The organism is Sphingobium phenoxybenzoativorans, from assembly GCF_001757355.1.
Lineage (GTDB): Bacteria > Pseudomonadota > Alphaproteobacteria > Sphingomonadales > Sphingomonadaceae > Sphingobium > Sphingobium phenoxybenzoativorans.
Map to the genome: position 1 here is coordinate 1 of NZ_MINO01000001.1, position 55,769 is coordinate 55,769.

Genomic DNA, 55,769 nt, shown 5'->3' on the forward strand with positions numbered 1-55,769 from the left:
CATCCCTCTCCCGCAGCGCCTCATGCGCCTGCTCGACCGGCATCGCCCGCACGCTGGCGCGGACGTCGGCGTCGATTTCCGGCACGGGGGCGATGCCGTCCAGCAGGGTGCGGATATAAAGGCCGGTGCCGCCGACCACGATGGGAAGGCGGCCCCCGGCATGCGCCGCCGCGATCGCCGCCCGCGCGTCACTGGCCCAGCGCGCGGCGGAACAGGCGTCCGCGCCGTCGATATGGCCGAACAGCATATGGGGGACGTCGCCCATTTCCTCCGCCGTCGGCCGGGCGGAAAGGATCGACAGATCGGCATAGACCTGGCTGGCGTCGGCGTTGATCACCACGCCGTTCGCCGCCCGCGCCAGGGCGATCGCGATGGCGCTCTTGCCGCTGGCGGTCGGCCCGGCAATAAGCGCGACCGGCGGCTTGCCGGATTCGCCGCTTTTTGGAGAATTTGGTTCAGTCATGTTCCTGGTAACTTTAGTGGCAAGCGACAGGTTGGGGCAGGGGGATATTTCCGCCGCCAGCGACCGCCTCTCTGATGCAGGCTGCGTGGCCGGCTACAGCAATTGGCTGGAGCCGGAAAAGGCGGCGGACATATTTTTTGCAAATGATCCGAAGGCCGCCCGCGCTGCGTTGGCTGATCTGGGCGAGGGCATCGACATTCTTGTGCAGCCCGCCGCGACCCGTGAGAAGACATTGCTCGTCGCTGACATGGATTCCACCATGATCACCGTCGAGTGCATTGACGAACTGGCCGACTATGCCGGGATCAAGGCGCAGATCGCCGAGGTGACCGAACAGGCGATGCAGGGCAAGCTGGATTTTGCCGAAGCGCTCCACGCCCGCGTGGCTTTGCTCAAGGGGCTTCCCGACGCCGTGATCGACCAGTGCCGGACGGAGCGTGTCCGCCTGATGCCGGGCGCAAAGGCGCTGGTGCGCACCATGCGTTCGCGGGGCGCGCGCACCGTCCTCGTTTCCGGCGGATTTACGCGCTTCACTGGGCCGGTGGCGGAGGAGATAGGTTTCGAGAAGGCGGTGGCGAATGTGCTGGAGCTGGCGGACGGCCATCTTTCGGGCACCGTCGCCCTGCCGATCGTCGATGCCGCCCGCAAGCGGGAGGAGCTGCTCGCCGCCATTGCCGAACATGGGATTGATCCGGCGCTGACGCTGGCGGTGGGCGACGGGGCGAACGACATCCCGATGATTGAGGCGGCGTCGCTGGGCGTCGCTTATCATGCGAAAGAAAAGGCGCGGGCGGCCGCCGATGCGGAAATCCGCTATGGCGACCTGTCAGCGCTTCTCTATGCGCAGGGCATTGCGCGCCGGGATTGGGTTGAAGCGTAAAACTCTCCCCGTTCGGTTTCATCCCGAACGGAGGTCGCGCATTACATCTTCTTGGGAATGCAGTCCGTGCCCGCCGCCTTGATCGCGCGGCACAGTTTTTCCGCATCCGCCGAACTGGCGAGCGGTCCCGCCTGCAGCCGGGTGACCGGTCCGCCCTTCACATAGAAGCTCTGATAGCCCGAAAGGCCGCCGACTTTCGCCGACAGGGATTTCCACAGGGCCTGCGCGCGGCCGTCCTCGCTGAACGCGCCCATCTGCACGCGCCAGGCGCCGCCCGGCTGTGGCGCGGGGACCCCAGCCTTGGGCGCGGGCTTGGCCGGGGCCGGCTTCGGCGCGGCCTTGGGTTCAGGCGAAGGCGCGGCAACTTTGGCCGGCGCCTCCGCCTGCGCCACTTCCACGGGCTTGGGCTTGGCGGTAGGCTTCACCACCGTCGCTTTCCCCGTCGCCTTTGTCGCCTTATTGTCGACCTCTGCGGCGGCCAAAGCAGCCGCCTTGTCCGATTTTTCCAGCTCCGCCGCCATCGCCAGACCCTTCTGTCGCTGCTCGACGGGGATATAGCTGTTCATCTGCGAAAGGCTGTTCGATGCAGGCTGTAAACCTGCCGCCGACGCGCGGGTCATCAACGCATAGGCGCGCACCCAGTCCTTGGACACGAACTCGCCATTGAACAACGCCGTGCCCAGAATATATTGCGCCCGCGGTTCGCCGCGCGCGGCCGACTTCTGAATCCATGGCATCGCTTCGGCGCGCTTGCCCGCCTGGAAAAGCGACCGGCCATAGGTATCCTCGGCCTTGGGCAGTCCCTGTTCCGCCGCCTTGCGGAACCATTCGACCGCTGCGGCCTCGTCCTTGTCGACGCCCTGACCGGCGCGATAGGCCTGGCCCATATTATATTGCGCATCGGGGTCGCCCGCCTCCGCAAGAGGCTGCCACTCCTTCACCGCCTTGGCATAGTCGCCCTGACCCCAGGCGTCATACCCCGCCTTCACGTCGGCCAAGCCCGGCGCCGCCAGGCCGAGCGCCGCGACAAGGGCTGCTCCGGTGACAAAAGCTTTCATGCGCATATGCTCCCAAACGAATCCCGCATTTACGCGCGATAAACGCGGGATGTGGTTAACAGCGCGTTAGCAATAACCGCACTTTATGCGCTTGCCGCCCGCGTCTCCACCATTTTGGCAGGAAAGGCATGCGCGAAGTTAACCAAATCTTAGGCGCGGCCGTGGCACCGTCCCCCGGAATTCGGATTTCTTGGGGGGTATGGCGTGCGGGTTTTGGCACTGGCATCGCAAAAAGGTGGCTCTGGAAAGACCACATTGTCGGGGCATCTGGCCGTGGAGGCGCAGCGCGCCGGGGCCGGTCCCGTGGTGCTGATCGATATCGATCCGCAGGGTTCGCTCGCCGACTGGTGGAATGAGCGTGAGGCGGAATATCCCGCTTTCGCCCAGACAACCGTCTCCCGTCTCGCCTCCGACCTGGAAACGCTGCGTCAGCAAGGCTTCAAGCTGGCGGTCATCGATACGCCGCCCGCCATCACCGTCGCGATCCAGAGCGTCATTTCCGTGGCCGAACTCATCATCGTGCCGACCCGGCCCAGCCCGCACGACCTGCGCGCCGTTGGCGCGACCGTCGATCTGTGCGAGCGTTCCGGCAAGCCGCTGATCTTCGTCGTCAACGGCGCTACGCCCAAGGCCAAGATTACTTCAGAGGCCGCCGTGGCGCTTTCGCAGCACGGCACGGTCGCCCCGATCACGCTCCATCACCGCACTGACTTCGCCGCCTCGATGATCGACGGCCGGACAGTGATGGAAGTCGATCCCAATGGCCGCTCCGCCAATGAGGTGGTGCAGTTGTGGAGCTATATCTCCGACCGGTTGGAGAAGAATTTCCGCCGCACGGTGTTCGCCGTGCCCAATAACGGCACCGGCTATTCCGGCGCGCCCCGTCCACTCGGCGGCTTCGGCCGCCGCGTCATCGGGCAATAAGGATATGGGCGTGATGAACGAGCCGAAGGCTTTCGCCTCCCTCACTTCCAGCCTGCTGGCCCGCAAGGGCGGCGCACGGCCCGCAATGCGGCGTCAGGTGGCGCTGGGCGACAGCGGCAATCATGACGATCTGGGCTGGAACGACATGGGGGACGGGCACAGCTATGAAAGCCCGTCGCTCGCCGCGACCGGCCTGACGCCGATGCCGCAGGTCGCCGCGCCTGTATTCAAGACGGCGGAGGCCGATGCGCCCGCGCCGATCCCGCCGGTTGTCGAACAGCGCCGTGAACTGGCCGAAAAGATCGCGACGCCCGCCGCAAAGCCGGTCCGGGCCGCAAAGGTTTCGCCCGCGAAGGCGCGCGCGGCCAAGGCCGCTTTCACGCTCCGGCTGGACCCCGAACGCCATCTGCGCCTGCGTCTTGCCTGCGCGGTGGGCAATCGCTCCGCGCAGCAGATCGTCACCGATGCTCTGGATGCGTTCCTGGACAGCCGGCCGGAAATCGATGCGCTTGCCGATCGCGTAACGCGCGGCGCGAAGAAGAATTGAACGAGGGACCACGCTCATGAACCGCAATGCCTTGCTGAAAGTCGGCGCGACGTCGCTGATCCTGGCCGTTTCCATGGTGGGCTGCACTGGCGCCGCCTATCGCACCTCTCCTTCGCTCGCCGGGGCCAAGGCGAAGCAGAAGGCCGATTTCGCGGCGCTGGCCGAAAGCGCGCTGGCGAAGAAGGAATATTCGATGGCGCTGACGCATGCGGAGGCGGCCGTTGAGGCTCAGCCCGATAGCGGCGCCTATCGCACGCTGCTTGGCCGCGCCTACCTCGCCAATGGCCGCTTCTCCTCGGCGCAGACGGCCTTCCGGGACGCCATGACGCTTGGCAATGTCGACTCGCGCACGGTGGTCAGCCTGGCGCTCATCGATGTCGCGCAGGGCGATGCGGAGGGCGCGCGGAAATTGCTGATCGATCAGATGGATCGGGTGCCGGCTGCGGATTATGGCCTCGCCATGGCGATGGCCGGCGATCCTGGGGAGGGCGTTCGCGTCCTTGGCGAGGCGATCCACGATCCGTCCGCCGACGCCAAGACCCGCCAGAATCTGGCCTATGCCTATGCGCTGGCCGGACGCTGGCGCGAAGCGCGCCTGATCGCGGAGCAGGATGTCGATCCGCTCGTCGCCGCCAAGCGCGTCCTGGCCTGGGCCGAAATGGCGCAGCCTGGGCTGGAGGCCCAGCGGGTCGCAGCGCTGATGGGCGTCGTGCCGCAGGCCGATGCCGGAATGCCGGTGCGTCTTGCGCTCGCGCCAGTGGCTCCCGCCGCTCCGGTCATCCAGACGGCCGAAGCCGCGCCCGCGCCGCTCCCGGCCATGGTGCAGGATATTCCGGCTGTAGCAGCCGTGGAGGAAGCCGCGCCGGTAAAGGTGGCGAACGCCAAGCCTGCGATGATCCAGCAGATCCCCGTTGCGCCGTCTATGACCCCGTTCAGCCAGCCGATCGCCGCTCCGCGCCTGACGGTCGCCATTCCGCCGGCAGCGAAGCCCAGCTTCCGCAAGGCCGCCTATATCAAGCCGGTTACCGGCAATTCGGCCAGCCCCTGGGTGGTGCAGCTCGGTGCGTTCGACAGCGCTGCGGTCGCCGCCGACAAATGGCAGCATATGTCGAAATTCAACGCCGCCCTTGGCGCGTTCCCGGTGGTCAACAGCACCGCGACGGTCGATGGCCGCCTGTTCTACCGGCTTGCCGTGGGCGGCTTTGGCGATCGCGCCGCAGCAGATCGTCTGTGCCAGACCGTGCGCGCGCGCGGCGGCAACTGCTTCGTGCGGGCGGGTGAGGGCGTTGCGCCCAAGGCGGACCGCTGGGCGGCGGCCAAGGGCAAACCCAAGCAGGTGGCTGCGCTCCCCGCAAATCTTCGCGGCAAGCAGTTCGCTTCGCGCTGAATTCTCTGTTCCGGAGAGGGAAACCGAAGGGCGGCCGTTCCTAAAGGAACTGGCCGCCCTTCATGATTTTGCGCACCCGTCCCTGAACGGGCAGGCGATCGAACGGCGTATTGCCCGCCGCCGCGGCCATCTTGCCTGAATCGACCTGCCACGGCGCGTCGGGGTCGATGAAGATGATGTCGGCGGCCGATCCCGGCGTGAAGGCGCCCGCCGGTACGCCCAGAATCCGCGCGGGATTGGCGCAGAGCAGCGCCATCAGGCGGTTCATTGTCACATGCCCATCGCGCACCAGGTTGAACGAGAGCGCCAGCAGCGTCTCCGCGCCCGCCATGCCGGGGCTGGCGTCGGCGAAGGGCAGGCGCTTGTCCTCCGGACCGCGCGGATCGTGGCTGGACGTGATGACGTCGACCGTCCCGTCGGCCACCGCCTGCAGGCAGGCCTGCCGGTCATCCTCCGACCGGAGCGGCGGAGAAAGGCGGGCGAAGGTGCGGAAATCGGTGACGGCAAGGTCGGACAGGAACAGATATGCCGGGCTGATGCCGCAGCTTACCTTCAATCCTTCCGCCTTGGCGGCGCGGATCAGGTCGAAACCGGCCTTCGTGCTCACCAGCCGGAAATGGATCGACGCGCCGGTATGCCGCACCAGCGCAAGGTCCCGCGCGATGGCCATGGCTTCGGCGCAGGCGGGCGCGGCGGCAAGGCCCAGCCGTGTCGCCGTCTCGCCGGTGGTCGCCACCGCCTTGCCTGCGATCCCGCCATCCTCGGCATGTGCGATGACCGTCAGCCCAAGCCCGGCCGCATAGGAAAGCACCCGCATCATCACGCCTGAATCGGCGATCCACTGACGCCCGGTGCCCACGGCCTTCGCGCCCGCGATCTGCATCATGCCGATCTCGGCCATTTCGCGCCCCTCTAGGCCGCGCGTCGCCGCTGCGATCGGATGCACCCAGAAATCCGGCTTGCCGCCGCGCGTCGCTTCCCGGATCAGGCCAGGGTCGTCGAGCGGTGCGGACTGGTCGGGCATCAGCGCCGCGCGCGTGATCCCGCCGAAATGGAAGGCCGGCTTGTCCGTCCTGAACACGCCCAGATCGATCAGGCCCGGCGCGACGACAAGACCCGCCGCGTCGATCCGCTCGGCGTCCGCCGGGACATCGGCCGCACCCGCCGCGACAATGCTGTCTCCCTCGATCAGGATGACGCCCTCTGCAACCGCTCCCCCGGCGGGATCGGCGAGGCGGCCATTGATGATGGCTAGGCGGTTCATTGCGCCTTCCTCCCGTCACCCCTGCGCAGGCAGGGGCCCCGCTGCTCTTGTAAAGCGTGGAGGAGAAGCGGGACCCCTGCCTGCGCAGGGGCGACGGAGGTGAGGAGTGTTGAAATCATGCCCATCCCTCCACCTTGCGCGCCGATCGGGTCAGCACGTCCAGGCACGCCATGCGCACGGCGACACCCATTTCCACCTGTTCGGTGATGGCGGAGCGCTCAGGATGGTCGGCGATGCCGCTGGTGATCTCCACGCCCCGGTTCATCGGGCCGGGGTGCATGACCAGCGCATCCGGCTTCGCCCGCGCCAGCCGCTCCGGCGTCAGTCCGTAGAGCATATGATATTCGCGGGGCGAGGGGATGAACGCGCCGTCCATCCGCTCATTCTGCAGGCGCAGCATCATGACGACATCCGCGCCATCCAGTCCTGCATTGAAATCCGTGAAAGGCGTGGCCCCCATCGCCTCGACGCATTCGGGCATCAGGGTCGGGGGAGCCACCGCCCGCACCTGCGCGCCGAGGGCGGCAAGGCAGAGCATGTTCGACCGCGCGACGCGGCTGTGCAGCACATCGCCGCAAATCGCGACCACCAGCCCCTCAAAGCCGCCCTTGCGCCGCCGGATGGTCAGGGCGTCCAGCAAAGCCTGCGTCGGATGTTCATGCCATCCGTCGCCAGCATTCAGCACCGGGCAGTCCACCTTGTCGGCAATCAGGCGCACCGCGCCCGAACTGCCATGCCGGATGACGATCACGTCGGCGCGCATCGCGTTCAGCGTGACCGCCGTGTCGATCAGCGTCTCGCCCTTCTTCACGCTGGATGTGGCGGCGTGCATATTCACGACGTCCGCGCCCAGGCGCTTGCCGGCGATCTCGAAGGAGAGCAGCGTGCGGGTGCTATTCTCGAAGAATGCGTTGATCTGCGTCAGCCCCGCCAGCCGGTCGTCATGCTTGCGCGACGCCGCCCGGTTGACGGCCACCCAATGTTCCGCCTCGTCCAGCAGGAAACGGATTTCCCACGGCTTCAGCACGGAAATGGAAAGAAGGTCGCGGTGCGGAAAATTATCCCGTCCGGTGAGACCGGTCGGGGAGGGCGCTGGGTGCGGTTCTGGCATGAGGGGACGCTTTAGGGCAGCGCCGCGCGAACCTCAAGCGGTGGATAGGCGGCAAATGCGCCTAGCGCCTCAACGATAGGCGTCGAGCCAGATTTTCGCGGTCTCGATCGACATGAAAAACTGCATGCGGTCACGACCTAAATCTTGACGGAGTTGCATCTTCATCAGGCTGGAATTCGTCACCACGGCCATCCGGTCATCGCCCTTGAGCTGGAGCGTGGCGCCCAGCCTTATCTCCTCCACTATTTCGGGCGGCTGCTCGCCCCGATCGCGCACATCGCAAAGGAGCCGCGCTGCGCCGAACTGCCTGCGTTTCGATTGCAATGCATGCTCCAACTGGCTGAAATGCGCAGCGAGCACGGCACTCGTCCAAACACCGCGCCCGACGATCAGGATGAGATTGGAATGGACCTGGGTCATGATGCTGATCCGGCCTTCCGGTGTCCTTTCCCGGAGGTCTTCCAACAGATCCAGTTCCTCGTCTCTTTTATCCTCGGCGATCCTGCTGAGCATATGACCCTCTATAACCTATGCCGGTCATCCTGTACGATTGCCGTTAATGGGTTATGGAAAGCCCTTTCAAAAAGGGCGGAAGATCGTAAGACTTTAGTCTAAAAATGGCGGATTTGCTTCCGTTTTGGCTGCACCTGCCAGTGCGTCGATCGCCCCTTGCAGGATATAGCTCGCCGCCAGCTTGTCGACCAGTTCGCCCCGCCGCGCCCGGCTGGCGTCGGCCTCTATCAGCGTGCGGGTGACAGCCTGTGTCGACCAGCGTTCGTCCCACAGGAATATGGGTACGCCCATGTCGGCAAGATTGCGGGCAAAGGCGCGGGAGGACTGGCTGCGCGGCGATTCGCTGCCGTCCAGATTGAGCGGCAGGCCGATGACAATGCCCTTCACCTGCTGCTGGCCCATAAACTCGGCCAGCGCCGCCTTATCTTTGGTGAATTTGCCGCGGTTTATGGTGTGCGCGGGGCTGGCGATGCTCCATCCCGCGTCGCACAGCGCAAGACCAATGGTCTTGGTGCCCACGTCCATTCCGATCAGCCGCCCTCCCTGGGGCAGCCAGTCGCGAAACGCCGTCCTGTCGGCCGTGATCATCGCGCCAGATATGTCGCAAGCCTTTCCCCGGCATCGCGGCGGATATCGGCCCAGAACAACTGATAGTCGTAGACGTGATAATTATTTCCCGGCAGGGCGAATGGCCCCATGGCCGGCGGATTGCCGATCAGCAGGAAACCGCGCGCATCGCATCGGGCGGGGACGGCTTGCGGCACGATCTTCGATCCGCCGGGCGGGTCGGTCAGCACCAGCGTCCCCATATTCCGGCTTTCCGCCGCCGCGCTGTCCGGCGCTCCGGTCAGCGGATTGATGCAGAGCATCCGGCTGTCCTTGCGTGGCGCGCCGGTCAGGCCCGCGCTTCGGTCATAGGTGTCGGTGACTGCGTGCATATCCGCCGGTTCGGCAAAGCTCTGCCAGCTCAATATGCACGCCGCCTCTCCGCGCTTTGAACAGGCCGGGAGACCAAGGGCAGGGAGGTCGGCTTCCACCGACACCGGCCAGCCCGCCAGATATACGGCGGCGATACGGTCCTGAACCGGTTTCCCGGCAATCCGCTCCTGCATCAGCCGCATCAGATGCAGCGAGCCCTGGCTGTGCCCGGCCAATATGACCGGACCCGCCGGATTGGCCTTCAGAAACGCCTCGAATGCCGCCGCTACATCGCGATAGGCGGCGGCAAGGGCGTTGTTGGCCTGCGGTCTGTCGGTCAGGAAAGCGCCAAAATGCGCCTGCCGGTATTTCGGCGCCCAGATGGTTCCCGCCGCGTTGAAGGCGCTGGCCTGTCCCCGCAGGAATTGCGCGGCTGTGGTCAGGGACTCGCGGTCGTTGAGCGGCATGTTCCATCGCGGCCGGAAGCTGGCGAGATAGGATGTGGGATGCACGAAAAAGACCGCCGCCTTCTTCTCCGCCGTTTCGGCCTTGTATCCGGGCGGCAGCCACAGGCCGGGATTGTCCCGGCTGATGTCCGGCCGCGCGAGCCACAAATCCCTTCGCGCATAGTCGTCCGCCGTCAGCGGCGCAGGCTCGATAAAGGGCGCGGACGGCACCATCGCCGCAGTCAGCAACTGCTGGCCCCAAAGCCGGTAGGCGATGGATGATGCGAGTGCCAGCACGATCAGCCCAGCGATGACATAGAGAAATTTCCTGGCCAGTGGACCACTCTCATATTGCAGTGCAGCATGGCTTGGCGATTGCGACAACCGCAATCGCCGCTCCTGCGGATGCGTTTTCTGCATCCGCGCCTAGCGTCTTGGCGCGTCCGGGGCAATCGCGCTTGATGCAACCCGTGCGCGATGCTAGCGGCGCGGCATGGCCATAGACCTGCAAACCGTCAAGAAGATCGCCAGCCTTGCCCGCATTTCCGTCACGGATGCGGAAGCCGATGCGCTGGTGCCGGAACTCAACAACATCATCGGCTGGGTGGAACAGCTTGGCGAGGTGGATGTGACCGGCGTGGAGCCGATGACCGCTGTCATCCCCAACACGCTGCGCCTGCGCGACGATGTCGTCACTGACGGCGATGTGCGCGACAAGGTGCTGGCGAATGCGCCGCAGGCCGAACATGGCTTCTTCGCCGTGCCGAAGGTGATCGAATAATGACGAACCTCACCGATCTTACCGTCGCGGAGATTCGCGATGGCTTCCGCGCAGGCGATTTCACGGCGCGCGAAGTGGCCGAAGGCTTCAACGCCAATGTCGCGGCGGCCAAGGCCCTGAACGCCTTCATCGTCGAAACGCCCGATCATGCGCTGGCCGCTGCCGACGCCGCCGACAAGGCGCGGGGCGAGGGCACCCTGTTGCCCCTGTCCGGCGTGCCGATCGGCATGAAGGACCTGTTCTGCACGGCGGGCGTCCAGACCACGGCCGCCAGCCACATGCTGGAGGGGTTCAAGCCGACCTATGAATCGACCGTTTCCGGCAAGCTGTGGGCTGCTGGGGCGGGCATGCTGGGCAAGCTCAATCTTGACCAGTTCGCCATGGGATCGTCCAATGAGACGAGCTATTTCGGCAATGTGATCAGCCCGTGGAAGCGGGGCGGTGGCGACAATGCCGCGCTTGCGCCCGGCGGTTCGTCCGGCGGTAGCGCCTCGGCCATTTCCGCGCGGCTCTGCCCGGCGGCGACCGGCACCGACACGGGCGGGTCGATCCGTCAGCCAGCGGCTTTTGTGGGCATCAGCGGGATCAAGCCGACCTATGGCCGCTGCTCACGCTGGGGCGTTGTCGCCTTCGCCTCCTCGCTTGATCAGGCTGGCCCGATGGCCCGCACGATCCGCGACAACGCGATCCTGCTGGAATCGATGGCGGGGTTCGACCCGAAGGATTCGACATCGCTCGATCTGCCCGTGCCCCAGTGGGAAGCGGGTCTGTCCAGCGACCTTCGCGGCAAGAAGGTCGGCATTCCCAAGGAATATCGGGTCGACGGCATGCCCGCCGAGATCGATGCGCTCTGGGAAAAGGGCATCGCCCTGCTGAAGGATGCGGGAGCCGAGGTTGTGGAGGTGTCGCTGCCCCACACCAAATATGCGCTGCCCACTTACTATATCATCGCGCCCGCGGAGGCTTCGTCCAACCTCGCCCGTTATGATGGCGTGCGTTATGGCCTGCGCGACCTGCCCGATGGCGCAAACCTGCAGGATATGTATGCCGCGACCCGCGCCGCCGGTTTCGGGCCAGAGGTGAAGCGCCGCATCATGATCGGGACCTATGTGCTTTCCGCTGGTTTCTACGACGCCTATTACACACAGGCGCAGAAGGTCCGCACGCTGATCGCGCGCGATTTCGCGAAGGCTTTCGAAAGCTGCGATCTCCTCCTGACTCCGACCGCACCGTCCGCCGCTTTCGCGCTGGGTGAGAAGCAGGCCGATCCCTTGGCCATGTACCTCAACGACGTGTTCACCGTGCCTGCGTCGCTGGCGGGACTTCCGGCCATGTCGGTGCCTGGCGGCCTTGACGCGCAGGGCTTGCCGCTCGGTCTGCAGATCATCGGCAAGGCGCTGGACGAGCAGGGCGTTCTCAATGCGGGTCTGGCGATCGAGGAACGCGCCGGGTTCTCCGCGCGCCCCGACAAATGGTGGTGAACTGACGCAAGTGTGTCAGCCCGCGCCGGACGGGGCTATTTTGACGGCGTTATCTTGATCAGTTTCCCGTGCGCTAAGGGGAGGCGGCTTTCATGCGCATGGAAGCCGTTGATTATCGCCGCCGCTTTTGCGCGCCAACTCAATCGGGCGTGATGCCCGGATCGCGGATTTGCGCCATGGGCAGCCGGACGATGAAGCGCGCGCCGCTCTGCTCGTCGTCGCGGTCGCCGATGCTGACCCGGCCCTGATGCCCCTCGACAATGGATCGGGCAATGGCGAGGCCAAGGCCGCTATGCTTGCCGAATTGCCCCTCTGGCCGGACGCTGTGGAAACGGCGGAATACGGTCTCGCGCTCCTGTGGCGGGACGCCGGGGCCTTCATCCTCCATGCTGACCAGCACCTCCTGATCAGCGACCGTGGCGACGATCTGCACCAGCCCGCCATCAGGCGAGAAGGAGATCGCATTGTCGAGCAGGTTTTCGATGACGCGGGACAGGCGCTGGGGTTCGCCCATCACCACCGCCACATCCTTGCGCGGCCGCGCGAACGCCAGGCGGACCTTGCGCTCAACCCCGCGCGCCTCCCGCGCCACCACCAGATTTTCGATCAGCGGACCCAGGTCCACCTGCTCGAAGCGGGTTCGCGAAAGCTGCGCGTCGACGCGCGACGCCTCGGCAATGTCGGTAACCAACCGGTCCAGCCGCCTTACATCGTCCTTGGCGATTCCCAATAGCTGCGCCCGCAACTCCGGCTTTTCCACCGATTCCAGCCCGTCCAGCGCCGAACGCAGGGACGCGATCGGATTCTTCAACTCATGGCTGACATCTGCGGCAAAGGCGTCCGTCGCGTCGATCCGGTTGCGCAGGCCGTGACTCATGTCCGACAGGGCGCGGGCCAGCATGCCGATCTCATCCCGCCGGTCCGGCAGGCGGGGCACCGTCACCTCCCGCGCCCGGCCCAGCCGCACCCGCACCGCAGCCATCGCCAGCCGGCGCAACGGCAATACGATCGTGCGCGCAAGGAATAGCGAAAGCAGCACGGAAGCCAGTATCGCCGCCGCCAGCACCAGGCCCAGCCGCAGCCGTTCAGCGCGCACGGTCTTGGTGATGTCGCGCGCATTTTCGGTGGCCAGCAGGGTGCTGCCGTCCTGCATCACTGCGGCGGCGGATATGACAGAGGTGCGATCAGGGGCGTAGCGATTTGCGGTCTGGTCCTGGCCGGTGCGGCGGGCCGCGACAATTTCCGGCCAGGCTTCCGCCCGGTCGATCTTCGGCTCGATGAAGTTGGGCGGCCGGTCGGCCGACACAATGCCGTCCACCACCTTGTCCAGAAAGCGCGCTATATGCCGCTTCCACGCTTCTTCGGCAGGGTCGCGCAGTTCATAGCGGAACGCGCCAAGCCGGAAGCTGTCGGTCACCAGCCGCCCATCCGGCGCATATCGGCGGATGCGATCGTCCCCCTGCTTTGCGAAGGCGCTGATCAACGCATTGTGCTGGGCGGGCGGCGTGCTTTCCAGCGCGATGGCCAGCAGCCGCAACTCGCGCTGCGACTGGTCCAGCCGGGCGTCGACGATCCGCGTGCGGTAACTGTCGAGATAGAAGAATCCGCCCGCAAGCAGCGCGAGCGCAAAGATATTGATGGCGAGAATCCGCCACGTCAGCGACACGCGCCCCGACCAGCGGAGCGCCATGTCGCTATGCTCATTCTTCGGAGAATCTGTATCCGGCGCCATAGAGCGTATCGATTGCGTTGAAATCGGTATCCACCTCGCGGAATTTGCGGCGAAGGCGTTTGATGTGGCTGTCTATCGTCCTGTCATCGACATAGACGTCATCCTGATAGGCGGCATCCATCAACTGGTTGCGGTTCTTCACGACTCCGGGGCGCTGCGCCAGCGTTTCCAGGATCAGGAACTCCGTCACCGTCAAGGTCACGTCATTGCCGGCCCATTTCACCCGATGCCGCGCCGGGTCCATCTCAAGCCGCCCCCTCACGATCGGCTCCACGGCAGGTTCGGATGGCTCCGAGTCCGGCGCGCGCGCATATTCGGCGCGGCGCAGGATCGCGCGGATGCGCGCAATCAGCAGCCGTTGGGAAAAGGGTTTGGCGATATAATCGTCCGCGCCCATCGCCAGGCCAAGCGCCTCGTCCAGCTCGTCCGTCTTGCTGGTCAGGAAAATGGTCGGCATCTGGCTCTTTTCCCGGAGCCGGCGGAGCAGTTCGATCCCGTCCATCTTGGGCATCTTGATGTCGAAAACGCCAAGATCGGCGGGATTTTCCAGCAGCGCCTTCAACGCCGCCTCCGGGTCGGAATAGACCCGCGTGATATAGCCCTCCGCCTGCAGGGCGATCGACACCGACGTCAATATGTTCCTGTCATCGTCCACCAGGGCGATTGTTGCGCTCATTATGTCCGTTCCGGCTTTTCTGACGGGGCCTTGGGGCGACCTGGGGCAGAGGGGTAGACGAACCCGGCGCATGCGGCAAGGCATGGCACAAATTGGGACATGCGCGCCGTTAGTCATGCTTGCTAACCTGCGAATGCCTCTCCTTATTTGACGCCACTTCCCCAAGGGCTTATGCCGGAGGCGTTCCGCGGCGACATGACGGCGTCCGATGACCGGCGTGCGACCGCGGGGACCGTGCAGGGTCTTACAGAGTATTAAATTAGGAGCTACCGCGTGCAGGCGAAATCCTCTCACACCCTGGCCGATCAGGGCATTACTACCCGTGCCGAGCAGCATTGGAATCTCGGCACCGCACCGCTCGTAGAGGCGGCGCTGGCGAACGGCGAAGGCATTCTCGCCAAGGACGGCCCTCTGGTCGTCGCAACCGGCAAACACACCGGCCGCTCGGCCAAGGACAAGTTCATCGTCAAGGATGCCGAGACGGAGAACACCGTCTGGTGGGGCAGCACCAATGTTCCCATGACGCCGGAGCATTTCGCCGCGCTGAAGGAAGATTTCTTCAAGGCGCTGGGCGACAAGGACAAGCTCTACATCGCCGATCTGTTCGGCGGTTCGCAGCCCGAATATCGCGTCCGCGTGCGCGTCATCAACGAATTTGCGTGGCACAACCAGTTCATCCGCACCCTGCTGGTGCGGCCGAAAGCTGAGGAACTGGCGGATTTCGCGCCGGAATATACGATCATCGACTTGCCGACATTCCAGGCCGATCCGGCCCGTCACGGATGCCGTACGGAAACGGTCGTTGCGGTGAACTTTACTGAGAAGCTGATCCTGATCGGCGGCACGCGCTATGCGGGCGAGATGAAGAAGTCGGTATTCGGCATCCTCAACTATCTGCTGCCGGTAAAGGGCGTCATGCCCATGCACTGTTCGGCCAATATCGGCCCGAACGGCGATACCGCGGTATTCTTCGGCCTGTCCGGCACCGGCAAGACGACGCTCAGCGCCGACGCCAGCCGCACGCTGATCGGCGATGACGAGCATGGCTGGTCGGACACGGCGGTCTTCAATTTCGAAGGCGGCTGCTACGCCAAGATGATCAACCTCTCGCCGGAAGCCGAGCCGGAAATCTTCGCCACGTCGAAGCGTTTCGGCACGGTGCTGGAAAATGTCGTCATCGATCCAGTCACTCGCGAACTGGATTTCAACGACAATTCGCTCGCTGAAAACAGCCGCGGTTCCTACCCGATCGACTTCATCCCCAATGCGTCGAAGGACAATCTGGGGCCGGTGCCGAAGAATATCATCTTCCTCACCGCCGACGCTTATGGCGTTCTGCCGCCGATCTCCCGGCTGACGCCTGATCAGGCGATGTATCACTTCCTGTCCGGCTACACCGCGCGCGTCGCGGGCACCGAGATTGGCGTGACCGAGCCGACCGCAACCTTCTCGACCTGCTTTGGCGCACCGTTCATGCCGCGCCATCCGTCGGTCTATGGCAACCTGCTCAAGGAGCGGATCGCCAAGGGCGGCGTCACCTGCTGGCTGGTCAACACCGGCTGGACGGGCGGCAAGCATGGCGTGGGCAGCCGCATGCCGATCAAGGTCACACGCGCCCTGCTGAACGCGGCGCTGGATGGCAGCCTCAACAATGTCGCTTTCCGCACCGACCCCAATTTCGGGTTCGAAGTGCCGGTGGCGGTATCGGGCGTCGACTCGAAGATCCTCGATCCGCGCCAGACCTGGGCCAATGCCGAGGAATATGACGAGACCGCGATCAAGCTGGTCAAGCAGTTCGTCGACAATTTCGCCCAGTTTGAGGAGCATGTCGATGCATCTGTGCGCGGAGCGGCTCTGACGGCAGCCTGATTGGCGCTAGATTCGCGACGAAAGAGATAAAAGGGGAGGATGGCCGGGCCGCGCAAGCAGCCCGGCCGTTTCTTTTTCATGCTGCCCGATGCTTGATCGATGATAGAATAGGCCCGCATTTCACCTGAGCGGAAGGATGAAGATATGGGCATGTTCGACGGAATATTGGGCAATCTCGACGAGTTGGCGGCCAAGGTCGGTCTTCCGGCGGAGCAGGTGCAAAGCCTGACGGACTCGCTGGGCAGCAAGCTCGGCGCGGGCGGGGATCAGGTCACGGCGCTGACCGAACTGGCGCAGGAGCATGGCCTGCCTGTGGAAAAGCTGCAGGAGATGCTGGCCGGAATCGGCGGACCGGACGCCATCATGGCCAAGGTCAGCGGCCTCCTAGACCGGGACGGCGACGGCAATCCGCTGAATGAGCTGGGCGCGATGGCGAAGGGCCTTTTCGGCTGAGTTGAACGGAACTACGCCGGAAAAATCATGAAAAGGGGCTGGCCGCCTTCGGGTGCGCCAGCCCCTTTTAGTAACTGGCGATACGGCAATGGCGAAGACCGGCGTCTTGCGTCGATCAATGCGATGTCGAGAGGGGCAGGGCGATTTCGAAGGTGGCCCCCGTTTTCACGGCCTCGTCCAGACGGATGGCGCCGCCCAATTGCTGGACGATGCCCTGCGTTATGGCCAGGCCAAGGCCGCTGCCGGGCAAGTGCGTGGCGTCGCGCGTATGCTCGGACTGGGAAAAGCGGTCGAACAGCCGCGAACGGAATGCTTCCGGTACGCCCGGCCCCTCATCGCTTACCCGGATAAGGGCGCTGTCGCCCGCAGTGGTCAGCGATATCGTCACCGTCGATCCCGCGCCGGAAAATTTCGCGGCGTTGGAAACCAGGTTGGTGACAGCCTGAAACAGCAGATCCTTGTCCGTTTCCAGATAGACCGGAGCGGCCGGTTCATGCAGTTTCAGCACAACCCCGGCTTCGCTGACGAACGGCCCATTCTCCTCAACCACCGCCCCCAGAATGGCGCGCGCATCCACGTCGGCCAATGACAGGGCCATGCCGCCCGACTCCAGTCTGTTGACGTCGAGCAGGTCGTTGACAAGCTTCTTAAGCCGGTCGGCATTGCGGGACGCTATCGCGATCAGGGAAAGCGACCGGTCGGACAATTCCCCTCCAGCGCCCCCGCTAAGAAGGGCGAGCGACCCCGCGATCGAGGTTACCGGCGTTCGCAATTCATGGCTCACCATGGAAACGAACTGCTCCTTCATGGTCACCACGGTCTGAAGGTCCACCTTGGCGCGGATCGCGTCGGCCTCCGCCACGCTGCTGAAACCCACCGCGATGGGTCCCACCAGCAGATGGGCAATCAGCATGTCCTGCTCGTCAAAGGCGGAGGGCATGTCGGAATGATATTTCAGGACGCCGACCGTTTGTCCCTGATGGGGGATAGGGACGACGATCATCGACCTCAGGCCCACTCTGTCGCAGGCGGCGCGGTTGACGCGCGGGTCCTGATGGGAATCCTCGCAATACAGCGGCTCCCCGGTCAGGATGCAAAGGCCCGAAAGACTGGCGTTGAGTGGCAGGCGAAGGCCGATCAGACCGGCGGAACTGCCGCTTGCGGCTGCATAATAAAGCTGATCTCCATCGCGCAGCTCCACGACGATGCCGTTGGATTGCGGCATGACGGAGCTTTCCTGGACGATTGCCTGCATGACGGTTTTGAGGTCGCCGCGCGCCTCACCGATGGCATGCTGGATAGTGATCAGCCCTCGAAAGCGTTCAGTGGCCATAAGGCTGAAAATCGCCCGAAGAAAAACGACGTTATGGGCAATTTTAGCGAATCCGGCTGGGCCTTACAATTGGCTTGCCCGCGTTCGGGACCAAAATGGCGCGTTTCCAGGCCATGATGCGCCATCGCCGTCCAACCGAAGCTTGTGGAAAAGGCCCGCATATCGGCGCTTGACGGGATTATCGCATGTCGAAACTCCTTTCGGATTGACGCGCGTCCGTGGAGCATTTATCCGCTATTGCAAGTCAGTCGCAATATGGAGCGGCTGCCAATGCGGGTGAAAGGGCGCGCGGCATGTATGATTTCATCGACCGGCAGGTCAGCGAGCTTGATGAGGGCGGGCGCTTCCTGTTGTGGTCGGTGCGATTCTGGGTGCGCGCTATCGGTCAGCGCCGCTGTCCCTCCACGGATATAGCGTCGGCTTTTGAGCGCCACGGGCTGGCGGAGGCGCTGCCGCATTTCAACATGACGATGCTGATCCTCAACCGGCATGCGCTGAACAATATGGGTTTTGGGCCGCTGGCCTGCCCCCGCGTGCACGAGGCGGAGGCGCTGCTGCTCGGCATATTGTCGCGCATGCGGCAGAATGACGAGACCGATCTGCGCAATACTCTGGCCCTGACCGTTGAACCACAATGGGTCAACCCGCTGTCCGCCGCGATGTCCGCCCTCGCAATCGATCTTGCAGAAGTCGCATTTCTCCCCCATGCCCCCGCGCCATTGACATTGCCCACTGGAGGAAAACCATGAGCGACCGGGCGCAGGAAGTCGCGATGCTGGCGCCATCTGCAACTCTGACCGTTGAGGAGGTCCGTTCCGTCACGCACTGGAACGAGCATCTGTTCAGCTTCACCATCACCCGTCCGGCAAGCTTCCGCTTCCGGTCCGGCGAATTTGTGATGATCGGCCTTCCCGGAGATGGCCGGCCGCTGCTGCGCGCCTATTCGATCGCCAGCCCCGCTTATGCCGAGGAGCTGGAATTTCTGTCGATCAAGGTGCCCGATGGCCCGCTGACTTCCCGCCTGCAGAAAATCCAGCCCGGCGATCAGCTTTTCCTTGGCCGCAAGCCGACCGGAACGCTGGTTACGGACGCACTGCTGCCGGGCAACCGGCTGTTCATGCTGTCAACCGGCACCGGGCTTGCGCCGTTCCTCAGCCTTGCGCGCGATCCGGACATCTACGAACAGTTCGGCCAGATCATCCTGGTCCATTGCGTGCGTCAGGTCAGCGACCTGGCGTTCCGCGAACTGCTCGAAAGCCAGCTTGCCGGCGATCCTCTCTGTCAGGATCAGGCGCTGCTGCAGTTTGAATATCTGCCGACCGTCACGCGCCAGCCGTTCCACACCAACGGCCGCATCGATGCGCTGATCGATGACGGACGCCTGTTCGGCGGCCGCACCACCGGGCCGCAGCATTTCGATCCGGCGACCGACCGGGTCATGATGTGCGGCAGCATGGCGATGATTAAGGACCTTGGCCATTATCTCGATGGCCTCGGCTTTGTGGAGGGGTCGAACGCGGCCCCGGGACATTATGTGATCGAGCGCGCTTTTGTGGGATAGAGCGCGCGCGTGGCCGTCATCCCGGTGAAAACCGGGATTCTTTGAAGCCCCCCCTTGGGCTTGAAAGAATGCTGTACCCTGATCGGCATGACGGCCGATTTTCACGAAAGGGCGGGGGGCTCCTCCGCCCTTTCTTCTTGCCGTCAGATGCCGCCCAGGAAATCAAGCTTTCCGACCGGAACGCCCCTGTAGCGCAGGATGTCGTAGGCCGTGGTGACGTGGAAGAAGAAATTCGGCACCGCAAAGTTCAGGACATAGGTCTTGCCGGTGAAGCTGACGTCCTGCTTGGGCGTCTTCAGGATGACCTCGGCATCTTCCCTTCCATCCATGCATGTCGCCGGTACGGCCTTTAACGCGGCGATGGTCGCGGCGATCCTGGCCTGCAGGTCATCGAAACTTGCCTCATCATCGGCGATCGGGGCCATTTCCACTTGCCCAACCCTTGCGGCGGTAAAACGGGCTGTGTCGCTGGCGCGCTGGATCTGGGCGGTCAGCGGGGCCATGTCATCAAACAACCGGGCGTCGAGCAATTCGGCGTGACCGATGCCCTGCGCATCGGCGAAGGCGCGGCTCTTTTCCAATATGGCGGCCAGATTCCCCAGGGACCGGACAAATACGGGCACGCTGACGTCATAAAGCGACAGGGACATGGACTTCCTCTCCGGTGATGCGGAATTGCCGCATATGGCACGGCGCTGGTCACGGAGCCATAGGATGGCGTGCCGATTCAGCACAAAATCGCCGCCGCCGCGCTTACGCCGCCATATAGCTGATGGCGTCCTTCGTCTAAGCTCGGACCGCCGGAACTGGGGACGTGCGGAGTCGGGTAAGGCTTTGAGATGGCTCCAAGAGCGGCGTGGGGGTGATGAAGAAAATGGGATGCGCCGTCCAGCACGGTGCGAGGGGAGAATGGGGGTCTGGATTCACTGATCGCTGTCGTTTCCGGCGTCTCTTGGCCGGGCGGTAGCCCGTGGATTGCCCGTTTCCTCCCGAAAGACTGAAAAGACCCAATTGGTGAAATGAGACGCGATTGAGCATTCTGGTATTTACGACGGCTATGCTGCTGGCGGGGGCGCAGCTCAATTCGGCCGATAGTCCGCTGCTCGCGCCTGTGCTGCCGATGGTCTCGATCGAAAGCCTGTATGAGGATGAAGCGCCGTCCGGTTTTGCGCCGGGGGCGGGGGCCTTGGCCGTCAGCGAGGTGGCTGTTCCAGCCGAAAGCATGGCGCTGGCGTCCGATAGCGACATGGAACAGAATGAGATTGTCGTGCAGGGCAGGCGTCATGAACCGACGCCGGGCGATCCGCTGGAGTCCTTCAACGCCCAATCCTATGAGATCACGCAGGATGTCGACAAGGTCATCGTGGCTCCCGCAGCGATGGCATACCGGGATGCGCTGCCTGCTCCGGTCCGCAGCGGCATTCGCAATTTCTTCAACAATCTTGCAGAGCCGATCGTTTTCCTGAACTTCCTTTTGCAGATCAAGCCGGGCAAGGCGGTGGAAACCCTTGGGCGTTTCGCGATCAATACGACCATCGGCGGGGCTGGCCTGTTAGACATGGCGAAACGGCGGCCGTTCAACCTGCCGCTGCGCCGGAACGGATTTGCGAACAGCATGGGCTATTACGGCATCAAGACAGGAGCTTTCCTGTATCTGCCGCTCATCGGGCCAACCACGGTCCGCGACCTGATCGGCCTGACGCTGGACAAGCTGGTCCTGCCGGTGGCGATCGGCAAACCCTTTAATCAGCCCTATTATTCCATCCCCTCCGCACTGGTCGGCACGATCGACTATCGCGTCGAGTTTGATGCGGAACTGCGCCGGATTCGCGAGGAGTCCGCCGATCCTTATGCGGCGTCCCGCGACAATTACCTGCGGAGCCGTCAGGCGGAGATTGATGAACTGCGCGGCATTCGCCCGGCCATGTCCGCGCCGGATGGCGTCACGTCCGGCACAGGGCCGCTGGTGCAGCCGGTCCTGCCGCCGGCCGAACCGGCCGCGCCCGCCATTTCCGGCAAATCCGCGCCTCCAAACCCCTAGTCGGCGGGACCGGCGCAGGGACTTGGCGGGTCTGCGTGGATTGAATGTCGATCCACCCTAGCCGTGGGGCGGGCAAATGGTTACATGGGCCGCCACGATTCCCCCATCGCGCATCAGAAAGTGGCACACCCTATGGATATCCGCCTCGGCCTCACATTCGATGACGTCCTGCTCCAGCCGGCCGAATCCGATGTGCTGCCCAGCCAGGCCGATACCGGGACACAGGTGACGAAGGCGATCCGCCTCAACATCCCCATTCTTTCCTCCGCGATGGACACGGTGACGGAGGCTGACATGGCGATCGTCATGGCGCAGCTCGGCGGCCTTGGCGTGCTTCACCGCAACCTGTCGGTCGAGGAGCAGGCGGCGGCGGTGCGGGCAGTGAAGCGCTATGAAAGCGGCATGGTGGTCAACCCCATCACCATCACCCCGGACGCGACCCTTGCCGACGCCCAGATGCTGATGTCCCGCAACCGCATCTCCGGCATTCCCGTGGTCGAAAATTCCGGCAAGCTGGTCGGAATCCTCACCCACCGCGACACCCGCTTTGCCGAAAATCCCGCGCAGCCCGTCAGTGAGCTGATGACGAAGGACAATCTGGCCGTGGTGCCCGCGGGCGTCAGCCAGGAGGAAGCCAAGCGCATGCTTCACCAGCGGCGTATCGAGAAGCTCCTGGTGGTCGACGAAGCCTATCGCTGCATTGGCCTCATCACCGTCAAGGATATGGAAAAGGCGGTTAATTACCCGCAGGCGACCAAGGACGCCGCCGGACGCCTGCGCGTCGCCGCCGCTACGACCGTCGGTGACAAGGGGCTGGAGCGGACAGAGGCGTTGATCGACGCGGAATGCGACCTGATCGTTATCGACACCGCCCATGGCCACTCGAAGATGGTTTCAGCGGCCGTCAGCGCCGTCAAGAAGATGTCCAACCATGTGCAGGTCGTCGCCGGCAACGTCGCCACGGCGGAGGCGACCCGGGCGCTGATCGATGCGGGTGCGGACTGTGTGAAGGTCGGCATCGGCCCCGGCTCCATCTGCACCACGCGCGTTGTCGCGGGCATCGGCGTCCCGCAGCTCACGGCGATCATGGATTCGGCGGAGGAAGCGGCGAAGTCCGGCGTGCCCGTCATCGCTGACGGCGGTCTGCGCACCAGCGGCGACGTGGCCAAGGCGCTGGCGGCCGGCGCGGGCTGCGTCATGGTGGGATCGCTGCTTGCGGGAACCGCTGAAGCACCGGGGGAAACCTTCCTCTATCAGGGTCGCGCCTATAAGAGCTACCGGGGCATGGGTTCCGTCGGCGCGATGGCGCGCGGATCGGCCGACCGTTATTTTCAGCAGGACATCAAGGACCAGATGAAGCTGGTGCCCGAAGGAATTGAGGGGCAGGTGCCGTTCAAAGGCCCCGCCGCAGATGTCATTCACCAGCTTGTCGGCGGTGTGAAGGCGGCGATGGGCTATACCGGCAGCCGCACGATCAAGGACCTGCAGGAGCGCGCCCGCTTCGTTCAGATCACCAATGCCGGTCTTTCCGAAAGCCATGTGCACGACGTCACCATCACGCGGGAAGCGCCCAATTACCCGACGCGCTGATCACATTCCCTTCCCGCGCGCGGGAAGGGTTAGAGGACGGCTTGCCACCTTACCGCCGTTCGGGTGCAATAGACGATGACGCCCGCCGCCCGCGTTCAGGCCGCTATTGATATATTGGATGAGATCATCGCGGCCGCGCGGGACGGCGGCCCTGCGGCCGACACGCTGATCGCCCGCTATTTCAAGGCGCGGCGCTATGCTGGATCGAAGGATCGCCGCGCCGTGCGCGATCTTCTCTATGATGCCGTACGCCGCACGGCCGACCGTCCGGCCGATGGCCGCGCGGCGATGGCGGGGCTTGCGCGGGAACGGCCTGAACTCGCACGCCTGTTCGATGGCTCGTCCCATGGCCCGGCACCCTTGAAACCGGATGATCCGGCCTCGGAAGCGTCCATTGTTCCTGCATGGATCAAGCCCTTATTGGCCAATCTTCTGACTGAAGCTGAACAACAGGCATTGCTTGAGCGTGCGCCGCTGGACCTGCGCGTCAATACGCTGAAGTCTGGGGCTGGCGACTGCCTTGGCGAATTTCCTGAAGGGACGCCGCTTGACCATTTGCCGGACGCTCTTCGTCTGCCGGAAGGTTTCCCGGTTGAGCTGACCGACGCCTGGAAGTCCGGTCAGGTCGAGGTGCAGGATGCCGGAAGCCAGATCATTTCCATGGCCTGCGAGGCGCAGCCGGGCATGACGGTCATTGACCTGTGCGCCGGGGCGGGGGGCAAGACGCTCGCCCTCGCCGCCGCGATGGAGGGGCGTGGCCGTCTTGTCGCCTGCGACGCCATCCGCTCCCGGCTCTCCCGCCTTCCAGAGCGCGCCGGGCGGGCGGGTGCGCACTTCATCGAAACGCTGCTGCTCGATCAGGGCAAGGAGATCGAGAAGCTGGCTCCGTTGGCGGGATTGGCGGACATTGTGCTGGTGGACGCGCCCTGTTCCGGCACCGGCACATGGCGGCGCAACCCGGAGGCGCGCTGGCGGCTCACCCCGCAAAGGCTGGAACGGCTCGTCTCGGAACAGGCCCGGATCCTGGATTTCGCCGCGCCGCTGGTGGCGCCGGGCGGGCGGCTCGTCTATGCCGTATGTGCGTTGACCACGCAGGAAGGAAGCGGCCAGATTGACGCCTTCATTGCCCGGCACCCCGGCTGGACCCCGGTTTTGCAGCATATTCCGCCCGGTAGGTCTTGCGGCCATGGCGTGTTGTTGACACCCGCCCATGACGGCACGGACGGCTTCTTCTTCGTGGTATTGAAAAAAGCATGATAGACATCATGTCGGAAAATGAAGAGAATCCGCGAGAATCGCTTCTGGAGTTGCTCATGCGTTTTACCCCTGCTTCCCTTGCCCTCGCCGCAGTGCTCGCGACCGTGTCGAGCGTCGGCCTGAGCCAGAGGCCGGATACGCAGATCGACCCTCTCTCGATTGAATGGCAGCGGGCTGGCGAAGCGGCGCAGAAGGCTGGCGATCTCCACGCCGCCAACGACGCCTATGAAAGCGCGCTGGCGGCCGATCCACGCAACCGCGCCGTCTATGTCGCGCTTGGGCAGGTTGCCCGCGCGCAGGGCCTGCAGGGCAAGGCTATCCGCCTTTATGGCGAGGCATTGCTGCTCGACCCCAATGATGTGCAGGCGCTCTCCGGGCAGGGCCAGGCGATGGTAGAGAAAGGCGCGATCGCCAAGGCCAAGGAGAATCTCGCCGCCGTACAGCGCATCTGCAAGGATAGTTGCGCTCCGCTGAGCCAGCTTTCCGCTGCGATCGACCGGGGCGTGCCACCGACCGTGCTGACCGCGAAGGATGTGACCCCGACGCCGACGGTGCAGCCGACCGAACGGCCGTAAATTATCCGCCATCTATTCCGGTTGGATCGAACCCATAGCCGTTCGCTTCAACCGTAGCCGGGAAGCCTCGCGCTGGTTTCTCGACTGCGCCCGAAGCGAACGGGGGTAGGGCATTCAGCTTTTGGGGCGATCCGTTGCAGGCGTCCCCATAATCCGCGCCACCGCGACAAACTCGGCCACGCTCACCGTCTCCGCCCGCCGCTGCGGGTCAATTCCTGCCACCTCCAGCGCCTCCAGCGCGCCGGGAAGTCCTTTCAGGCTTTGCCGCAACATCTTGCGCCGCTGGCCGAACGCCGCGGCGGTTAGTTTCTCCAGCGTTCTGAATGCCACATCTTCCGGCGCTTCCACCGGTTCTATATGCACCACGGCGGACATGACCTTGGGCGGGGGTGTGAAGGCGCTGCGGTGCACCTTCATGGCGATCCGCGCCTTGGCCCGCCATTGGGCCAGCACCGCCAGCCTGCCATAATGCCCATCGCCGGATGGCGCGACGATGCGCTCGGCGACCTCCTGCTGGAACATCAGCGTCAGCGACGCCCACCAGGGCATCCAGTCGGCCGAAAGCCAGCCGACGGTCAGCGCTGTTCCCACATTATAGGGTAGATTCGCCACGATATGCGCGCCATCACCCGCCAGCGCGTGCGCGTCCACCGCCATGGCGTCGTCGGATACCACCTCCAGCATACCGGGAAACGCCGCGGACAGTTCCGCCAGCGCGGGCAGGCACCGCTCGTCCCGTTCCACGGCCACCACCCTTGCCCCGGCGCGGAGCAGGGCGCGCGTCAGGCCGCCGGGGCCGGGACCGACCTCGAACACTGTCTTGCCGCTCAGATCGCCGGGGATGGCGGCGATCCGGTCCAGCAATTGCTCGTCCAGCAGGAAATTCTGCCCCAGCGCCTTGCTGGCGCGCAGGCCATGCGCGGCGATCACTTCTCTTAAGGGCGGGAGCTTGGCCACGGCTTCAGCCGTTATAGGCGAGTCGGTGGCGCGCGGCCTCGGCGGCCATGCGGATCGCCGCGATCATCGCGCCGGGATTGGCGGCATTCTGCCCGGCGATGCCGAAGGCGGTGCCATGGTCCGGGGAGGTGCGGACGATTGGCAGGCCCAGGGTGATATTCACGCCATCGTCGAAATAGAGCGTCTTGATGGGGATCAGCGCCTGGTCATGATACATGCACAGCGCCGCATCATAACCCTCCCGCGCGCGCGCATGGAACAGTCCATCGGCGGCGAATGGCCCGCTTATGTCCAATCCCTCCGCCTTCAGCGCTTCGATGGCGGGGATGATGATGTCGATCTCCTCGCGCCCGATCGTTCCATTTTCGCCGGAATGGGGGTTGAGGCCCGCAACCGTAAGGCGTGGCGCGGCGATGCCGAAATTGCGCTGCAGCCCCTTCGCGGTCGTAATGGCGCGGCTGCGGATCAGGTCGGTGGTCAGCGCCTTCGGCACATCGGCCAGCGCCACATGTATGGTGATCGGCACCACCCGCAGCGATGGCCCTGCCAGCATCATCACGGCGTTTTCCCGCGCGATCCCGCATCGTTCGGCCACAAATTCCGTCTGACCCGGATGGGTGAAGCCGACTTCGTAAAGCTGCGCCTTGCCGACAGGAGCCGTGACCAGCCCGGCGGCTGCGCCGGACCGCGCGAGGCCCACGGCCGCCTCCAGCGCATGCAGCGCCGTACGCGCACCCTCGATAGACGGTTTTCCGGGGATGATGTCGCCCGCCTCCGCAACCTGCAGGCAGGGCAGGGCGTCCTTGAAGGCTGCAGCGGCTTCTTCCGGCGCGGATATAATCGTCAGCGGCCCGGTCCAGACCGCACGGATCGACGCCGCGTCACCGACCGCAAAGAAGGGCGGCAGGCTGCGGGCATCCCGCATCATCCAGGATTTGGCGATGATTTCCGGCCCGACGCCGGCTGGATCGCCCAGGGAAACCGCGAAGGGAGGAAGGGGGTTCGCGGGTTGCGAAGCGGCCATCAATTATAGTCGATAACCGCGTCACGGCGCAGGTCGCGCAGATAGATTCGCGCGCGCTTGTTCACCCGGTCGTCTTCCATCTGCGCCTGAATCTGTTCGAAGGACGGCGTGCCCGCGCTTTGCGGATCATCGCGGCCGCACAGCACCAGCACGCGCACGCCTTCGGCCACGGACCCGAACGGTGGCGTCGCTTCGCCGATCTGCAGCTTCAGGAGCATTTCCTGCAACTGGGGCGGCAAATCGCGCACCTTCACATTGTCATTGTCGACGACATCCGCGCCAAGCGATCTGCCGACGTCGTTCGCCGCGCCGCAGCCCTTGATCTGCTGGGTCGCATTGGCAAAGGCGCTGGCTTTGGTCGTCGCCTGCTCCCGGTTCGTGCCGGGCGCGAAATTGATCGAAAGCTGTTTCAGGCTCATCAGCGCGTCGCGCGGATCGGCGGTCAGGACCTGCCGCTTGTCCATCAGATAGATGATCGAAAAGCCTCCGGGAACGGGGACGGGACCTGCGATCTGGCCAACCTGCATGCCGCCTGCCGCCTGCGCCAGTTCGTCAGGCAACTGCGCCGGGCGCACCCAGCCAAGATCGCCGCCAACGGCCGCCGTGGATGCTTCCGAAAACTGGCGGGCATAAGCTTGGAACGATCCGCCCTTCTGGATCTGCTCGATGATATTATGCGCATTGGCGGAGATTTGCTGAGCGTTCTCCGGGCTCGCCGAGAGGTAGATTTCGCCGATGCGGAACTCGTCTGTGCCCTTGGCGGCGTTCAGCCGGTCGACCACCGACTTCACTTCCTCCTCGCCGACATTGACGAAGGGCTGCACATTGCGGCGGAGCAGGCGGCTCCAGGCAAGCTCACCCTCGATCTGGCGCTTGATGCTGGCCGGGGAGCTGCCCTGCTGGCGCAGATAGACAGAGAATTGCTCCGGCGACTGGCGGAAATTGGCGGCGACGCGATTATAGCTGTCGTCAATCTCCGCCTTGTCGATCTTGATGTCGTTGGCGGCGGCTTCCTGGATTTGCAAGGTCTCGTCGATCAGGTTGCGCAGCACCTGCAGGCGCAGGCGCTCTCTTTCCTCATCGGCGACCTTGCCGCCATTGGCCGCCACGATCAGAGCCAGGCGCTGGTCGATGTCCGTGCCGGTGATGATCGTGCCATTGATGACGGCCGTGGCCTTGCGGACATTGGGGTCCGACTTGCCGAAGAAGGTCATGTCCTTCGGCAGGTCCAGCGCGGCGGACGGCATGTCGCCATCATCCCCGACCGTCTGGGCGATCGTGGAGGAGGCAAGGCATGCCATCATCACGGCAACGGCCGGCGCACGAAACTTCATGAGCCGGGTGGAACGAACAACGGATTTCATCGGCAACAAATGCTCTCCAACAGATCCTGCGCCCCTCTTGCCGCCAATCGCCTTAACCAGCGCTGAGCGGGCGTTAAGGCGTGGGCGCGGAACAGGGTTACTCTCTTATATGCCAAGATTGCGAAAAGCGAGTCGCAGCAGGAAGCTGTTTCCGCGCCTTGCATCGCCCGTCGCCTGATAGTCGCGGCGCCAGGTGACGCCCAGTTCCAGACAGTCGTCCTGATAGGCGACGCCCAGCCGGTGACGGACCGGTTCATATCCGTCCGCGCTGGTCAGCGGGTCCTCCTTCTGCCCGGTCAGGTTGATGACCGTGGAGCCGAATACCGATATGAAGCGCGTGACCTGCAGACGGCCGCCAAGGCGGATTTCCTCGCGATCCCGCAAATCCTCTATGTCGGACGAGGCATTGCGGTTGAGCCGCAAATAGCCGGCCATCACATAGGTTTTCTTGGTGCCGACAGTGGCGTCAATCTCGTTGCGGCGGACGGCCAGATTGTCCTTGTCCACCCGGTAACGGTGGGTCAGCGCGATGAAATCCTTGTAGCGGACCGTGGTCCGGCCAACGATGTCCGACGTGCGCGATGCGAGGCCCGTGCCTTCCGGCAGGATGGTCGACCGGCTGTTCAGGCGATAGCTCTGCCCCACCACGGCATCGAGGGACAGGTCCTTGCGATCCACCTGATATTCGAAGCCATAGGTGATGCGCGTCGAATCCTCGAACCGGTCGTAACCGGAGAAGCGGTTGAGCGCGAAAAGATTGCTGTCATCCAGATCGACGGAGCGCGAATCCTCGTTCGGCACCTTCATATTGGCCAGATGGGGCGAAGCGACGATCTGAACGCGCGGCGTGATCCGCTGGGTGCCGCCAAACGCCTCGCCGATGAAGGGCCAGCGCACATCCACTGCGGCGGCGGCGATCCCGCGCGCATGCCAGCCTTCATCGCCGCGATAGATGACCGTGCGGGTCAGGTCGGTCTCGTCGGTGTGATAGACGTCGCCCCGCAGATAGGTGGTGAAGGTGATCTCCTGACCCATGCCCGTCAGCTTGCGCAGGTCCCACTGGAATCCGGCGAAGGCGCGCTGTGTATCCTGTCCTTCGGTCCGGGTGATCGCCAGGCTGTTCGCCTGCAACTGGATGCGGCCGCCCAGCACCGGATCGGCCAGCCGCAGGCGATAGTCGATGACGGGCAGGGCGACCGGCACCTGCCCCTGAATATCGTTGGTGCGCAGCGTCTGCGCGGCCCATCCGGCGATGGAGAAATAGCTGTCCTCGCCAATACGCTCGGCCTGGATGGTGGAGCGCAGCCGATCCTCGCGGCTGATGTCGTAGCGCCGCATGAACGTGCGGTCGGACGCCACGCGGATGGAGGAGCTGATGCTCCATTCCGGGTCGAGCTGAAATTTGCCGCTGGCGTCGAAATATCCGCGGAAGTCCCGCTGCGAATCGGGCGCTACCGCCGCGTTCGCCGGAATGCGCGATCCATAGGTCGCATAGCCGGTGATCTGATACGCGCCCTTGCCGTGCAGCGCGCGATAATTGCCCTGCAGCATCGGCAGCGCGTCGGAATAGACGTGCGGGGTGATCGTCAGGTCGCTGTTCGGCGCCAGCTTCACATAATAGGGCAGCGACATCTCCGCCCCGTTCACGCGGTCATAGCGCAGGGATGGTACCAGCAGACCGGTTCCGCCCTGGTCGCCGACCGGATGGGACAGGCCGGGCAAAGGAATCAGGGGCAGCCCGAAGATCTCGATCCGCGCGCCGCGATATGTCACGCGCTGCCGATCCGGGTTGTAGATGACCTTCACCGCCTTGATCTGCCAGGTCGGTTCCTTCGGGCAGCCCTCGCTATCCTCGACCTTGCAGGCGGAATAGACGGCATGGTCCAGATAATAGACGCCGTTCGTGCGGTTGCCCTTCTCCGCCGCCAGCCGTCCGCCCTGCTGCAGGACGATCAGCATATTCTGGACGATGCCGTCCTTCAGCGTATCAGTAACCTCAAGCTGGTCGCCATAGGCGATGTTGCCTTCAGCATCGATGACGGAGACGTTGCCGGACGCCTCGACCTGGCCGGTCTGGCGATGCCATACCACCTTGTCGGCGCGCAGCCGGTTTCCTTCGCGCAGCATCTGGACGTTGCCCGTCGCCGTCACGACGTCGGTGTTGTTGTCATATTCCAGTTGATCGGCGGCGAAGCCTATTTCCTCGTCATTGGCCGGAACCGGAGCGTCCGGCGTGCTCAGCGCCGCGTCGGGGCTGTTGAGGGTTTGCGCGATCAGCGGCGTGCTGGCGCACATCATCAGGATCGCCGTGCCGGTCGCCGCCAGGCCGTGAGGAAAGGAATAGTGGTGGCGGATCATGCGATAGTGACGGCATCCAGGAGCGCTTTTCCCGCCTATTGCACCGCTTGGCTCTGGCCGCAATCGCCTTGCGGCCCAAAGAGGGTGCGAAATTGGTTGAAGCGCTTTGCCAGAAGGGGAAAGGCGCACTATCTCACGCTTCCAGATTCAAAGAGCAGAACAGAGGTCTTTCATGCAAATCACGATCAGCCCGTCACGCCCATCCACCGCCGACACTCTGGTCATCGCCCTGCCCAAGGACCTTCCGGGCTCCCTGGCCATTGCGGCGGGTCAGACCGTGCTCGCCGGCGCGAAGGCGGCGCGGTTCGCGGGCGACGCGGGATCGACCTTTGAGACATTCGCGGAGGAAGGCGGCGCGTTGCTGCGCATCGTCCTGCTCGGCACCGGTTCGGGCAGCGACGCTGATCTTGAAAAGGCGGGCGGCGCGCTCTCGGCGAAATTGCTGACGTCCGGCGCAAAGCACGCCGCCGTGGAGTTTCCGGTCAGCGTTTCGGCGGAGGGCGCCGCGCGGCTGGCGCTTGGCGCGAAGCTGCGCAGTTGGCGGATGGACACCTATCGCACGCGCCTCCCCGAAAAGTCGAAGCCGACGCTGGAGACTGTGACATTGGTCACCGTTGATGCCGGAGCTTCCGATGCCTGGGCGCGCCGGTCCGCGCTGGCCGATGGCGTTGCGCTCACTCGTGAACTCGTCGCCGAACCAGCCAACATCATCTACCCCGAAAGCTTCGTCGAACGCTGCCGTCATCTGGCCGATCTCGGCATCGAAATCACGGTGCTGGACGAACAGCAGATGGCGGACCTTGGCATGGGCGCGCTGCTTGGCGTCGCGCAGGGATCGGTGCGCAAACCCCGCATTCTCGCGATGCGCTGGGACGGCACGGGCGGCGCGGTCAAGACGCCGGTCGTTTTCGTTGGCAAGGGCGTCACCTTCGACACGGGCGGCATTTCCATCAAGCCTGCGGCCGGTATGGAGGACATGAAGTGGGACATGGGCGGCGCGGGCGCGGTCGCGGGCACGCTGAAGGCGCTGGCCGGGCGCAAGGCGAAAGCCCATGTCGTCGGCATTTGTGGCCTTGTCGAGAATATGCCGGACGGCAACGCCCAGCGGCCCGGTGACGTGGTGACGTCCATGTCCGGCCAGACGATCGAGGTGATCAACACCGACGCCGAGGGCCGCCTGGTCCTTTGCGACGCCATCACCTGGGCGCAAAAGACCTATGCGCCGGAGGTGCTGATCGATCTCGCCACCCTGACCGGCGCGATGATCATCTCTCTGGGCGACCAGAATGGCGGCCTTTTCTCCAATGATGACGGTCTGGCCGATGATCTGCTTTCCGCGGGCAAGACGTCCGGCGATCCGTTGTGGCGTTTCCCGATGAGCGACGCCTACAACAAGCTGATCGACAGCCCCATCGCCGACATCAAGAATGTCGGGCCGCGCGGCGCCGGATCAATCACCGCCGCCCAATTCATCAAGCGGTTCGTCGATGAGGGCGTCAAATGGGCGCATCTCGACATTGCGGGCATGGTGTGGGCGGACAAGCCCGGATCGACCTGGGACAAGGGCGCAACCGGCTTCGGCGTGCGCCTGCTGGACCAGCTCGTCTCCGACAAGTTTGAGGGGTAATCAAACCTCCGTTCGGATTGAACCGCTTCCCGTTCGCCCTGAGCTTGTCGAAGGGCTGCACTTTTCTTCAAGAAGGGCAGGGCTTCGACAGGCTCAGCCCGACGATGGAAAGATATCGATGCAGGCCGATTTCTACCAGCTCAGCCGTGATCCCGTGGACAAGGTGTTGCCCGCCATAGCGCAGCGCATCATTGCCGGCGGGGGACGGCTGCTCGTGGTTGCGGCAGAGCCGGAGCGCCTGGATGAGATCGGCCAGTCGCTTTGGTCGCATCAGCCCGCCAGCTTCCTTGCGCACGGCCATGCGCAAGGCGAAAATCCCTCGATCCAGCCGATCCTGCTGTCCGGCAAGGTGGAGCCGTCCAATGGCGCGCGGTATATCGCCCTGGCCGACGGCCTGTGGCGGGACGAGGCGCTGACTTTCGATCGCGCATTCTATTTCTTTGACGCGATGACGATTGAGGCCGCGCGCGCGAACTGGCGCATTGTCTCGAAGCTGGAGGGGGTTGAAGCCCGTTTCCACCGTCAGGAGGGCGGGCGGTGGATCAGGGCGGCCTGATGGTGATGCTTAACAGTCTTGCGGCCTGTCCTTCCCGCAGCTAAAGGGCGGCCCGACTTGTTTCCCGAAACCGGAGCTTCCCAATAAAATGGCCGCCAATCGCACCTTTTCCATCATCAAGCCCGACGCGACGCGCCGCAACCTGACCGGCGCGATCACCGCGATGCTGGAGGAAGCGGGCCTGCGCGTCGTCGCCTCCAAGCGCATCCGCATGAGCCGCGAGCAGGCCGAAGGCTTCTACGCCGTGCACAAGGAGCGTCCCTTCTTCGCCGACCTCGTCGCCTTCATGATCTCCGGTCCGGTCGTCGTGCAGGTTCTGGAAGGCGAGAATGCCGTGAAGCGCAACCGCGACATCATGGGCGCGACCAACCCGGAGAATGCCGATGAGGGCACGATCCGCAAGGTGCACGCCGAATCGATCGAGGCGAACTCGGTCCACGGTTCGGACAGCGATGAGAATGCCGCGACGGAAATCGCCTATTTCTTCAAGCCGGAAGAAATTGTCGGCTGATCCCTGATCGCAGTGTGACACGAAAAAGCCGCCGGAGCGCTCCGGCGGCTTTTTTCATGCCCTTTTCCTCGGTCCTGCCGACGCAGGCTGGCGTCTCATGCCGCAAGGAACAGTCAGCGTGTTGCGGCTCAAGCCTCGGATCATTTGTCTGGTTGCGGGAATATCGCCTTCCACCGTGCATCCAGCCTGGCCTGCAAGCCGCTCTCCTTGGTTCGTGACACGAGCGATAGTCCGCGCAGCGTCACATTATGCCCACCGAGCAGGCGGCCCCGGACGGTATAGCCGACATCATAGATCGCGACATCGTCGTGGATTACGCCGTCGACCATGAACCGGGTGGAGATGGCCACGGGAACGCGCTCATCACCCCGGCTATCGTCGGGCATGCCCGCATTTTCCCGCGCCTTTTTCAACGGCACCTCGAACCACCTGACCTCGACGCGGGACTGGCCCGTCGTTTCCGCCGGATCGGCGCCGAAAGAGGAAGGGAACCGCACGGTCTGGCTCTGGACCAGTTGGTCCTCGGACGTGGGCGTCAGGATCAGCGTCCGCCCGTCGACGGATGTCTTGGTGCTGAAAACAAGGATCTGCGCCTTGGCGGACGATTGTTTCGCGTCGGCCGCCTTTTCCGCCCGGCTGTCGGCGCGTTCCGACCAATTGTTCCACAGCGTCAGGCCGGAAATCACGACAGCCGCCACCGCCAGAACTTCGCCCAGCGTTATCCAGCGGCGGCGTATGGCTGCCGCTTCGGCCTTTTCCGCCCGCTCCTGCGCCTGTTTGGTGGGTGGTGGGTCGGGAGGTGTTGAATCAGAAGACATCGGCCAGCTTCCGGGGAGCAATGAGGCGCCAGCTTGTTTCCAGCCGGTCGCGCACATGATCCCAGTCGGTCGCTCCACCGTCAAGCCGGATGCCGATCCAGCCGGAAGGGCCGAAATAGGCCGGGCGGTAATAGAGGTCGGGGTCCTCCTCTATCAACATCGCCTGTTCCTCCTCGCCGGTGGTCTTGACGATCAGCGCCGTGATGCCGTCGCCATGATGATCCTTCGTGAAATAGGCGAACTTCTTGCCCTTCTCGATCCCGAAGCAGGGCATGCCGTGCGACAGCGTCTCCTCGGCGCGGGGCAGGGCCATCGCCCGCTCGCGCACCTGCGCCAATATCGCTTCGGGCTGGGAATCCCGCTGGACATATTCCGCCAGCACGCGGGAATAGAGCTGATGCTCGGCGATCAGAATGCGCGCGGCCAGCGCATCCTCCGTGTCGCCGGGCAGGATCGCGACGGGCGTCTGCCCCAAGACCGGGCCGTCATCCAGCTCGGCGGTCACGATATGGACCGAACATCCCGCATGGCTGTCGCCAGCCTCCAGCGCCCGCTTGTGCGTGTCCAGCCCCTTATATTTGGGCAGGAGGGAGGGGTGGATGTTGAGCATCCTGCCTTCCCATCCCCCAACGAAGCTGCTGGGGAGAATCCGCATGAAACCCGCGAGGGCGATATAGTCCGCGCCAGACTTCCTGATTTGAAGGTCGAGCGCTTCAAAAAATTGCGATTTGTCCTTTCCGGTAGGCTTGGGAAAGCCAAGAGCGGGAATCCCTTCCCCTTCTGCAAGTCTGAGGCCCGCTGCGTCAGGACTGTCTGCCGCCACCAGCACGATCTCAAACGGGCAATCGGCCGCCTTCGCGGCATAGAGCAAAGCCGCCATGTTCGATCCTCGGCCGGATATGAGAACTGCGATGCGTGCTTTCTGCATGCTCTAAACTCCGTTCGGGCTGAGCTTGTCGAAGCCCTGTCCTGTCTTGAAGTGAAGTACAGCCCTTCGACAAGCTCAGGGCGAACGGTAGTTAATTTCGTCCGCAATTCATCCCAGATGCGTTGCTGACCAGTCCGCCATCGCGCTCCACGTCTCGACCGATCCCTTGACCGTGCAGCCTTTTTCGCCGGCCTCGATATGGCCGATGGCGTGCACGGTTTCACCCGCCGCTATCAGCGCAGCGCGCACATCCTCCGCCTCTGCGGCGTCCACTGCCAGCACCATGCCGACGCCGCAGTTGAAGGTGCGCGCCATTTCCTCCGGCTCGATATGCCCCTGGGCCTGCAGGAACGCCATCAGGCGCGGCTGATCCCAACTATCCGCGTCGACCACGGCGTGCAGCCCGTCCGGCAGCACGCGCGGAATATTCTCCAGCAGCCCGCCGCCAGTAATGTGGGCCAATGCGTTGATCTTGCCTGCCCGCACCAGCGGCAGCAGCGAGCGCACATAGATGCGCGTCGGCGCCATCAGCGCGTCGATCAGCAGCACCTCATTGTCGAACAGGGCGGGGCGGTCGAGCTTCCATCCCTTGTCCGCCGCCAGCCGCCGGACCAGCGAGAAGCCATTGCTGTGCACGCCCGACGATCCCAGCCCCAGCAGCACATCGCCCGCCTTCACCCGCGATCCGGTCAACGCCTGCGCGCGCTCCACCGCGCCGACGCAGAAACCGGCCAGATCATAGTCTCCGGGGCCATACATGCCCGGCATCTCCGCCGTCTCGCCGCCGATCAGCGCGCAGCCCGCCTGACGGCATCCGTCCGCGATCCCCGCGATTACCCGCTCGGCGACACCGCTCTCCAGCTTCCCCGTGGCGTAATAGTCCAGGAAGAATAGCGGCTCCGCGCCCTGCACGATCAAGTCATTGGCGCACATCGCCACCAGGTCGATGCCGACTCCGTCATGCCGGTCATGCTCGATGGCCAGCTTCAGCTTGGTGCCGACCCCATCATTGGCCGCGACCAGCAGGGGGTCGTCATAGCCCGCCGCCTTCAGGTCGAAAAATCCGCCGAATCCGCCAAGTTCGGCGTCCGCGCCGGGACGGCGGGTGGCCTTGGCGAGCGGAGCGATGGCCTTGACCAGCGCGTTTCCGGCGTCGATGGAAACGCCGGCCTTGGCGTAGGTATAGGGTTCGGTCTGGTTGTGCTTGGGGTCCATGAATGGCGCCTAGCCAAATCGGACTTGGATTTCCATAGTAATGCCGTCAAAAGGGCGCCCGTGTTCATGACCCGCCCAGACATCCGTCCTTTCTATCTCGCGATCCTGCTGCTGCTCGGCCTCGCCGCCGCCGCGACTCTGGTCGCCCAGATTGAGGGCGAGCGCGGCGTTCCGCCCATCGCCAGCGGCGGCGATTTTGAGGTGAGCGGGGTCAAGGTCGACGTCGCGGCGCCCAATGCGGACGCCGCCCGCTATGCCGGCTGGCGACAGGCGCAGCGCACGGCCTGGCGCATGCTCTGGACCCGCACCAATGGTGGCGCGTCCATTCCCGTGCTCTCCGATTCGCAGCTTGAGGCGATGGTGTCCGGGATTGAGATTCAATATGAGCAATCCGGCCCAACCCGTTATATCGCAACGCTTGGCGTCATGTTCGATCGCGCCCGTACGGGCCAGCTTCTGGGCGTCAGCGGCTCGGCCATCCGGTCCCCGCCGCTGCTGGTCATCCCTGTCTTGTGGCAGGGCGGGGCGGCCGTCAGCTATGAGAGCATCAATGAGTGGCAGAAGGCCTGGGCGCGTTTCCGCACCGGGGAAAGCGCCATTGACTATGTGCGCGTCAGCGGCGTCGCGGCGGACCCCTTGCTGCTCAACGCCGCGCAGACCGGCCGCCGCGGCCGCCTCTGGTGGCGGGTGCTGCTCGATCAATATGGCGCGGCCGATGTGGTGATCCCGATCGCCCGGCTGGAGCGGCAATATCCCGGCGGCCCGGTCATCGGACGATTCGCCGCGCGCTATGGCCCGGACAATGCGCTGATCGGGTCCTTCGCGCTGCGCGCGCCTTCCGAAAATGCCGTGCCGGAGATGATGGATCAGGCGGCAAGGCGCGTGGATCAGCTTTACACGCAAGCTCTGCTTAGTGGCGTACTGCGTCCTGACCCCTCGTTGGTCATAGAGGAACCAGTCGATCCCGATTCGCTGGAGCTTGAAAATGCGACAGAAGGAATGGTCGAAACGGTCGATATGCCCACGGTTATCCCTGGAGTCGCCACCTTCACGCTGCAATATGACACGCCCAACGTCGCCTCCGTCAGCCAGGGTGAGTCCCTGATCCGGGGAATCCCCGGCGTGCGCTCGGCCTCGACCAGCAGCCTGGCGCTGGGCGGCACTTCCGTAATGCAGGTCAGTTTTGCCGGTACGGTCGACACGCTCAGCGCAGCGCTCCAGCAGCGCGGCTTTGCGGTTCAGTCCGCCGGCAACACGCTTCGCGTTACCCGGCGCGCAGCCACGCCGCCCGCCGGGCAATGAGCCAGATCAGCCTCCCGTTCGACTGGACGGGCCAGGGGGGAGGCGGGGACTTCCTGGTGAGCGACGCCAATGCGATTGCCGTGCGTCATCTGGAGGGGTGGCGCGACTGGCCGGTGCAGACCAGTGTCCTGTCCGGCCCGCCCCGTTCGGGCAAATCCACGCTTGGCCGCCTGTTTGCCCGCATTTCCGGCGGCGAGGTGATCGACAATGCGGAAGGGGCGGGCGACGAGCCGCTTTTCCATGCCTGGAACCGCGCCCAGCTTGATCAGCGCCCGCTGCTCCTCATCGCCGACCATGCGCCGCAGCACTGGACCGTTGCCCTTCCGGACCTGCGCTCGCGCCTGTCCGCCGCCGCGCATGTGCGGATAGAGGAGCCGGATGAGGCGCTCGCCCTGGCGCTTATCGAACGCGGCCTGACCCGCGCCGGTTCGGCATGGGCTGCCGATTTGCCGGAATGGCTGCACAAGCGGATCGAACGCAGCTATGCTGCCATCGCGGCGGTGATCGATTGCCTCAATGCGGCTTCACTGTCATCGTCCCGCAAGATTTCGGTGCAATTTGCACGGGAAACGCTGCAAAACGCCGGATTTCTGCCTATACTCTATTCCGATCCGGCGTCCGAATAAGGAGCTTTCGTGGCCGAAGCCGACCCCTCTGCCAGCATGACCCTGCCCGGCGAACGCTATTTCAATCGGGAACTGTCCTGGTTGGGGTTCAACCAGCGGGTGCTGGAAGAAGCGATGAATCCCGCCCATCCCTTGCTGGAACGGCTACGTTTCCTGTCGATTTCCGGCGCGAACCTCGATGAATTTTTCATGGTCCGCGTCGCCGGGTTGAAGGGGCAGCAGCTTCAGGATGTCGACCTGCGCTCCGCCGATGGCATGACTCCGGGGCAGCAGCTTGCCGCGATCGAGGCGGAGGCCGACCGGTTGATGAGCGCGCAACAGCTCGTCTGGCACGCGCTCCACGCCGCGCTCGGCGCAGCGGGCATCGATGTGGTTGGCTCAGGCAGCATGGGCGCGAAGGCGGACGACTGGCTCGAAAATCACTTTCTCAATCAGGTGTTCCCGATTCTGACGCCGCAGGCGCTTGATCCCGCGCATCCCTTTCCCTTCATCCCCAATCAGGGCCTGTCGATCGTTTTCGATCTGGAGCGCCTGTCGGACAAGCAGCCGGTCCGCGAACTGGTGATGATTCCTGCGACCCTCAATCGCTTCGTGCGGATTCCGGGCAGCCCGGCGCGCTATATGGCTCTGGAGGCAGTGATCCGCCGGTTCAGCGACCGGCTGTTCCCCGGCTACAAGGTCAAGGACAGCGGCGTATTCCGGGTCATCCGCGACAGCGATATCGAAATTGAGGAGGAGGCGGAGGATCTCGTCCGCTATTTCCGCAGCGCCATCAAGCGCCGCCGCCGTGGCCGGGTGATCCGGCTGGAAATAGAACAGGGTATTCCCGAAGCGGTCGAGGAAATGCTTCAGGACATGCTGCAGGGGCATGAATCCGTCATCGCGGAGGTGGACGGCTTCATCGGCATCGGCGACCTGTCCGTGATCGTCGACGAGGACCGGCCGGACCTGAAGTTCGAACCCTACGCCCCCCGTTTCCCGGAGCGTATTCGCGAATATGGCGGCGATTGCTTTGCGGCTATTCGCGCCAAGGATATCGTCGTCCATCACCCCTATGAAAGCTTCGACGTCGTCGTCGCCTTTCTGAAACAAGCGGCCGCCGACCCGGATGTCGTCGCCATCAAGCAGACGCTCTATCGCGCGGGCAAGCAATCCGCCGTCATCCGCGCGCTTATCGACGCGGCGGAGGCGGGCAAGTCAGTCACCGCAGTTGTGGAATTGAAGGCCCGGTTTGACGAGGAGCAGAACCTGCTCTGGGCCAGCGCCCTGGAACGCGCCGGGGTTCAGGTGGTCTACGGCTTCATCGACTGGAAGACGCACGCCAAGATTTCGATGGTCGTCCGGCGTGAAAGCGACCAGTTCCGCACTTACTGCCATTTCGGCACCGGCAATTATCACCCGGTCACTGCGCGCATTTACACGGACCTCAGCTTCTTCACCGCCGACCCGCGCATCGGGCGGGATGCCGCCGCGCTGTTCAACTATATCACCGGCTATGTCGAGCCGCAGCATCTGGAACTGCTCACCATGTCGCCCCGCGACCTGCGTGACCAGTTGAGCGCGCTGATCGATGCGGAGATCGACCATGTGCGCGCCGGGCGTCCGGGCAGCATCTGGGCCAAGATGAACTCGCTCGTCGATCCCGCCATCATCGAAAAGCTCTACGCCGCCAGCAATGCGGGGGTTCAGGTTGATCTGATCATCCGCGGCATCTGCTGCCTGCGTCCCGGCGTTCAGGGCATGTCGGAAAATATCCGGGTGAAGTCCGTCATCGGCCGCTTCCTGGAACATAGCCGCATCGCCTGCTTCGGCAATGGCAAGGAACTGCCGAACAATGGCGCGAAGGTCCTGATCAGCTCCGCCGACTGGATGCCGCGCAATTTTGACCGCCGGGTCGAATATATGCTGCCTATCGAGAATGCGACCGTGCATGATCAGGTGCTGGATCAGGTGATGGTCGCCAACCTCATCGATAATGAACAAAGCTGGGAACTGGATTGCGATGGCCGCTATCGTCGGCTGGAGCCGGGCGACAAGCCCTTCAATCTTCATCGCTATTTCATGACCAACCCGTCCCTGTCGGGGCGCGGCGCGGCCCTGCAGAAAAGCGATGCCGTGCCAAAGCTTTCCCTGCGCCGGCGGCGCTAGGGGGATGGACATGATGACCCTTATCCGGTCGGTGGCAGAGCGCGGGAAGGCCAACCCGGCGCTGGAGACTGCGCGTTCCGCTATCATCGACATTGGATCGAATAGCGTCCGCCTGGTCGTCTATGATGGTCCGCGCCGCATCCCTTTTATCCTGTTTAACGAGAAGGTGATGGCCGGGCTTGGCGCGTCGCTGGGCACCACGGGCATGATCGAACCGCAGGCCATGGAGCGCGGCCTGACCGCTCTTGCGCGCTTCCGCCACCTCTGCGTGGAAATGGGGATAGACCATATCCGTTGCGTGGCGACGGCTGCCGTGCGGGAGGCGTCGAACGGCCCGGAATTCATGGCCCGCGCCGCCGAACTAGGGCTGGAGATTGAGCTTCTGTCCGGCGTGCAGGAGGGGACCGCCTCCGGCTATGGCGTGCTGTCCGCCATCCCCGGCGCGAACGGCATTGTGGGCGACCTTGGCGGCGGCAGTCTGGAACTGGTGCGGATTGCGGATGGAGAGGTGCATGACCGCATTTCCCTGCCGCTTGGCGTGCTGCGCCTGCCCGGATTGCGGGCGAAGGGCAATAATGTCTTCGAACGCTACGTGAAGAAGCTGCTGGCCAAGGCTGGCTGGAAGTCGGACCAGCATAAGGGGCTGCCCTTCTACATGGTCGGCGGATCTTGGCGGTCGCTCGCGCGGCTGGACATGACGCTCACCCACTTTCCGCTGCCGGTGATCCACCATTATGAAATGCCGCCGGAGCGCGCCCAGCATCTCGCCCGCGTCGTCTCGCATATGGGCCGGGACTCGCTGAAGGCCATTCCCGCTCTGACCGGGTCGCGCATCCCGACCCTGCCGGGCGCCGCCGGGCTGCTCTCGGTCATGGTCCGCCAGCTTGCCTCGTCCAGCCTTGTCGTCTCCGCCTATGGCCTGCGTGAAGGGCTGTTGTTCGAGGAATTGCCGCCGGAAATCCGCGCGCTTGATCCGCTGTTGGTCGCCGCGCAGGCGGAGGGGGAGGCGCAGGGGCGCTTTCCGGGGCATGGCGAACTGATCGAGGACTGGATTGCCCCGCTGTTCTTGGAGGACGGCGCGCGCTGGCGGCGCATCCGCAAGACCGCCTGCCTGCTGGCCGATGTCGGCTGGCGCGCGAACCCGGATTTCCGCTCCGAACGTGGCGTCGAGATCGCCTTGCACGGCAACTGGGTCGGCATTGATGTCGAGGGGCGGGCGATGCTCGCCCAGGCTCTGCACAGCAATTTCGGGGGCGGCACGACCGTCCCTGTCGAAGTGGAGGGCCTCGCCAATGCGGAGGCGCTGCGCCGCGCCGCGCTCTGGGGCCTGGCGATCCGCGTTGGACAACGCCTCTCCGGCGGTGTCGAAGGGCCATTGCTTGCTGGGCGGCTGGAGGCGGAAGGAGACATGCTGTCCCTCGTCCTGCCCGAACGCCATGCCGACCTCTACGGAGAGGCTGTGGAACGCCGCCTGCGCCAGCTTGGTCAGGGCATGGGTCTCAGATATCAGATGCTCGTCGATTAAGGGCCGCCAGCACATGGATCGTGGAATATTGTCCGGCGGGCGCGCTTTTTCTGCGTTTCTCTTTGACATGGATGGAACGCTGCTGAGTTCCGTCATTGCAGCCGAACGGGTATGGGCGCGGTGGGCCAGCGGCCATGGTCTGGATATCGACGCTTTCCTGCCGACGATTCATGGCGTGCGCGCCATCGATACCGTTCGCCGCTGGGTTCCGCCGGGCTTCGATGCCGAGGCGGAGGCGTCGAAAGTGACCCTCGCCGAGATTGAGGATGTCGACGGCATTGCGCAAATCGCTGGCGCAGAGGCGTTCCTGTCCTCGCTTCCGGAAAATCGGTGGGGAATCGTCACTTCCGCGCCGCGCACACTGGCGCGCAGGCGGCTGGAAGCTGTCGGCCTGCCAGCGCCCGCCGTGCTGATCACCGCCGATGATGTCACCAACGGAAAGCCCCACCCGGACTGTTATCGCCTTGCGGCGCAGACTTTGGGCTTTGATGCGTCGGACTGCCTGGTCTTTGAGGACGCGCCCGCGGGCATAAGCGCAGGTGAGCAGGCTGGCGCATCCGTCCTGGTGATCCGCGCGACCCATATGCACCCGCTGGAAACGGCGCATCCGGGGATTGATGACTATGACGGGTTGCGTGTCGGCGTCGATGCCGATGGGTCAATGCGGCTGCATATCTCCAACGATTGACGTCATCCGCATCGCGCCGAAGTGATCGCCATCTTCTCGTCATAACTCACGGTCAGCCGGTCGGGCCGGAAATCCATCGTCATTGCGGTTCCGGGGCCGCCCCAGCGCAAGGTCTTTGCGCCGGAAACCTTCAGCATTTCCGCGCCCAGCTCCGCCGTCGCGATTTTGCCGGTAAAGGCTTCCAGCCCGTCATTCTTGCATTCGCCGCTGGCCGCAGGCAGCGCGGCCGGACCGCCATCGCCCGTGGTCGCACAGGCCGCCAGGGGCAGCATCGCCAGCGCCATGCCGATCGCCATCGCTCTCATGCTTTCGCCTCCGTTCCATCCACCGCCGTTCTGGTCATCCGCAACCGCCCGTTGCGCACCGCGAACGCCATGCGGCCTTCTACCAGATCGACGGCGTCCCGCCCAAATTGTTCGTAGCGCCAGCCCTCCAGGATCGGTAGATTGTCCCGCACGCCCGCCGCCAACGCATCCAGATCGTCGGATCGCGCCAGCAGCCGCGCCGCGACATTGATGTCCCGCGACCGGATTTTCAGCAACAGCTTGAGCAAATCCGCCACCAGCGCCCCATCCTTGCCCAGCGCGGGCTTTTTGGGGTCGCGCTCGGGCAACTCATCCTTGGACAGCGGCGCATGACCGGCCAAAGCCGCCATCATCCGTGCGCCGATATCATTGCCCCGCCACGCGGCGGACAGCCCCCGGACCTTGCCTAGATCGTCCTGCGACCGGGGCGGGTGGGACGCGATGTCCGCCAGCGTCTCATCCTTGACGATTCGCCCGCGCGGCAGATTCTTGTCCTGCGCCTCCTGCTCGCGCCACGCGGCCAGCGCCTTCAACCGGCCCAACACATCGGGCTTGCGGCTGGATATGCGCACGCGCTTCCACGCGTCGCCCGGCCGGTTGATGTAATTTTCCGGGTCGCTGATCCGCTCCATCTCCTGATCCAGCCAGTCGCCGCGACCCGTGCTGCGCAGCTTCTCCAGCATCACCGGGAACATCTGGATCAAATAGGTGACGTCGCCGATCGCATAATCGATCTGCCTTTTGTCCAGCGGCCGCCGCGCCCAGTCCGTAAAGCGCGCGCCCTTGTCCAGCGTGATGCCCAGCCATGCCTCGACCAGATTGCCGTATCCGATCTGCTCGCCAAGGCCGAGCGCCATCGCCGCGATCTGGGTGTCGAACATCGGGTGCGGCGTCTTGCCGGTCAGGTTGTGGACAATCTCTATGTCCTGCCCGCCGGCGTGAAAGACCTTGAGCACATCCTCATTCTCGACCAGCAGGTCGAGCAGCGGCCCCATGTCCAGCCCCGGCGCTTTCGGGTCGATGGCGGCGGCCTCATTGGCGTCGGCGACCTGCACCAGGCAAAGCTCCGGCCAGTAGCTGTTTTCGCGCATGAACTCCGTGTCCACGGCGATATAGGGGCTCTTGGCGATGCGGGCGCAGAATTCGGCGAGTGTCTTGCTGTCGGTAATCAGCGGATGAATTTGCATATGGACTTCGATCTTATTATGGGCTGGCCCGCTCCCCGGCGGGCTGGTCGTTGCAGACCCTGATGCCCATAACCCGCCAGCGGGGATTGTCCTATCCGTAAAATGCAGTTTGGAAGAACAGAACGCCATGCACGCCTATCGCACCCATAAATGCGCTGAACTGCGGACCGCCAATGTCGGTGAGACCGTCCGCGTCTCCGGCTGGGTGCATCGCAAGCGCGATCATGGCGATCTCGTATTCATCGACCTGCGCGATCATTATGGCATGGTGCAGATCGTGACGGAGGTGGACGGCCCCGTATTCAAGGTCATCGAATCCCTCCGCGCCGAAAGCGTCGTGACGATCACCGGCCGCGTCGTCGCCCGCGCGAAGGAGGCGGTGAACCCCAACCTTCCCACCGGCGAGATCGAAATCCGCGCCGACGACGCCGTGGTCCTTTCCGCCGCCGCCGACCTGCCGCTGCCGGTTGCGGGCGAGCAGGAATATCCGGAGGATATCCGCTTGCGCTATCGCTTCCTCGACCTGCGCAGGGAGACGCTGCACGCCAATATCGTCAAGCGCACGCAAATCATTTCCGACATGCGCCGCCGCATGGAGGGGCAGGGCTTCACCGAATATTCGACGCCGATCCTGACGGCCTCCTCGCCGGAGGGCGCGCGCGACTTCCTGGTGCCCAGCCGCATCCATCCGGGCAAATTCTACGCCCTGCCGCAGGCGCCCCAGCAATATAAGCAATTGCTGATGGTCGCTGGATTCGACCGTTATTTCCAGATCGCCCCCTGCTTCCGCGACGAGGACCCGCGCGCAGACCGCCTGCCGGGCGAATTCTACCAGCTCGACCTGGAAATGAGCTTCGTCACGCAGGAAGACGTCTGGAACACGATGGAGCCGGTCATCGCCCAGGTGTTCGAGGCGTTCGCCGACGGCAAGCCGGTGACGCCTGCGGGCAGCTTCCCGCGCATCCCCTATGCCGAGGCGCTGCTGAAATATGGCAGCGACAAGCCCGACCTGCGCAATCCGATCGAGATTGTTGATGTCACTGACCATTTCCACGGGAGCGGCTTCGGCATCTTCGCGAGCCTGGTGGAGAGCGGCAGTGTCATCCGCGCTATACCGGCCCCCGGCGCGGGCGCGGGCAGCCGCAAATTCTTCGACGACATGAACAATTGGGCGCGGGGCGAGGGCTATTCCGGCCTTGGCTACATCAACATCAAGGATGGCGTCCCCGGCGGCCCGATCGCCAAAAATCATGGCGAAGAGGCCACGGCGAAGCTGGTCGCGGCGCTCGGCCTCGGCCCCAATGACGGCGTGTTCTTCGCCGCCGGCAAGGAAGGGCAGGCCGCCAAGCTCGCCGGCCTTGCCCGCATCCGCGTCGGCGAGCAGCTCGACCTGATCGACAAGGACCGGTTCGATCTGTGCTGGATCGTCGATTTCCCCTTCTACGAATGGGATGAGGATGAGAAGAAGCTGGACTTCGCCCATAACCCCTTCTCGATGCCGCAGGGGGGCATGGACGCGCTGAACGGGACCGATCCTGTCGCCATCAAGGCGTTCCAATATGACATGGTCTGTAACGGCTTTGAGATCGCGTCAGGCTCCATCCGCAACCAGTCGCCGGAACTGATGGTGAAGGCGTTCGAGCTGGTCGGCCTCAGCAAGGCGGATGTGGAGGAGCGTTTCGGTGGCCTCTACCGCGCCTTCCAGTATGGCGCGCCGCCGCATGGCGGCATGGCCGCCGGCGTCGACCGCATCGTCATGCTGCTCTGCGGCGCGCAGAACCTGCGTGAAGTGACGCTGTTCCCGATGAATCAGCGCGCCGAGGACCTGCTGATGGGCGCGCCGTCCCCGGCCGAGCACAAGCAGCTTCGTGAACTGCACATGCGGGTCGTGGAGCCTTCGAAAGGTTAACCTGCCTTCACCGTTCGGGCTGAGCTTGTCGAAGCCCTGCACTTTCTTTGAAGTGAGAACAGCCCTTCGACAAGCTCAGGGCGAACGGTAAGTCGGGTGGGGGTCGCGAACCAAACACACGGACAATGGGGTGTCCAACGGTATGACCATCAAGCTTGAAGATTACGAACATGGCAAGAAATATCCCGGCGATTACGACGCCGATCTTGCCGCGCTTCAGGAACGTCTCGCCAAGGTCCAGGTCGCGCACATCATCCACAACAAGCGCAGCGTCATCTTGTTCGAGGGCTGGGACGCGGCGGGGAAGGGCGGCATCATCAAGCGGATGACCGCTGATTGGGACCCGCGCTATTATGACGTCTGGCCGATTTCCGCCCCGACCAAGGAGGAACTGGATCATCATTTCCTCTGGCGCTTCTGGACGAGGTTGCCCGCGGGGCAGGACATCGCCGTGTTCGACCGGAGCTGGTACGGCCGCGTTCTCGTCGAGCGCGTTGAGGGCTTCTGTTCGGAGAAGGAATGGAAGCGCGCCTATGACGAGATCAACGCGTTCGAGGCGCAGCAGATCGACGCGGGCACCAATCTGGTGAAGCTGTTCATCCATGTGACGCAGGAAGTGCAGGACAAGCAGCTTGCCGAACGCCTCGACACCCCGTGGAAGCGCTGGAAAACCGGCAAGGACGATTACCGCAACCGCGCCCGCCGGGAGGATTATCTCGACGCGCTCAAATCCATGTTCAAGAATACCGACACCCGCTGGGCGCCCTGGAAAGTGATTGACGGCAACCATCGCAAGGCCGCGCGGATAGAGGCGCTGACCTATGTCGCCGAAACGCTGGAAAAGCTTGTGCCGATGGATATGCCGGATGCCGACCCGGAGGTGGTGAAGCTCGCGCGGGAGGCTTTCGGTTACACGCCTCCGGCGTAGCTCAGGGCCAGGCGTAGCCTAGGGCTGAACCGAAGGAGCCGACGCTTCCTGCGCCGCGGGCGCGGCGGGATTGGCCCGGCTTACAAAGGGAAAGACGTGCAGGCGGGGGAACACATCCTCCATCGTCCTGGTGTCGGGCAGGATATAGACGACGCCGCCCTTCCGCCGGAAAAACGGCCGGACCTTCTGGGCATAGAATGTCGGCGGCACGTTTATGCATCCGAAGCTGATCCGGTTGTCGTCGGTTTCGGGCGAATAGAGCCGCTCCGCCCGCCGTTCCGCCTTGGTTCCCTTCACCAGCGGGTGGATAGCGACCGATGTGCTGTAATCGACCCAGAGCACTTTCACGCCCCCGGCGGCGACGCCATATTTGGCGATGAAGCGGCCCGCTGGCGTTGTTTTCTCCGCCGGGCCCAACGCCGCCAGCGTCTTGCCGCCAACGCCGGGCGACGCATCGTCGCCGACAGCGATGCCCAGCAATATGGCGGCGTCGCCCCGCATCTCGCCCTTCGCGTTGAACAGGTAGAGCCGGGCCGCATTCTTGTCGATGATGGCGTAGGGCAGGGGGCCGTTGTCTTTCGACTGGGCAACCCAGTCGGACACGCGAAGCACCGCGTCGGATGGCGCGACATCGGGTGTGAAAGGCTCAGCCTTCACGGCAGCCGGCGCTGCGGCAGCCTGCTTTTTCGGTGCGGCCTTCTTCGCGAGCGGTTTTTTCGCCGGAGCCTTATTCGTGGCCGTAGCCTTATTCGTGGCCGTAGCCTTTTTCGCAGCCGGCTTGGCTGCGGCGGCTGACGGCGCACGAACGCTGTTCGCCGCCTGCATGGAAACAGGCGTGAACAAGGCAAGTCCAAAAAGCGCCCACCGGGCAGAGATCATCGATTCACGAGTCCGAATGATCCCTTGACCGGTGGAAAGGACTTTTGATGTTTATCAGATTATTGGCCGATGGCATCAGTTGCGCGGTTTCCGCCTCTGCTGAAGCTGCTGCTCAACGCCGTCCACGCGGGAATTGAGCTGGTCCAGACGGGCCGAATTCTGCTGCGCCTGGCCGGATGCGGACTGCGCTTCGGCCAGAGCCTGCTTCGCCGTGGCGTCCGTGCCCTGCAGACGGGTGTCGAGCGCGTCGATGCGCTGGTTAACCGTGGCGATCTGCTCGTTCACATATCCCTTGGTTGCGCAGCCACTCAGTCCCACGGACCCGATGAGGATCACAGCGACCGGTGCGACTTTTTTGAGCGATAGGAACATTGAACTCTCCTTTTGTGTGATGAACCTGTGTGTGACCGGCAGTCTCAATCCCAGCAACGCGACCGTAACAATCCAATTTTGCCCAGCCGTGGCGGCTGTAAGACGGATGGAGAAGGGGACTTGGCAGGCGGGAAATCATCCACCCAGCACCCGTCGCCTGTGAAACAGGGACCCCACGCGCCTTGGGCGGATCAATCGTTCTGACAGCGAAAAGTTCCCGCTTTCGCGCGCCTGCCTTTGGGTAAATGATAGGGTATTGATATGGATGGGAAATGTTTCCGCTATCCGGGATTGGCTCTCATCACCCCTGCGGCGGCGCGGTGCCCCCGACCTCATCACTGTCCACCTTCTCACCGATATTCATGCCGTGCCGCATCAGCATCGGGATGTTGGACGCCGCGAATATGAAGGATATCGCCGTCACGCCCCATACTTTCAGCGACAGCCATGTATCGAAGCTCAGCGTCGCCCGCATCGCTTCATTCAGCGCCGCCATAAAGACGAAGAAAAAGGCCCAATTGCGCGACAGCTTCTTCCATCCCTCCTCGGACAATCCATCATAGGCCGCCTGCAGCAGATATTTCAGCAGCGGCTTGCCGCGCAGCAGCCCCGCAAACAGCATCAGCGCGAAGAAGCTGTAGATGATCGTCGGCTTGATCTGGATGAACCGCTCGTCATGGAAATAAATGGTGAGCGACCCGAAAAAGAGGACCAGGACCGCAGACAGCCACAGCATCGGCGAGACCCGGCCAAGCTTCCAGATCGACACGATCACGGCCAGCGCGATAGCCGCCATGAATGCGGCCGTGCCCATGATGACGCCCAGCATCTTGTAGGCGACGAAGAACACCAGCAAAGGCCCGAAATCGAGCGCGAGGCTCAGCGTGCCGGAGTGGGCGGGTTTTGATGTGGGCACTGAGGATGGGGGGGGATCAGTCATTGTCTTTCCGTTCGCCCTGAGCTTGTCGAAGGGCTGTCCTTTTCTTCAAGAAAGTGCAGGGCTTCGACAAGCTCAGCCCGAACGGAAGGAGGCGTCCATGTCCACGAGCGGGAATAACCGTCCTCACCGCGCATAGGCCGTCCCCGCTATCGCCTTCGCCATGTCGCCGGGATCGAAAGGCCGCAGGTCCTCGATCTTCTCGCCGACGCCGATGGCGTGGATGGGCAGGCGGTATTTCTCCGCCGCCGCCACCAATATGCCGCCACGCGCCGTGCCGTCCAGCTTGGTCATGACCAGGCCGGTGACCTTCGCCACGTCCTGGAACACCTCGATCTGGCTTAGCGCATTCTGGCCGGTTGTGGCGTCCAGCACCAGCACCACGTCATGCGGCGCGGCGGGATTGAGGCGGCCTAGCACACGCCGGATCTTGTCCAACTCGTCCATCAACTCGCGTTTGTTCTGCAGCCGCCCGGCCGTGTCGACGATCAGCACGTCGATGCCGGTCTCGGTCGCTTGGCGTACGGCCTCGAACACCACGCCCGCCGCGTCGCCGCCTTCCTTGCCCGATACGATCGGCACGCCCAGCCGCTCGGCCCATATCTTGAGCTGCCCGATGGCTGCCGCGCGGAACGTGTCGCCCGCCGCCAGCATCACGCCATAATCCTGCTCCAGGAACAGGTTGGCGAGCTTGGCGATCGTGGTTGTCTTGCCCGATCCGTTGACGCCGATCACCAGGATGACCTGCGGCCGGGGGAATGCCTCGATCTCCAGCTCCCGCGCAACCGGGGCCAGGACCTTCTCAATCTCCTCCGCGATGATCTCGCGCAGATATTCCTCGGTCAGTTCCTTGTTGAACCTGCCCTCGGCCAGCCGCTCGCGGATGCGCACGGCCATGGCGGGGCCAAGGTCGCTGACGATCAGCGCCTCCTCGATCTCGTCGAGCGTCTGGTCGTCGAGCGCCGCCTTGGTGAAAAGGCCGGTCAGATTGTCACCGAGCCGGTCCGACGTGCGTTTCAGGCCGCCGAACAGCCGTTCGCGCCAGGATGGTGTGGAACTCATGCCGCCTCTTGCGCGATCAGCACGCCATTCTCAAGCGCCACGATGGCCGCTTTGTGGATTTCGGCCGGGGGCAGGGGGGACCGGAAGCGCACCGGCGCGAAATTCTCCGCATGGCCGTTCAGCCCGTCGCGCTCCACCAGCACGCTCTGCGTCGACCCGATCAGGCTTTTCAGCCACGTATCGCGCCGCGCTTCGCAAGCAAGGCGCAACCTTTTCGCGCGCTCCTTGATGGCGGCATGCTCCACCTGCGGCATGCGTGCGGCGGGCGTTCCCGCGCGCGGGGAATAGGGGAAGATATGGCCGTGAACGATGTCGCATTCCTCGACCAGCTTCAGGCTGTTCTCGAACATCGCTTCTGTCTCGGTCGGGAAACCGGCGATGATGTCCGCGCCGATCGTCACCTCCGGCCGCTTCGCCTTGATCTTCTCGACGATGCGGATGGCGTCGGCGCGGCTGTGGCGGCGCTTCATCCGTTTCAGGATCATGTCGTCGCCCGACTGCAGTGACAGATGGAGGTGCGGCATCAGCCGCGGCTCGTTGCAGATCAGGTCGAAAAGCGTGTCGTCAATCTCAACACTGTCGATCGAGGAAAGGCGCAGCCGGGGCAGGTTGGGAACCTGTTGGAAAATCCGTTGGATAAGGGTGCCAAGTGTTTGATTTCCGGGTAAATCTGGGCCGTAGGATGTAACGTCCACGCCGGTCAGCACGATCTCGCGAAAACCCTGCGACACCATCGCATTCACCGTCGCATTCACGGCCCCCGCAGGCGCAGAGCGGCTGTTCCCCCGGCCGTAGGGAATGATGCAGAAAGTGCAGCGGTGATCACACCCATTCTGCACCTCCACAAAGGCCCGCGCATGTTCGGCAAAGGCGCTGGCAAGCTGCGGCGCCGTCTCCCGCACCGCCATGATGTCGGAGACTTTTACTTTCTCCGTCATCCCAGCGAAGGCTGGGATCTCAGGAGCCGGGGTGCTGCCGGCGGCATGAGATCCCAGCCTTCGCTGGGATGACAAATAATGTTCGGCCTCCATCTTCTCCCGGTTGCCGAGCACCTGCGTAACCTCCGGCATCGCGGCGAACATGGCGGGGTCGGTCTGCGCCGCGCACCCCGTCACCACGATCCGCGCGTCCGGCCTTGCCCGGTGCGTCCGCCGGATGGCCTGCCGCGTGCGCCGCACCGCCTCTGCCGTCACAGCGCAGCTATTGATGATGACCAGATCGTCCTGATCCTTGGCAAGCGTGCGTATCGCCTCGCTTTCCGCGATGTTGAGGCGGCAGCCCAGCGTGATGAGGTCCGGCCCGGCCACGCCTAGAACCGCTCCCAGTCGGCCTCGCCGTCAAAGACATGGGTGGCGGGACCGGTCATCAGGATCGATCCGCCCTGCGTCCAGTCGATGATCAGGTCGCCGCCCGGCAGCGATACCGTCACTGGCCCCTTGGCCAGCCCCCGGCGGATCGCCGCCCCGGCCGTCGCGCATGCGCCGGTGCCGCAGGCTCGCGTCAACCCGGCACCGCGCTCCCACACGATCAGGCGAATATGCGAGGGGGAAAGGATTTGCGCGAAATTGACGTTCACGCGCTCCGGGAAAAGCGGATCGGTCTCGACCATCGCGCCCAGCCGCGCCGCCTCATCCAACGTCATCGCACCGCCGAAAAAGATGACATGCGGATTGCCGATATTGACGGCGGAGGGCGCATCCAGATGCTCCCATCCGACCGGCATGGTCAGCGTGTCCATCGCATAGGCCAGCGGTATCCGGTCCCATTCGAAATGCGGCTGGCCCATATCGACCACCGCGCCGCCTTCCGCCAGCCGGGCGTTGAGCAATCCCGCCTTGGTCTCGATGAGCACATCCCGCCCAAGAAACAACGGGATACAGCGGGTGGCGTTGCCGCACGCCTCTACCTCGCTGCCGTCCGCATTGAATATCCGCATCCGCACGTCAGCCGCCTCTGAAGGCTCGATCAGGATGAGCTGGTCGCATCCGATACCGGCATGCCGGTCGGCGATCGCCTGCGCGCGGCCGGCGGACATGGGCAGGGGGGCTTCACGCGCGTCGATGACGACGAAGTCGTTGCCCAACCCATGCATCTTGGAAAAGCGGCCGTTCATGCCGCGCGATGTAGTGGTGCGCCGCCTTGCTGTCCACAGCGGCCGCGCTGTTTTCAGCGGCCGGGCGCTGCGGTTTTCGCCGTGCCCGCATCGTCAGGCAGCGGCAGGGCTTCTTCTTCCGCCGCCAGCATCTTGTGCGCGGCCAGCAGCGATCGCGCCGCCTCCACGGTCATCGGCTTGCCGAAATGCCAACCCTGTCCCTTGGCAAGGCCAAGCGAAAGCAGCCGCTGCTCGATATCCTTGCTCTCTATGCCCTCGGCGGTGACCGGCAGGCCAAGGCTGTCCCCCAGCCGGGTGATCGCCTGCACGATAGCGGCGCTCTCGGCATTGCCCATCATCGATGTGACGAAGCTGCGGTCGATCTTGATCCGGTCGAAGGGCAGGGCGCGCAGATGGGCGAGCGAACTGTACCCCGTACCGAAATCGTCGAGCGCCACGCGAATGCCCTGATTTTTCAGGCTCGCAATGATCGTCTGGGCCAGGCCAAGATTGTCGTAAAGCGAGGTTTCGGTAATCTCTATCTCCAACCTGCTCGGCGGGAAACCGGTCTCCGTCAGCAATTTCAGCAATTTCTGGCTCAGCCAGGGATCGCGGAGCTGCGAAGGAGAGATATTGACCGATAATGTGAGTGACGGGTCCCAGTCTCGCGCATCCGTAAAGGCGCGGCGCATCACCGCGAAGGACAGCGATCCGATCATGCCGGTTTCCTCGGCGATCGGAATGAAATCGTCCGGGGCGACAAGGCCCAGCGCGGGGCTTTCCCACCGGGCGAGCATTTCGAAGCCGAGCAGCTTACCGGTGTTCAGGTCCACCTGCTGCTCATAATAGGGAACGAACTCGCCCGCTGCGATGCCCTGCCGCATTCCCGCCTCAACAGCGTTCCGGCGGAAAAGCTCATCCTCCATTGTGCCGGAAAACCAGAAATGCCGGTTACGCCCTGCATTCTTGGCCGCATACATCGCAATGTCCGCCCGGCGCAGCAATGTGTCCATCGTATCGCCGTCGCGATCCGACCGGGCGATGCCAAGCGAAGTGCTCACGCTCAATTCGCCATTCTGGTGCGTAACCGGCTCCATGATCGCGTTGACCAGCGCGTCGGCCACACTCTCCATCTCGCCGGGTTCGCCCGGTTCGAAGGCGCAGGCGCAGGCGAACTCGTCACCCCCAAGTCGGGCGGAGATGGTTTCCGGCGGCACATGCGCGGTGATCCGTTCTGCAACCGCCTTCAGCATGGTGTCGCCCGCGGCATGGCCATGAATGTCGTTGACGGTCTTGAAATGGTCGAGGTCGAGCATCATCAGGGCGACGGCCTTGCCCTTTATCTGCATGCGGGCGATCAGCGCCGCGCCTTCTTCCTCGAACTTGCGGCGATTATAGAATCCGGTGAGCGGATCGGTGCCGGCCAGTTGCTGCGCCCGTTCTTCGGCTGCCGCGCGGTGCCGGACCTCGATCTTGAGGTCGCGATAGCGGCGATAACCGAACAGGATGAGCGCTACATTCAGCAGCAGGGCCGTCGTCAGAAGCTGCTCAACCCCGGCGCCCATGCCGGCCAGGCTCTTGATGACGTCGGAAATGGCGCTGCCGCCCGTCGACACGAACAGGATCGTGGCGGCCAGCACGATGCCGCCGGTCAGCACATCATTATGCGCAGTCAGGTAGGGGCGCTTTTCAGCCATTTTCCGGCACTGTCTTTCTTCGCTGCCCTGTCGAGCCTCCTTATCGCGAAGAAGGGTTGAAAAGCGGTAAACCCCATTTCATTCCGATATGCTTGCGCTGGAAAGGAGTCTGCTCTATGGGCGCGGGATCGTTGGCGGCCTGTTCGCTGATGTCCTGAATCATCCTTCGGGCCGCAATATGGTCCTCGGATAGGCGCTGGTTGGCGAGGTTTCGCCCACCGGCGCGTTTGTCGTTCAGGGAAAAGTTTGGATTTCTGCCGGGCTTCCGGCGTTTTGAGGTGCTGATGTTCGACTCTCTCAGCGATCGTCTGGGCGGCGTATTCGAAAAACTCCGGGGGCGCGGCGCGCTCACGGAGGATGATGTCCGCGCCGCGATGCGCGAGGTGCGTATCGCTCTGCTGGAGGCGGACGTTGCCCTGCCGGTCGTTCGCGACTTTGTCGACAAGGCGACGGAACAGGCGGTCGGTCACAACGTCCTGCGCTCGGTCACGCCGGGCCAGCAGGTCGTCAAGATCGTCAGCGACACGCTTACCGAGGTGCTGGGGTCGGAAACGTCCGAGCTTCTGATCGATGTCGCGCCGCCCGCCGTCATCATGATGGTCGGCCTGCAGGGTTCGGGCAAGACCACCAGCACGGCCAAGATCGCCAAGCGGCTTAAGGACAAGAGCCGCAAGAAGGTGCTGATGGCGTCGCTCGACGTGCAGCGTCCGGCTGCGCAGGAACAGCTTGCCGTCCTTGGTACGCAGACCGATGTCGCGACCCTGCCGATCGTGGCCGGCCAGCAGCCGGTCGACATCGCCCGCCGCGCGCTCCAGTCCGCGAAGCTGCAGGGTTTCGACGTCGTCATGCTCGACACCGCAGGCCGCCTGCATGTCGATCAGGCATTGATGGACGAGATGAAGGCGGTGGCGGAGATCGCCAATCCGCATGAAATCCTGCTCGTCGTCGACTCGCTGACCGGTCAGGATGCCGTCAACGTCGCCAAAAGCTTCACTGAGCAGGTGCCGCTGACCGGCGTTGTGCTTACCCGGATGGACGGCGATGCCCGCGGCGGTGCGGCGCTTTCCATGCGCGCTGTCACCGGCCAGCCGATCAAGTTTGCTGGCGTCGGTGAAAAGCTCGATGCGATCGAGCCGTTCCATCCCGGCCGTGTCGCCAACCGCATCCTTGGCATGGGCGACGTCGTCAGCCTGGTCGAGAAGGCGGCGGAAAGCATCGACGCCGAGGAAGCCGACAAGCTCGCCAAGAAAATGGCGAAGGGGCAGTTCGATCTCAACGACCTGCGGTCTCAACTGGCCCAGATGCGCCGGATGGGCGGCCTTGGCGCGCTGGCGGGCATGATCCCTGGCCTCAAGAAAGCGCAGGCGGCGATGGCGTCCAGCGGCGCCAATGACAAGACGCTGATCCATCTCGATGCGATGATCGGGTCGATGACGCCCAAGGAGCGGGAACGGCCCGCGCTCATTAACGCCAAGCGGAAAATCCGCATCGCCAAGGGGTCCGGCACCACGGTTCAGGAGGTCAACCGCCTCCTCAAGATGCACCAGGAAATGGAAACGGCGATGAAGAAGATCCGCAAGATGGGCGGATTGAAGGGGCTGGGCAAGCTTTTCGGAGGTGGCGGCATGGGCGGCCTTCTGGGCGGAGGCAGCGACATGGGCGCTGGTGGAATGGGCGGCGGCCTTCCGGGACTTCCCGGCGGCGGGGGCATGCCCAACCTGCCTCCGGGTTTTGAGAAATTCATGAAGAAATAGATTTCAACATATTGTATTGGTTTAAGAAAGGTAAGGTTAGGTTATATGGCAACTTCCATTCGTCTGTCGCGCGGCGGCTCCAAGAAGCGCCCTTATTACAAGATCGTCGTGACCGACAGCCGCTCGCCCCGCGACGGCAA

53 protein-coding genes (1 of these 53 running past the window's edge) are annotated in these 55,769 nt (G+C 64.0%); 26 read left to right on the forward strand and 27 right to left on the reverse strand.

Annotation, left to right across the window (positions count from 1 at the left end):
• Positions 1–463: isopentenyl transferase family protein (locus BHQ40_RS00005; RefSeq protein WP_290438413.1), on the reverse strand; the 463-nt coding region annotated here is incomplete at its 3' end.
• On the opposite strand from BHQ40_RS00005, the gene serB reads away from it, so the two are divergent.
• The gene (serB, locus tag BHQ40_RS00010) at positions 462–1,343 is read left to right on the forward strand and encodes a phosphoserine phosphatase SerB (RefSeq protein WP_070150877.1); all 882 of its coding nucleotides are present in this window, start codon (positions 462–464) and stop codon (positions 1,341–1,343) included. The two genes, BHQ40_RS00005 and serB, sit on opposite strands and share 2 nt — an antisense overlap.
• 41 nt (positions 1,344–1,384) lie before the next feature.
• Here serB and BHQ40_RS00015 read toward each other — a convergent pair whose 3' ends face one another.
• A complete protein-coding gene (locus tag BHQ40_RS00015) occupies positions 1,385–2,407 on the reverse strand; it encodes an SPOR domain-containing protein (protein WP_139139118.1) in 1,023 nt (340 codons plus the stop codon).
• Positions 2,408–2,605: 198 nt separating this feature from the next.
• Here BHQ40_RS00015 and BHQ40_RS00020 point away from each other — a divergent pair, with 198 nt between their 5' ends.
• The 3 genes from BHQ40_RS00020 to BHQ40_RS00030 are packed head-to-tail and all read left to right on the forward strand — an operon-like array spanning position 2,606 to position 5,259.
• Positions 2,606–3,325 carry an AAA family ATPase gene (locus BHQ40_RS00020; RefSeq protein ID WP_070150879.1) on the forward strand — a complete coding sequence of 240 codons (720 nt, stop codon included), beginning with the start codon at positions 2,606–2,608 and terminating at the stop codon, positions 3,323–3,325.
• 13 nt (positions 3,326–3,338) lie between these two features.
• The gene (locus BHQ40_RS00025) at positions 3,339–3,872 is read left to right on the forward strand and encodes a hypothetical protein (protein WP_070151370.1); all 534 of its coding nucleotides are present in this window, start codon (positions 3,339–3,341) and stop codon (positions 3,870–3,872) included.
• Between the two features lie 16 nt (positions 3,873–3,888).
• Positions 3,889–5,259, forward strand: a complete 1,371-nt coding sequence (locus BHQ40_RS00030; protein WP_139139119.1) for an SPOR domain-containing protein — start codon at positions 3,889–3,891, stop codon at positions 5,257–5,259.
• Positions 5,260–5,299: 40 nt separating this feature from the next.
• On the opposite strand, the gene BHQ40_RS00035 is transcribed toward BHQ40_RS00030, so the two are convergent.
• The 5 genes from BHQ40_RS00035 to BHQ40_RS00055 all read right to left on the reverse strand — a co-directional run bounded on the left by BHQ40_RS00035 (position 5,300) and on the right by BHQ40_RS00055 (position 9,847).
• A complete protein-coding gene (locus tag BHQ40_RS00035; RefSeq protein WP_070150882.1) occupies positions 5,300–6,523 on the reverse strand; it encodes a dihydroorotase in 1,224 nt (407 codons plus the stop codon).
• A gap of 115 nt (positions 6,524–6,638) precedes the next feature.
• Positions 6,639–7,634 (reverse strand): aspartate carbamoyltransferase catalytic subunit, encoded by a 996-nt coding sequence (locus BHQ40_RS00040; protein ID WP_070150884.1) that lies wholly within the window; start codon positions 7,632–7,634, stop codon positions 6,639–6,641.
• A gap of 69 nt (positions 7,635–7,703) precedes the next feature.
• Positions 7,704–8,147, reverse strand: coding sequence for a SpoIIAA family protein (locus tag BHQ40_RS00045; RefSeq protein WP_070150885.1), 444 nt, complete (start codon positions 8,145–8,147; stop codon positions 7,704–7,706).
• 93 nt (positions 8,148–8,240) lie between these two features.
• Positions 8,241–8,735, reverse strand: a complete 495-nt coding sequence (gene ruvX, locus BHQ40_RS00050) for a Holliday junction resolvase RuvX (protein WP_070150890.1) — start codon at positions 8,733–8,735, stop codon at positions 8,241–8,243.
• Positions 8,732–9,847 (reverse strand): DUF3089 domain-containing protein, encoded by a 1,116-nt coding sequence (locus tag BHQ40_RS00055; protein ID WP_070151374.1) that lies wholly within the window; start codon positions 9,845–9,847, stop codon positions 8,732–8,734. The genes ruvX and BHQ40_RS00055 overlap by 4 nt, the downstream gene beginning before the upstream one ends.
• A gap of 157 nt (positions 9,848–10,004) precedes the next feature.
• On the opposite strand from BHQ40_RS00055, the gene gatC reads away from it, so the two are divergent.
• Together gatC and gatA are read left to right on the forward strand one after the other, a co-directional pair.
• Entirely contained in the window at positions 10,005–10,292 is a 288-nt protein-coding gene (gene gatC, locus BHQ40_RS00060) for an Asp-tRNA(Asn)/Glu-tRNA(Gln) amidotransferase subunit GatC (protein ID WP_070150892.1), read from the forward strand.
• A complete protein-coding gene (gene gatA, locus BHQ40_RS00065; RefSeq protein ID WP_070150893.1) occupies positions 10,292–11,773 on the forward strand; it encodes an Asp-tRNA(Asn)/Glu-tRNA(Gln) amidotransferase subunit GatA in 1,482 nt (493 codons plus the stop codon). The genes gatC and gatA overlap by 1 nt, the downstream gene beginning before the upstream one ends.
• Positions 11,774–11,912: 139 nt before the next feature.
• Here gatA and BHQ40_RS00070 read toward each other — a convergent pair whose 3' ends face one another.
• Positions 11,913–13,505, reverse strand: coding sequence for a sensor histidine kinase (locus tag BHQ40_RS00070; protein WP_070150895.1), 1,593 nt, complete (start codon positions 13,503–13,505; stop codon positions 11,913–11,915).
• A complete protein-coding gene (locus BHQ40_RS00075; protein WP_070150897.1) occupies positions 13,474–14,181 on the reverse strand; it encodes a response regulator transcription factor in 708 nt (235 codons plus the stop codon). The genes BHQ40_RS00070 and BHQ40_RS00075 overlap by 32 nt, the downstream gene beginning before the upstream one ends.
• A 273-nt stretch (positions 14,182–14,454) precedes the next feature.
• Here BHQ40_RS00075 and BHQ40_RS00080 point away from each other — a divergent pair, with 273 nt between their 5' ends.
• Together BHQ40_RS00080 and BHQ40_RS00085 are read left to right on the forward strand one after the other, a co-directional pair.
• Complete coding sequence (locus BHQ40_RS00080; RefSeq protein ID WP_070150900.1) at positions 14,455–16,050, forward strand: phosphoenolpyruvate carboxykinase; 1,596 nt, start codon at positions 14,455–14,457, stop codon at positions 16,048–16,050.
• A 144-nt stretch (positions 16,051–16,194) separates the two neighbouring features.
• Positions 16,195–16,503, forward strand: a complete 309-nt coding sequence (locus BHQ40_RS00085; RefSeq protein WP_070150902.1) for a hypothetical protein — start codon at positions 16,195–16,197, stop codon at positions 16,501–16,503.
• Positions 16,504–16,618: 115 nt separating this feature from the next.
• Here BHQ40_RS00085 and BHQ40_RS00090 read toward each other — a convergent pair whose 3' ends face one another.
• Positions 16,619–17,836, reverse strand: coding sequence for a sensor histidine kinase (locus tag BHQ40_RS00090; protein ID WP_070150904.1), 1,218 nt, complete (start codon positions 17,834–17,836; stop codon positions 16,619–16,621).
• Between the two features lie 293 nt (positions 17,837–18,129).
• On the opposite strand from BHQ40_RS00090, the gene BHQ40_RS00095 reads away from it, so the two are divergent.
• Both BHQ40_RS00095 and BHQ40_RS00100 read left to right on the forward strand, forming a co-directional pair.
• On the forward strand, positions 18,130–18,585 hold the full coding sequence (locus BHQ40_RS00095) for a hypothetical protein (RefSeq protein ID WP_070150906.1): 456 nt from the start codon (positions 18,130–18,132) through the stop codon (positions 18,583–18,585).
• Positions 18,582–19,397 carry a ferredoxin--NADP reductase gene (locus BHQ40_RS00100; RefSeq protein ID WP_070150908.1) on the forward strand — a complete coding sequence of 272 codons (816 nt, stop codon included), beginning with the start codon at positions 18,582–18,584 and terminating at the stop codon, positions 19,395–19,397. Before BHQ40_RS00095 ends, BHQ40_RS00100 begins: the two co-directional genes overlap by 4 nt.
• A gap of 143 nt (positions 19,398–19,540) precedes the next feature.
• Here the strand turns inward: BHQ40_RS00100 and BHQ40_RS00105 are convergent, their stop codons facing one another.
• A complete protein-coding gene (locus BHQ40_RS00105) occupies positions 19,541–20,047 on the reverse strand; it encodes a DUF1993 domain-containing protein (RefSeq protein ID WP_070150910.1) in 507 nt (168 codons plus the stop codon).
• Between the two features lie 380 nt (positions 20,048–20,427).
• Between BHQ40_RS00105 and BHQ40_RS00110 the strand changes: the two genes are divergently transcribed.
• The 4 genes from BHQ40_RS00110 to BHQ40_RS00125 all read left to right on the forward strand — a co-directional run bounded on the left by BHQ40_RS00110 (position 20,428) and on the right by BHQ40_RS00125 (position 24,860).
• Entirely contained in the window at positions 20,428–21,438 is a 1,011-nt protein-coding gene (locus BHQ40_RS00110) for an MlaA family lipoprotein (RefSeq protein ID WP_253183206.1), read from the forward strand.
• A 132-nt stretch (positions 21,439–21,570) separates the two neighbouring features.
• Positions 21,571–23,028, forward strand: a complete 1,458-nt coding sequence (guaB, locus tag BHQ40_RS00115; RefSeq protein WP_070150914.1) for an IMP dehydrogenase — start codon at positions 21,571–21,573, stop codon at positions 23,026–23,028.
• Between the two features lie 75 nt (positions 23,029–23,103).
• Positions 23,104–24,285 carry an RsmB/NOP family class I SAM-dependent RNA methyltransferase gene (locus BHQ40_RS00120; RefSeq protein ID WP_070150916.1) on the forward strand — a complete coding sequence of 394 codons (1,182 nt, stop codon included), beginning with the start codon at positions 23,104–23,106 and terminating at the stop codon, positions 24,283–24,285.
• 56 nt (positions 24,286–24,341) lie between these two features.
• Entirely contained in the window at positions 24,342–24,860 is a 519-nt protein-coding gene (locus BHQ40_RS00125) for a tetratricopeptide repeat protein (RefSeq protein ID WP_070151376.1), read from the forward strand.
• Positions 24,861–24,974: 114 nt separating this feature from the next.
• Here the strand turns inward: BHQ40_RS00125 and rsmA are convergent, their stop codons facing one another.
• The 4 genes from rsmA to BHQ40_RS00145 form a co-directional block, all read right to left on the reverse strand.
• Complete coding sequence (gene rsmA / locus BHQ40_RS00130; RefSeq protein ID WP_425516665.1) at positions 24,975–25,817, reverse strand: 16S rRNA (adenine(1518)-N(6)/adenine(1519)-N(6))-dimethyltransferase RsmA; 843 nt, start codon at positions 25,815–25,817, stop codon at positions 24,975–24,977.
• A 4-nt stretch (positions 25,818–25,821) separates the two neighbouring features.
• Positions 25,822–26,841, reverse strand: a complete 1,020-nt coding sequence (gene pdxA, locus BHQ40_RS00135; protein WP_070150920.1) for a 4-hydroxythreonine-4-phosphate dehydrogenase PdxA — start codon at positions 26,839–26,841, stop codon at positions 25,822–25,824.
• Positions 26,841–28,175: a peptidylprolyl isomerase gene (locus BHQ40_RS00140; protein ID WP_070151378.1), complete on the reverse strand. Its 1,335-nt coding sequence runs from the start codon at positions 28,173–28,175 to the stop codon at positions 26,841–26,843. The genes pdxA and BHQ40_RS00140 overlap by 1 nt, the downstream gene beginning before the upstream one ends.
• A 135-nt stretch (positions 28,176–28,310) precedes the next feature.
• Positions 28,311–30,503, reverse strand: a complete 2,193-nt coding sequence (locus BHQ40_RS00145) for an LPS-assembly protein LptD (RefSeq protein WP_253183214.1) — start codon at positions 30,501–30,503, stop codon at positions 28,311–28,313.
• Positions 30,504–30,735: 232 nt separating this feature from the next.
• Here BHQ40_RS00145 and BHQ40_RS00150 point away from each other — a divergent pair, with 232 nt between their 5' ends.
• The 3 genes from BHQ40_RS00150 to ndk all read left to right on the forward strand — a co-directional run bounded on the left by BHQ40_RS00150 (position 30,736) and on the right by ndk (position 33,257).
• Positions 30,736–32,190: a leucyl aminopeptidase gene (locus BHQ40_RS00150; RefSeq protein ID WP_070150924.1), complete on the forward strand. Its 1,455-nt coding sequence runs from the start codon at positions 30,736–30,738 to the stop codon at positions 32,188–32,190.
• Positions 32,191–32,308: 118 nt separating this feature from the next.
• Positions 32,309–32,746 carry a DNA polymerase III subunit chi gene (locus BHQ40_RS00155; RefSeq protein WP_070150926.1) on the forward strand — a complete coding sequence of 146 codons (438 nt, stop codon included), beginning with the start codon at positions 32,309–32,311 and terminating at the stop codon, positions 32,744–32,746.
• 88 nt (positions 32,747–32,834) lie between these two features.
• Entirely contained in the window at positions 32,835–33,257 is a 423-nt protein-coding gene (ndk, locus tag BHQ40_RS00160) for a nucleoside-diphosphate kinase (protein ID WP_070150928.1), read from the forward strand.
• 140 nt (positions 33,258–33,397) lie between these two features.
• On the opposite strand, the gene BHQ40_RS00165 is transcribed toward ndk, so the two are convergent.
• The 3 genes from BHQ40_RS00165 to purM form a co-directional block, all read right to left on the reverse strand.
• Entirely contained in the window at positions 33,398–34,075 is a 678-nt protein-coding gene (locus BHQ40_RS00165) for a hypothetical protein (RefSeq protein ID WP_253183207.1), read from the reverse strand.
• Positions 34,065–35,003, reverse strand: coding sequence for a phosphoribosylglycinamide formyltransferase (gene purN, locus BHQ40_RS00170; protein WP_070150930.1), 939 nt, complete (start codon positions 35,001–35,003; stop codon positions 34,065–34,067). The genes BHQ40_RS00165 and purN overlap by 11 nt, the downstream gene beginning before the upstream one ends.
• A 108-nt stretch (positions 35,004–35,111) precedes the next feature.
• Positions 35,112–36,218, reverse strand: a complete 1,107-nt coding sequence (gene purM / locus BHQ40_RS00175) for a phosphoribosylformylglycinamidine cyclo-ligase (protein ID WP_070150932.1) — start codon at positions 36,216–36,218, stop codon at positions 35,112–35,114.
• 66 nt (positions 36,219–36,284) lie between these two features.
• On the opposite strand from purM, the gene BHQ40_RS00180 reads away from it, so the two are divergent.
• Genes BHQ40_RS00180 through BHQ40_RS00200 form a run of 5 tightly spaced genes read left to right on the forward strand, consistent with a single transcriptional unit; the run spans position 36,285 to position 42,507 of the window.
• Entirely contained in the window at positions 36,285–37,520 is a 1,236-nt protein-coding gene (locus tag BHQ40_RS00180) for a hypothetical protein (RefSeq protein WP_070151383.1), read from the forward strand.
• Positions 37,517–38,146 carry a P-loop NTPase family protein gene (locus tag BHQ40_RS00185; protein ID WP_070150934.1) on the forward strand — a complete coding sequence of 210 codons (630 nt, stop codon included), beginning with the start codon at positions 37,517–37,519 and terminating at the stop codon, positions 38,144–38,146. Before BHQ40_RS00180 ends, BHQ40_RS00185 begins: the two co-directional genes overlap by 4 nt.
• 9 nt (positions 38,147–38,155) lie before the next feature.
• The gene (locus BHQ40_RS00190; RefSeq protein ID WP_070150936.1) at positions 38,156–40,294 is read left to right on the forward strand and encodes an RNA degradosome polyphosphate kinase; all 2,139 of its coding nucleotides are present in this window, start codon (positions 38,156–38,158) and stop codon (positions 40,292–40,294) included.
• A 10-nt stretch (positions 40,295–40,304) separates the two neighbouring features.
• Complete coding sequence (locus BHQ40_RS00195) at positions 40,305–41,819, forward strand: Ppx/GppA family phosphatase (RefSeq protein ID WP_070151385.1); 1,515 nt, start codon at positions 40,305–40,307, stop codon at positions 41,817–41,819.
• A 13-nt stretch (positions 41,820–41,832) separates the two neighbouring features.
• On the forward strand, positions 41,833–42,507 hold the full coding sequence (locus tag BHQ40_RS00200; RefSeq protein ID WP_070150938.1) for an HAD family hydrolase: 675 nt from the start codon (positions 41,833–41,835) through the stop codon (positions 42,505–42,507).
• A gap of 2 nt (positions 42,508–42,509) precedes the next feature.
• On the opposite strand, the gene BHQ40_RS00205 is transcribed toward BHQ40_RS00200, so the two are convergent.
• Both BHQ40_RS00205 and rnd read right to left on the reverse strand, forming a co-directional pair.
• On the reverse strand, positions 42,510–42,812 hold the full coding sequence (locus BHQ40_RS00205; RefSeq protein WP_070150940.1) for an I78 family peptidase inhibitor: 303 nt from the start codon (positions 42,810–42,812) through the stop codon (positions 42,510–42,512).
• Positions 42,809–43,999: a ribonuclease D gene (gene rnd, locus BHQ40_RS00210; protein WP_070150943.1), complete on the reverse strand. Its 1,191-nt coding sequence runs from the start codon at positions 43,997–43,999 to the stop codon at positions 42,809–42,811. The genes BHQ40_RS00205 and rnd overlap by 4 nt, the downstream gene beginning before the upstream one ends.
• 127 nt (positions 44,000–44,126) lie before the next feature.
• Between rnd and aspS the strand changes: the two genes are divergently transcribed.
• Both aspS and BHQ40_RS00220 read left to right on the forward strand, forming a co-directional pair.
• Positions 44,127–45,908: an aspartate--tRNA ligase gene (aspS, locus tag BHQ40_RS00215; protein WP_070150945.1), complete on the forward strand. Its 1,782-nt coding sequence runs from the start codon at positions 44,127–44,129 to the stop codon at positions 45,906–45,908.
• Positions 45,909–46,050: 142 nt separating this feature from the next.
• Positions 46,051–46,836: a polyphosphate kinase 2 family protein gene (locus BHQ40_RS00220; protein ID WP_070150948.1), complete on the forward strand. Its 786-nt coding sequence runs from the start codon at positions 46,051–46,053 to the stop codon at positions 46,834–46,836.
• A gap of 18 nt (positions 46,837–46,854) precedes the next feature.
• Here the strand turns inward: BHQ40_RS00220 and BHQ40_RS00225 are convergent, their stop codons facing one another.
• The 7 genes from BHQ40_RS00225 to BHQ40_RS00255 form a co-directional block, all read right to left on the reverse strand.
• Positions 46,855–47,715 carry a hypothetical protein gene (locus BHQ40_RS00225; protein ID WP_070150950.1) on the reverse strand — a complete coding sequence of 287 codons (861 nt, stop codon included), beginning with the start codon at positions 47,713–47,715 and terminating at the stop codon, positions 46,855–46,857.
• A gap of 75 nt (positions 47,716–47,790) precedes the next feature.
• Positions 47,791–48,087 carry a hypothetical protein gene (locus BHQ40_RS00230; protein ID WP_070150952.1) on the reverse strand — a complete coding sequence of 99 codons (297 nt, stop codon included), beginning with the start codon at positions 48,085–48,087 and terminating at the stop codon, positions 47,791–47,793.
• A 301-nt stretch (positions 48,088–48,388) separates the two neighbouring features.
• Complete coding sequence (gene ispZ / locus BHQ40_RS00235; protein WP_070150954.1) at positions 48,389–49,027, reverse strand: septation protein IspZ; 639 nt, start codon at positions 49,025–49,027, stop codon at positions 48,389–48,391.
• A 123-nt stretch (positions 49,028–49,150) separates the two neighbouring features.
• The gene (gene ftsY / locus BHQ40_RS00240) at positions 49,151–50,086 is read right to left on the reverse strand and encodes a signal recognition particle-docking protein FtsY (RefSeq protein WP_070150955.1); all 936 of its coding nucleotides are present in this window, start codon (positions 50,084–50,086) and stop codon (positions 49,151–49,153) included.
• The gene (gene mtaB, locus BHQ40_RS00245) at positions 50,083–51,393 is read right to left on the reverse strand and encodes a tRNA (N(6)-L-threonylcarbamoyladenosine(37)-C(2))-methylthiotransferase MtaB (RefSeq protein ID WP_070150957.1); all 1,311 of its coding nucleotides are present in this window, start codon (positions 51,391–51,393) and stop codon (positions 50,083–50,085) included. The genes ftsY and mtaB overlap by 4 nt, the downstream gene beginning before the upstream one ends.
• Before the next feature lie 2 nt (positions 51,394–51,395).
• Positions 51,396–52,199 (reverse strand): diaminopimelate epimerase, encoded by an 804-nt coding sequence (gene dapF, locus BHQ40_RS00250; RefSeq protein WP_070150959.1) that lies wholly within the window; start codon positions 52,197–52,199, stop codon positions 51,396–51,398.
• 53 nt (positions 52,200–52,252) lie between these two features.
• The gene (locus BHQ40_RS00255) at positions 52,253–53,875 is read right to left on the reverse strand and encodes a putative bifunctional diguanylate cyclase/phosphodiesterase (RefSeq protein WP_070150961.1); all 1,623 of its coding nucleotides are present in this window, start codon (positions 53,873–53,875) and stop codon (positions 52,253–52,255) included.
• Between the two features lie 284 nt (positions 53,876–54,159).
• Here BHQ40_RS00255 and ffh point away from each other — a divergent pair, with 284 nt between their 5' ends.
• Complete coding sequence (gene ffh, locus BHQ40_RS00260; RefSeq protein WP_070151387.1) at positions 54,160–55,629, forward strand: signal recognition particle protein; 1,470 nt, start codon at positions 54,160–54,162, stop codon at positions 55,627–55,629.
• 45 nt (positions 55,630–55,674) lie between these two features.
• Positions 55,675–55,769, forward strand: partial view of a 30S ribosomal protein S16 gene (gene rpsP, locus BHQ40_RS00265; RefSeq protein ID WP_070150963.1) — the 5' end (the start) only. The gene runs 418 nt beyond the window's last position; the window shows 95 of its 513 coding nt (coding positions 1–95); its start codon is at positions 55,675–55,677; its stop codon lies beyond the right edge, outside the window.

What these genes read in the sequence shown, in the direction of transcription:
- serB (WP_070150877.1), top strand. Translation starts at nt 462, where the DNA reads ATGTTCCTGGTAACTTTAGTGGCAAGCGACAGGTTGGGGCAGGGGGAT.
- BHQ40_RS00015 (WP_139139118.1), bottom strand. Translation starts at nt 2,407, where the DNA reads ATGCGCATGAAAGCTTTTGTCACCGGAGCAGCCCTTGTCGCGGCGCTC.
- BHQ40_RS00025 (WP_070151370.1), top strand. Translation starts at nt 3,339, where the DNA reads ATGAACGAGCCGAAGGCTTTCGCCTCCCTCACTTCCAGCCTGCTGGCC.
- BHQ40_RS00030 (WP_139139119.1), top strand. Translation starts at nt 3,889, where the DNA reads ATGAACCGCAATGCCTTGCTGAAAGTCGGCGCGACGTCGCTGATCCTG.
- BHQ40_RS00035 (WP_070150882.1), bottom strand. Translation starts at nt 6,523, where the DNA reads ATGAACCGCCTAGCCATCATCAATGGCCGCCTCGCCGATCCCGCCGGG.
- BHQ40_RS00040 (WP_070150884.1), bottom strand. Translation starts at nt 7,634, where the DNA reads ATGCCAGAACCGCACCCAGCGCCCTCCCCGACCGGTCTCACCGGACGG.
- BHQ40_RS00045 (WP_070150885.1), bottom strand. Translation starts at nt 8,147, where the DNA reads ATGCTCAGCAGGATCGCCGAGGATAAAAGAGACGAGGAACTGGATCTG.
- ruvX (WP_070150890.1), bottom strand. Translation starts at nt 8,735, where the DNA reads ATGATCACGGCCGACAGGACGGCGTTTCGCGACTGGCTGCCCCAGGGA.
- gatC (WP_070150892.1), top strand. Translation starts at nt 10,005, where the DNA reads ATGGCCATAGACCTGCAAACCGTCAAGAAGATCGCCAGCCTTGCCCGC.
- gatA (WP_070150893.1), top strand. Translation starts at nt 10,292, where the DNA reads ATGACGAACCTCACCGATCTTACCGTCGCGGAGATTCGCGATGGCTTC.
- BHQ40_RS00070 (WP_070150895.1), bottom strand. Translation starts at nt 13,505, where the DNA reads ATGGCGCCGGATACAGATTCTCCGAAGAATGAGCATAGCGACATGGCG.
- BHQ40_RS00075 (WP_070150897.1), bottom strand. Translation starts at nt 14,181, where the DNA reads ATGAGCGCAACAATCGCCCTGGTGGACGATGACAGGAACATATTGACG.
- BHQ40_RS00085 (WP_070150902.1), top strand. Translation starts at nt 16,195, where the DNA reads ATGGGCATGTTCGACGGAATATTGGGCAATCTCGACGAGTTGGCGGCC.
- BHQ40_RS00090 (WP_070150904.1), bottom strand. Translation starts at nt 17,836, where the DNA reads ATGGCCACTGAACGCTTTCGAGGGCTGATCACTATCCAGCATGCCATC.
- BHQ40_RS00095 (WP_070150906.1), top strand. Translation starts at nt 18,130, where the DNA reads ATGTATGATTTCATCGACCGGCAGGTCAGCGAGCTTGATGAGGGCGGG.
- BHQ40_RS00100 (WP_070150908.1), top strand. Translation starts at nt 18,582, where the DNA reads ATGAGCGACCGGGCGCAGGAAGTCGCGATGCTGGCGCCATCTGCAACT.
- BHQ40_RS00105 (WP_070150910.1), bottom strand. Translation starts at nt 20,047, where the DNA reads ATGTCCCTGTCGCTTTATGACGTCAGCGTGCCCGTATTTGTCCGGTCC.
- guaB (WP_070150914.1), top strand. Translation starts at nt 21,571, where the DNA reads ATGGATATCCGCCTCGGCCTCACATTCGATGACGTCCTGCTCCAGCCG.
- BHQ40_RS00120 (WP_070150916.1), top strand. Translation starts at nt 23,104, where the DNA reads ATGACGCCCGCCGCCCGCGTTCAGGCCGCTATTGATATATTGGATGAG.
- BHQ40_RS00125 (WP_070151376.1), top strand. Translation starts at nt 24,342, where the DNA reads ATGCGTTTTACCCCTGCTTCCCTTGCCCTCGCCGCAGTGCTCGCGACC.
- pdxA (WP_070150920.1), bottom strand. Translation starts at nt 26,841, where the DNA reads ATGGCCGCTTCGCAACCCGCGAACCCCCTTCCTCCCTTCGCGGTTTCC.
- BHQ40_RS00140 (WP_070151378.1), bottom strand. Translation starts at nt 28,175, where the DNA reads ATGAAGTTTCGTGCGCCGGCCGTTGCCGTGATGATGGCATGCCTTGCC.
- BHQ40_RS00145 (WP_253183214.1), bottom strand. Translation starts at nt 30,503, where the DNA reads ATGATGTGCGCCAGCACGCCGCTGATCGCGCAAACCCTCAACAGCCCC.
- BHQ40_RS00150 (WP_070150924.1), top strand. Translation starts at nt 30,736, where the DNA reads ATGCAAATCACGATCAGCCCGTCACGCCCATCCACCGCCGACACTCTG.
- BHQ40_RS00155 (WP_070150926.1), top strand. Translation starts at nt 32,309, where the DNA reads ATGCAGGCCGATTTCTACCAGCTCAGCCGTGATCCCGTGGACAAGGTG.
- ndk (WP_070150928.1), top strand. Translation starts at nt 32,835, where the DNA reads ATGGCCGCCAATCGCACCTTTTCCATCATCAAGCCCGACGCGACGCGC.
- BHQ40_RS00165 (WP_253183207.1), bottom strand. Translation starts at nt 34,075, where the DNA reads ATGTCTTCTGATTCAACACCTCCCGACCCACCACCCACCAAACAGGCG.
- purN (WP_070150930.1), bottom strand. Translation starts at nt 35,003, where the DNA reads ATGCAGAAAGCACGCATCGCAGTTCTCATATCCGGCCGAGGATCGAAC.
- purM (WP_070150932.1), bottom strand. Translation starts at nt 36,218, where the DNA reads ATGGACCCCAAGCACAACCAGACCGAACCCTATACCTACGCCAAGGCC.
- BHQ40_RS00180 (WP_070151383.1), top strand. Translation starts at nt 36,285, where the DNA reads ATGACCCGCCCAGACATCCGTCCTTTCTATCTCGCGATCCTGCTGCTG.
- BHQ40_RS00185 (WP_070150934.1), top strand. Translation starts at nt 37,517, where the DNA reads ATGAGCCAGATCAGCCTCCCGTTCGACTGGACGGGCCAGGGGGGAGGC.
- BHQ40_RS00195 (WP_070151385.1), top strand. Translation starts at nt 40,305, where the DNA reads ATGATGACCCTTATCCGGTCGGTGGCAGAGCGCGGGAAGGCCAACCCG.
- BHQ40_RS00200 (WP_070150938.1), top strand. Translation starts at nt 41,833, where the DNA reads ATGGATCGTGGAATATTGTCCGGCGGGCGCGCTTTTTCTGCGTTTCTC.
- BHQ40_RS00205 (WP_070150940.1), bottom strand. Translation starts at nt 42,812, where the DNA reads ATGAGAGCGATGGCGATCGGCATGGCGCTGGCGATGCTGCCCCTGGCG.
- rnd (WP_070150943.1), bottom strand. Translation starts at nt 43,999, where the DNA reads ATGCAAATTCATCCGCTGATTACCGACAGCAAGACACTCGCCGAATTC.
- aspS (WP_070150945.1), top strand. Translation starts at nt 44,127, where the DNA reads ATGCACGCCTATCGCACCCATAAATGCGCTGAACTGCGGACCGCCAAT.
- BHQ40_RS00220 (WP_070150948.1), top strand. Translation starts at nt 46,051, where the DNA reads ATGACCATCAAGCTTGAAGATTACGAACATGGCAAGAAATATCCCGGC.
- BHQ40_RS00225 (WP_070150950.1), bottom strand. Translation starts at nt 47,715, where the DNA reads ATGATCTCTGCCCGGTGGGCGCTTTTTGGACTTGCCTTGTTCACGCCT.
- BHQ40_RS00230 (WP_070150952.1), bottom strand. Translation starts at nt 48,087, where the DNA reads ATGTTCCTATCGCTCAAAAAAGTCGCACCGGTCGCTGTGATCCTCATC.
- ispZ (WP_070150954.1), bottom strand. Translation starts at nt 49,027, where the DNA reads ATGACTGATCCCCCCCCATCCTCAGTGCCCACATCAAAACCCGCCCAC.
- ftsY (WP_070150955.1), bottom strand. Translation starts at nt 50,086, where the DNA reads ATGAGTTCCACACCATCCTGGCGCGAACGGCTGTTCGGCGGCCTGAAA.
- dapF (WP_070150959.1), bottom strand. Translation starts at nt 52,199, where the DNA reads ATGAACGGCCGCTTTTCCAAGATGCATGGGTTGGGCAACGACTTCGTC.
- BHQ40_RS00255 (WP_070150961.1), bottom strand. Translation starts at nt 53,875, where the DNA reads ATGGCTGAAAAGCGCCCCTACCTGACTGCGCATAATGATGTGCTGACC.
- ffh (WP_070151387.1), top strand. Translation starts at nt 54,160, where the DNA reads ATGTTCGACTCTCTCAGCGATCGTCTGGGCGGCGTATTCGAAAAACTC.